At 67.1% G+C, this 55617-nt stretch carries 56 protein-coding genes and 1 pseudogene (2 of these 57 running past the window's edge); 33 read left to right on the forward strand and 24 right to left on the reverse strand.

Annotation, left to right across the window (positions count from 1 at the left end):
- Window positions 1-571 carry the final stretch of a hypothetical protein gene (locus tag RSD66_RS05400; protein WP_415289281.1) on the forward strand. The gene continues 863 nt to the left of window position 1, outside the view, so only the last 571 of its 1434 coding nucleotides appear in the window; its start codon lies beyond the left edge, outside the window; its stop codon occupies window positions 569-571.
- A 71-nt stretch (window positions 572-642) separates the two neighbouring features.
- Entirely contained in the window at window positions 643-1476 is an 834-nt protein-coding gene (locus tag RSD66_RS05405) for a universal stress protein (RefSeq protein ID WP_119412942.1), read from the forward strand.
- A 6-nt stretch (window positions 1477-1482) separates the two neighbouring features.
- On the opposite strand, the gene RSD66_RS05410 is transcribed toward RSD66_RS05405, so the two are convergent.
- Window positions 1483-2913, reverse strand: coding sequence for a helix-turn-helix domain-containing protein (locus tag RSD66_RS05410; RefSeq protein ID WP_415289282.1), 1431 nt, complete (start codon window positions 2911-2913; stop codon window positions 1483-1485).
- 155 nt (window positions 2914-3068) lie between these two features.
- On the opposite strand from RSD66_RS05410, the gene aceA reads away from it, so the two are divergent.
- Both aceA and RSD66_RS05420 read left to right on the forward strand, forming a co-directional pair.
- On the forward strand, window positions 3069-4346 hold the full coding sequence (aceA, locus tag RSD66_RS05415) for an isocitrate lyase (protein ID WP_415289283.1): 1278 nt from the start codon (window positions 3069-3071) through the stop codon (window positions 4344-4346).
- A gap of 29 nt (window positions 4347-4375) precedes the next feature.
- Entirely contained in the window at window positions 4376-4585 is a 210-nt protein-coding gene (locus tag RSD66_RS05420; RefSeq protein WP_024353321.1) for a hypothetical protein, read from the forward strand.
- Window positions 4586-4613: 28 nt separating this feature from the next.
- Here RSD66_RS05420 and RSD66_RS05425 read toward each other — a convergent pair whose 3' ends face one another.
- Window positions 4614-6956 (reverse strand): ATP-binding protein, encoded by a 2343-nt coding sequence (locus tag RSD66_RS05425; RefSeq protein ID WP_415289284.1) that lies wholly within the window; start codon window positions 6954-6956, stop codon window positions 4614-4616.
- A 232-nt stretch (window positions 6957-7188) separates the two neighbouring features.
- Between RSD66_RS05425 and RSD66_RS05430 the strand changes: the two genes are divergently transcribed.
- From RSD66_RS05430 to RSD66_RS05460, 7 genes are all read left to right on the forward strand, one after another.
- A complete protein-coding gene (locus tag RSD66_RS05430; RefSeq protein WP_029673205.1) occupies window positions 7189-8508 on the forward strand; it encodes a sensor histidine kinase in 1320 nt (439 codons plus the stop codon).
- A gap of 181 nt (window positions 8509-8689) precedes the next feature.
- On the forward strand, window positions 8690-10120 hold the full coding sequence (pstC, locus tag RSD66_RS05435) for a phosphate ABC transporter permease subunit PstC (protein ID WP_024353318.1): 1431 nt from the start codon (window positions 8690-8692) through the stop codon (window positions 10118-10120).
- Window positions 10113-11408 carry a phosphate ABC transporter permease PstA gene (gene pstA / locus RSD66_RS05440; protein ID WP_415289285.1) on the forward strand — a complete coding sequence of 432 codons (1296 nt, stop codon included), beginning with the start codon at window positions 10113-10115 and terminating at the stop codon, window positions 11406-11408. Before pstC ends, pstA begins: the two co-directional genes overlap by 8 nt.
- A gap of 5 nt (window positions 11409-11413) precedes the next feature.
- Window positions 11414-12283 (forward strand): phosphate ABC transporter ATP-binding protein PstB, encoded by an 870-nt coding sequence (gene pstB, locus RSD66_RS05445; protein WP_119412938.1) that lies wholly within the window; start codon window positions 11414-11416, stop codon window positions 12281-12283.
- Window positions 12284-12293: 10 nt separating this feature from the next.
- Complete coding sequence (gene phoU, locus RSD66_RS05450; RefSeq protein WP_024353315.1) at window positions 12294-13040, forward strand: phosphate signaling complex protein PhoU; 747 nt, start codon at window positions 12294-12296, stop codon at window positions 13038-13040.
- A gap of 44 nt (window positions 13041-13084) precedes the next feature.
- Complete coding sequence (gene phoB, locus RSD66_RS05455) at window positions 13085-13774, forward strand: phosphate regulon transcriptional regulator PhoB (RefSeq protein ID WP_119412937.1); 690 nt, start codon at window positions 13085-13087, stop codon at window positions 13772-13774.
- A 105-nt stretch (window positions 13775-13879) separates the two neighbouring features.
- A complete protein-coding gene (locus RSD66_RS05460; protein ID WP_024353313.1) occupies window positions 13880-14599 on the forward strand; it encodes a CPBP family intramembrane glutamic endopeptidase, BDIM_20840 family in 720 nt (239 codons plus the stop codon).
- A gap of 4 nt (window positions 14600-14603) precedes the next feature.
- On the opposite strand, the gene RSD66_RS05465 is transcribed toward RSD66_RS05460, so the two are convergent.
- Window positions 14604-15536 carry an Hsp33 family molecular chaperone gene (locus RSD66_RS05465; protein ID WP_415289286.1) on the reverse strand — a complete coding sequence of 311 codons (933 nt, stop codon included), beginning with the start codon at window positions 15534-15536 and terminating at the stop codon, window positions 14604-14606.
- Between the two features lie 190 nt (window positions 15537-15726).
- Here RSD66_RS05465 and RSD66_RS05470 point away from each other — a divergent pair, with 190 nt between their 5' ends.
- The 7 genes and pseudogenes from RSD66_RS05470 to RSD66_RS05500 all read left to right on the forward strand — a co-directional run bounded on the left by RSD66_RS05470 (window position 15727) and on the right by RSD66_RS05500 (window position 23481).
- Window positions 15727-16242 (forward strand): hypothetical protein, encoded by a 516-nt coding sequence (locus RSD66_RS05470; RefSeq protein WP_415289287.1) that lies wholly within the window; start codon window positions 15727-15729, stop codon window positions 16240-16242.
- 112 nt (window positions 16243-16354) lie between these two features.
- Window positions 16355-16879 (forward strand): annotated as a pseudogene (locus RSD66_RS05475) (HAD family hydrolase); the annotation flags it as partial.
- A 135-nt stretch (window positions 16880-17014) separates the two neighbouring features.
- Complete coding sequence (serA, locus tag RSD66_RS05480; RefSeq protein ID WP_415289565.1) at window positions 17015-18244, forward strand: phosphoglycerate dehydrogenase; 1230 nt, start codon at window positions 17015-17017, stop codon at window positions 18242-18244.
- Window positions 18245-18343: 99 nt separating this feature from the next.
- A complete protein-coding gene (locus RSD66_RS05485) occupies window positions 18344-20146 on the forward strand; it encodes an autotransporter domain-containing protein (RefSeq protein ID WP_415289288.1) in 1803 nt (600 codons plus the stop codon).
- Window positions 20147-20341: 195 nt separating this feature from the next.
- Window positions 20342-20968, forward strand: coding sequence for a M23 family metallopeptidase (locus RSD66_RS05490; protein ID WP_415289289.1), 627 nt, complete (start codon window positions 20342-20344; stop codon window positions 20966-20968).
- 108 nt (window positions 20969-21076) lie between these two features.
- Window positions 21077-22042 (forward strand): ABC transporter ATP-binding protein, encoded by a 966-nt coding sequence (locus tag RSD66_RS05495; protein ID WP_415289290.1) that lies wholly within the window; start codon window positions 21077-21079, stop codon window positions 22040-22042.
- Window positions 22039-23481 carry an ABC transporter permease gene (locus RSD66_RS05500; RefSeq protein WP_415289291.1) on the forward strand — a complete coding sequence of 481 codons (1443 nt, stop codon included), beginning with the start codon at window positions 22039-22041 and terminating at the stop codon, window positions 23479-23481. Before RSD66_RS05495 ends, RSD66_RS05500 begins: the two co-directional genes overlap by 4 nt.
- Before the next feature lie 19 nt (window positions 23482-23500).
- Here the strand turns inward: RSD66_RS05500 and RSD66_RS05505 are convergent, their stop codons facing one another.
- Together RSD66_RS05505 and rpsU are read right to left on the reverse strand one after the other, a co-directional pair.
- Complete coding sequence (locus RSD66_RS05505) at window positions 23501-23830, reverse strand: hypothetical protein (RefSeq protein WP_123154939.1); 330 nt, start codon at window positions 23828-23830, stop codon at window positions 23501-23503.
- A gap of 112 nt (window positions 23831-23942) precedes the next feature.
- Window positions 23943-24176 (reverse strand): 30S ribosomal protein S21, encoded by a 234-nt coding sequence (rpsU, locus tag RSD66_RS05510; RefSeq protein ID WP_087139870.1) that lies wholly within the window; start codon window positions 24174-24176, stop codon window positions 23943-23945.
- 190 nt (window positions 24177-24366) lie between these two features.
- Here rpsU and RSD66_RS05515 point away from each other — a divergent pair, with 190 nt between their 5' ends.
- Entirely contained in the window at window positions 24367-25032 is a 666-nt protein-coding gene (locus RSD66_RS05515) for a COQ9 family protein (RefSeq protein WP_415289292.1), read from the forward strand.
- A gap of 113 nt (window positions 25033-25145) precedes the next feature.
- A complete protein-coding gene (locus tag RSD66_RS05520; protein ID WP_415289293.1) occupies window positions 25146-25499 on the forward strand; it encodes an endonuclease domain-containing protein in 354 nt (117 codons plus the stop codon).
- A 78-nt stretch (window positions 25500-25577) separates the two neighbouring features.
- Here RSD66_RS05520 and RSD66_RS05525 read toward each other — a convergent pair whose 3' ends face one another.
- Complete coding sequence (locus tag RSD66_RS05525; protein ID WP_415289294.1) at window positions 25578-26663, reverse strand: 5-(carboxyamino)imidazole ribonucleotide synthase; 1086 nt, start codon at window positions 26661-26663, stop codon at window positions 25578-25580.
- Window positions 26663-27160, reverse strand: coding sequence for a 5-(carboxyamino)imidazole ribonucleotide mutase (gene purE, locus RSD66_RS05530; protein ID WP_024353302.1), 498 nt, complete (start codon window positions 27158-27160; stop codon window positions 26663-26665). The genes RSD66_RS05525 and purE overlap by 1 nt, the downstream gene beginning before the upstream one ends.
- Window positions 27161-27287: 127 nt before the next feature.
- Here purE and RSD66_RS05535 point away from each other — a divergent pair, with 127 nt between their 5' ends.
- Window positions 27288-27890: a GGDEF domain-containing protein gene (locus RSD66_RS05535; protein WP_415289295.1), complete on the forward strand. Its 603-nt coding sequence runs from the start codon at window positions 27288-27290 to the stop codon at window positions 27888-27890.
- Window positions 27891-27934: 44 nt separating this feature from the next.
- On the opposite strand, the gene RSD66_RS05540 is transcribed toward RSD66_RS05535, so the two are convergent.
- The gene (locus RSD66_RS05540; protein WP_024353300.1) at window positions 27935-29338 is read right to left on the reverse strand and encodes an amino acid permease; all 1404 of its coding nucleotides are present in this window, start codon (window positions 29336-29338) and stop codon (window positions 27935-27937) included.
- A gap of 422 nt (window positions 29339-29760) precedes the next feature.
- Between RSD66_RS05540 and RSD66_RS05545 the strand changes: the two genes are divergently transcribed.
- The 4 genes from RSD66_RS05545 to RSD66_RS05560 all read left to right on the forward strand — a co-directional run bounded on the left by RSD66_RS05545 (window position 29761) and on the right by RSD66_RS05560 (window position 36934).
- On the forward strand, window positions 29761-31404 hold the full coding sequence (locus RSD66_RS05545) for an amidohydrolase family protein (RefSeq protein WP_415289296.1): 1644 nt from the start codon (window positions 29761-29763) through the stop codon (window positions 31402-31404).
- 81 nt (window positions 31405-31485) lie between these two features.
- Window positions 31486-34437, forward strand: a complete 2952-nt coding sequence (locus RSD66_RS05550) for a TonB-dependent receptor domain-containing protein (RefSeq protein WP_346523790.1) — start codon at window positions 31486-31488, stop codon at window positions 34435-34437.
- 90 nt (window positions 34438-34527) lie between these two features.
- Window positions 34528-36318: a DUF885 domain-containing protein gene (locus RSD66_RS05555; RefSeq protein ID WP_415289297.1), complete on the forward strand. Its 1791-nt coding sequence runs from the start codon at window positions 34528-34530 to the stop codon at window positions 36316-36318.
- A 142-nt stretch (window positions 36319-36460) separates the two neighbouring features.
- The gene (locus tag RSD66_RS05560; protein WP_024353296.1) at window positions 36461-36934 is read left to right on the forward strand and encodes an Lrp/AsnC ligand binding domain-containing protein; all 474 of its coding nucleotides are present in this window, start codon (window positions 36461-36463) and stop codon (window positions 36932-36934) included.
- A 60-nt stretch (window positions 36935-36994) separates the two neighbouring features.
- On the opposite strand, the gene RSD66_RS05565 is transcribed toward RSD66_RS05560, so the two are convergent.
- The 3 genes from RSD66_RS05565 to RSD66_RS05575 are packed head-to-tail and all read right to left on the reverse strand — an operon-like array spanning window position 36995 to window position 38331.
- Window positions 36995-37219, reverse strand: a complete 225-nt coding sequence (locus tag RSD66_RS05565) for a YdcH family protein (protein ID WP_119412993.1) — start codon at window positions 37217-37219, stop codon at window positions 36995-36997.
- A 39-nt stretch (window positions 37220-37258) separates the two neighbouring features.
- Window positions 37259-37729, reverse strand: a complete 471-nt coding sequence (locus tag RSD66_RS05570; protein WP_415289298.1) for a TIGR02444 family protein — start codon at window positions 37727-37729, stop codon at window positions 37259-37261.
- Window positions 37726-38331, reverse strand: coding sequence for a UbiX family flavin prenyltransferase (locus tag RSD66_RS05575; protein WP_415289566.1), 606 nt, complete (start codon window positions 38329-38331; stop codon window positions 37726-37728). The genes RSD66_RS05570 and RSD66_RS05575 overlap by 4 nt, the downstream gene beginning before the upstream one ends.
- 126 nt (window positions 38332-38457) lie before the next feature.
- Between RSD66_RS05575 and RSD66_RS05580 the strand changes: the two genes are divergently transcribed.
- Entirely contained in the window at window positions 38458-38631 is a 174-nt protein-coding gene (locus tag RSD66_RS05580) for a YdcH family protein (protein WP_119412920.1), read from the forward strand.
- An 84-nt stretch (window positions 38632-38715) separates the two neighbouring features.
- Here RSD66_RS05580 and RSD66_RS05585 read toward each other — a convergent pair whose 3' ends face one another.
- Window positions 38716-39381, reverse strand: coding sequence for a DUF1013 domain-containing protein (locus RSD66_RS05585; protein ID WP_024353292.1), 666 nt, complete (start codon window positions 39379-39381; stop codon window positions 38716-38718).
- Window positions 39382-39597: 216 nt separating this feature from the next.
- On the opposite strand from RSD66_RS05585, the gene RSD66_RS05590 reads away from it, so the two are divergent.
- Window positions 39598-40227: a beta/gamma crystallin-related protein gene (locus RSD66_RS05590; protein WP_119412919.1), complete on the forward strand. Its 630-nt coding sequence runs from the start codon at window positions 39598-39600 to the stop codon at window positions 40225-40227.
- A 60-nt stretch (window positions 40228-40287) separates the two neighbouring features.
- On the opposite strand, the gene RSD66_RS05595 is transcribed toward RSD66_RS05590, so the two are convergent.
- Window positions 40288-41259, reverse strand: coding sequence for an NAD(P)H-quinone oxidoreductase (locus tag RSD66_RS05595; RefSeq protein WP_415289299.1), 972 nt, complete (start codon window positions 41257-41259; stop codon window positions 40288-40290).
- An 82-nt stretch (window positions 41260-41341) separates the two neighbouring features.
- Between RSD66_RS05595 and RSD66_RS05600 the strand changes: the two genes are divergently transcribed.
- Both RSD66_RS05600 and RSD66_RS05605 read left to right on the forward strand, forming a co-directional pair.
- Window positions 41342-41545, forward strand: coding sequence for a DUF1192 domain-containing protein (locus RSD66_RS05600; RefSeq protein WP_024353289.1), 204 nt, complete (start codon window positions 41342-41344; stop codon window positions 41543-41545).
- 105 nt (window positions 41546-41650) lie between these two features.
- Window positions 41651-42157 (forward strand): DUF1465 family protein, encoded by a 507-nt coding sequence (locus tag RSD66_RS05605; protein WP_253108479.1) that lies wholly within the window; start codon window positions 41651-41653, stop codon window positions 42155-42157.
- Window positions 42158-42169: 12 nt separating this feature from the next.
- Here the strand turns inward: RSD66_RS05605 and RSD66_RS05610 are convergent, their stop codons facing one another.
- Both RSD66_RS05610 and rpmE read right to left on the reverse strand, forming a co-directional pair.
- On the reverse strand, window positions 42170-43729 hold the full coding sequence (locus RSD66_RS05610) for a L,D-transpeptidase family protein (RefSeq protein WP_024353287.1): 1560 nt from the start codon (window positions 43727-43729) through the stop codon (window positions 42170-42172).
- Window positions 43730-43882: 153 nt separating this feature from the next.
- Complete coding sequence (rpmE, locus tag RSD66_RS05615) at window positions 43883-44107, reverse strand: 50S ribosomal protein L31 (protein WP_003168899.1); 225 nt, start codon at window positions 44105-44107, stop codon at window positions 43883-43885.
- Between the two features lie 132 nt (window positions 44108-44239).
- Here rpmE and RSD66_RS05620 point away from each other — a divergent pair, with 132 nt between their 5' ends.
- A complete protein-coding gene (locus RSD66_RS05620; RefSeq protein ID WP_415289300.1) occupies window positions 44240-46096 on the forward strand; it encodes an ABC transporter transmembrane domain-containing protein in 1857 nt (618 codons plus the stop codon).
- A gap of 212 nt (window positions 46097-46308) precedes the next feature.
- Here the strand turns inward: RSD66_RS05620 and RSD66_RS05625 are convergent, their stop codons facing one another.
- From RSD66_RS05625 to RSD66_RS05650, 6 genes are all read right to left on the reverse strand, one after another.
- Window positions 46309-47349, reverse strand: coding sequence for a glycerophosphodiester phosphodiesterase (locus RSD66_RS05625; RefSeq protein ID WP_415289301.1), 1041 nt, complete (start codon window positions 47347-47349; stop codon window positions 46309-46311).
- A gap of 121 nt (window positions 47350-47470) precedes the next feature.
- Window positions 47471-48277 (reverse strand): inositol monophosphatase family protein, encoded by an 807-nt coding sequence (locus tag RSD66_RS05630; protein ID WP_415289302.1) that lies wholly within the window; start codon window positions 48275-48277, stop codon window positions 47471-47473.
- Window positions 48278-48409: 132 nt separating this feature from the next.
- Window positions 48410-48976 carry an elongation factor P gene (gene efp, locus RSD66_RS05635; RefSeq protein WP_024353283.1) on the reverse strand — a complete coding sequence of 189 codons (567 nt, stop codon included), beginning with the start codon at window positions 48974-48976 and terminating at the stop codon, window positions 48410-48412.
- Window positions 48977-49104: 128 nt separating this feature from the next.
- Complete coding sequence (locus RSD66_RS05640) at window positions 49105-49641, reverse strand: TspO protein (protein ID WP_245559413.1); 537 nt, start codon at window positions 49639-49641, stop codon at window positions 49105-49107.
- Window positions 49642-49713: 72 nt separating this feature from the next.
- Complete coding sequence (gene bfr / locus RSD66_RS05645) at window positions 49714-50214, reverse strand: bacterioferritin (protein WP_119412912.1); 501 nt, start codon at window positions 50212-50214, stop codon at window positions 49714-49716.
- A 163-nt stretch (window positions 50215-50377) separates the two neighbouring features.
- On the reverse strand, window positions 50378-50563 hold the full coding sequence (locus tag RSD66_RS05650) for a bacterioferritin-associated ferredoxin (RefSeq protein WP_003168909.1): 186 nt from the start codon (window positions 50561-50563) through the stop codon (window positions 50378-50380).
- 118 nt (window positions 50564-50681) lie between these two features.
- Between RSD66_RS05650 and thiE the strand changes: the two genes are divergently transcribed.
- From thiE to RSD66_RS05665, 3 genes are all read left to right on the forward strand, one after another.
- The gene (gene thiE, locus RSD66_RS05655; RefSeq protein ID WP_415289303.1) at window positions 50682-51341 is read left to right on the forward strand and encodes a thiamine phosphate synthase; all 660 of its coding nucleotides are present in this window, start codon (window positions 50682-50684) and stop codon (window positions 51339-51341) included.
- 85 nt (window positions 51342-51426) lie between these two features.
- Window positions 51427-53103 carry an ATP-binding protein gene (locus RSD66_RS05660; protein WP_415289304.1) on the forward strand — a complete coding sequence of 559 codons (1677 nt, stop codon included), beginning with the start codon at window positions 51427-51429 and terminating at the stop codon, window positions 53101-53103.
- Between the two features lie 59 nt (window positions 53104-53162).
- Window positions 53163-54062: a hypothetical protein gene (locus RSD66_RS05665; RefSeq protein ID WP_415289305.1), complete on the forward strand. Its 900-nt coding sequence runs from the start codon at window positions 53163-53165 to the stop codon at window positions 54060-54062.
- Window position 54063: 1 nt separating this feature from the next.
- On the opposite strand, the gene RSD66_RS05670 is transcribed toward RSD66_RS05665, so the two are convergent.
- The 3 genes from RSD66_RS05670 to RSD66_RS05680 all read right to left on the reverse strand — a co-directional run.
- Entirely contained in the window at window positions 54064-54399 is a 336-nt protein-coding gene (locus RSD66_RS05670; protein WP_024353277.1) for a VOC family protein, read from the reverse strand.
- 247 nt (window positions 54400-54646) lie between these two features.
- Window positions 54647-55159 carry a serine protease inhibitor ecotin gene (gene eco / locus RSD66_RS05675; protein ID WP_415289306.1) on the reverse strand — a complete coding sequence of 171 codons (513 nt, stop codon included), beginning with the start codon at window positions 55157-55159 and terminating at the stop codon, window positions 54647-54649.
- A 46-nt stretch (window positions 55160-55205) separates the two neighbouring features.
- A protein-coding gene (locus tag RSD66_RS05680) for a thiolase family protein (RefSeq protein ID WP_415289307.1) crosses the window boundary here: on the reverse strand, window positions 55206-55617 show its final stretch. The gene runs 779 nt beyond the window's last position; the window shows 412 of its 1191 coding nt (coding positions 780-1191); its start codon lies beyond the right edge, outside the window — the gene reads right to left on this strand; it ends in the stop codon at window positions 55206-55208.

Here is a 55617-nt window from a genome sequence, read left to right on the forward strand (position 1 = left end):
CCGCCCCACGGCCGAGATGGAGACGGTGTCCCGCTGGTTCATCGCCCATGAGAGCGCCCACTTCTGGCTGGGCCAGACGGTGCGGTACGAGTTCGCGCGCGACGCCTGGATCACCGAGGGCGGCGCCGACCTGATGGCGGTGCGGGCGCTGAAGGCGCTGGATCCGGCCTACGACGACCGCAAGGCCCTGCAGGAAGAGGTCGACGACTGCGTGACCCTGAGCCAGGGGCGCGGCGTGGCCGGAGCGGCGGAGCGGGGCGAGCACCGCGCCTATTACGCCTGCGGCGCCGTCTTCGCCATGACGGCCGAGGGGGCGCAAAAGCGGCGCGACGGGGGCGACTGGTTCGGCTTCCTGCGCCCCTTGCTGGACGCCAACCGCAGGGATGGAGTGCTGTCCCGCGACGAATGGCTGAACGCTCTGACGCGCATGTCGGGCGATCCGACGCTGGCGGCCGACATCGGGCGGATGCTGGATCAGGGGGCAGCCGATCCGGCGGCCGAGATCGCCAGCCTGTTCCGCCGCGCGGGCGTGCCGCATCGGGCCGAAGGCGCGCGCATCCTCCTGACGTGAATTGATCCTGCTCAAGGCGCGGAACGGCGTTTGGTGCGTTGATAGGGCGTGTCCTGAAACAGGAGGCCGCCATGCCCTGGACCAGTCTGATCGTTTACGTCGATGACGAAGCCGACAACCCCGCCCGCCTGATCGAGGCCTGTACCTTGGCCCGCGCTTATGGAGCGCGGCTGATCGGGGTTTCGGGCTGCGCGCCCGAGACGCCTGTGGCCGACGCCTATGGCGCGGGCATACTGCTGGGCGAGGTGATGGCGGCCCAGCAGGCGCGTAACGAGACCACGCTGAAATCCGCCGAGCAGAGGTTCCGCACCGCCGTCGAGGCGGCGGGGGTCGAGGGCGAATGGCGGGGCGATGTGGGCGATCCCACGGCTCTGACCCTGCGCCATCTGCGGGCGGCGGATGCGGCCCTGGTCGGGCGCGACGCGGGCGGGCTCAGCGCTTGGCGCGCGCCGCATCCGGCTGATCTGGCCATGCGTGCGGGGCGGCCGGTCGTGGTCCTGCCGCCTAACCCGATCCGGTCGATGGTGGATGCGGCGGCGCTGCTGGCCTGGACCGACACGCGTGAGAGCCGACTAGCGGCGCAGGCGGCCCTGCCGCTGCTGAAGCGCGCCGACAGCGTGCGGGTCGTCGAACTGTGCGACCCCGAAGATATCGACGGGGCGCGGATCAGGACGCAGGACGTCGTCCGGTGGCTGGCCGGGCATGGTGTCGCCGCCGAGCCCGACGCCCGCGCACACGACGACCGCTCAGGCGGGCGACGCCTGATCGACTGCGCCGAGGAAATGGGAGCCGGGCTGATCGTCGCCGGGGCCTGGGGCCATGCGCGGATGCGGCAATGGATCTTCGGCGGGGTGACGCAGACCCTGCTGACCGAAGCGCCTGTGGCCTTGATGCTGGCGCACTGAAACGCGTCAGGCAAACGGATAGGGGCTGACGGATTTGGACCAGTCATCGACCGTCAGCGCTCGTCCGACCGGCGGGGCGGCGCGTTCGGCGCAGGGGTGGCGCTCGCACAGGCGGCAGGCGGGGCCGATGGGCGTGACCTCCGGCTTCTGAAGGTCCAGACCGCGCGCATAGACGAGGCGGTGGGCGTGTTTCAGTTCGCAGCCCAGGCCGATGGCCAGGTCATGCCCCTCGGTGAAGGCGTCCTGACCCTGACGATCCACTGTGCGGGCCAGGGTGAACCAGCGACCGCCATCGGGAGTCTCGATGATCTGGGTGACGATGCGGCCCGGCGTGCGGAAGGCCGAGTGCAGGCGCCAGCGCGGGCAGGCGCCGCCGAAGCGCGAGAAGGGGAAGGCGCCCGACGCGTAACGCTTGGACACATTGCCTGCCTGATCCACCCGCATCAGGAAGAAGGGCACGCCCCGCGCCGTCGGCCGCGATAGGGTGGTCAGCCGGTGCGCCGCCTGCTCGAAGCCGACGCCGAATCGGGCCTGTAGCCGGGCCAGATCATAGCCGGTTTCCTCGGCCGCGCGCTGGAAGGCGGCGTAGGGCATCAGCACGGCGGCAGCCAGGGTGTTGGTCAGCGAGGTCTTCAGCAGATTTCGGGTCGGCAGGTCGGGCGCGTTCGCCGCCTCGGTTAGGGTCTGAAGTTCGGCGCCATGCTCCATCAGGACCAGTTGGTTGGCGACGGCGAAAGCGCGCGACGACGGCCCCAGCGCATCGGACAGCAGCAGCCGTCCCCGATGCGGGTCGAAGCGGCGGGTCCACTCGACCATGACCTCGGCGGGCAGGGTGCGGACCGTCAGGCCGTGGCGGGCGAACAGGCGCGCGCGGGCCAGGGCCTCAAAGCCTTCGTCGGGGCCGGGGGCTTCGGCGCGCAGGGCGTCGTGCAGGGCCTCTCCCAGCGCGTCGAGGTCCGGGAAGTGGTTGTGGCGGGACTGGACATATTCACGCACCCATTCAGACGGGCTGTCGGTCGGGGCGGCGCCGCCGCCCGCCTCGACCTCGGCCCGGTCGCGCACGCGCCGGTCGGTGAAGGCGCGATAGAGGCGCAGCACAGCGTCGGCGGCGGCGGGCTGATCCTCGGCCAGCTGCATAATCTCGTGGCGCGGCACGGCCAGACCCTGAAACAGGGGATCGGCGAAGACTTCGGACAGTTCCGCCTCGGACGCCGGGCCGCCGGAGTGGCCCAGATTGCGCAGATCGACGTCATAGGTCTCGGCCAGACGCAGCAGCAGCTGCGCCGAGACGGGGCGTTGGTTGCGCTCGATATGGTTCAGATAGGAGGGCGAGACGCCCAGGTCCGCCGCCATCGCCGTCTGCGACAGGTCAAGCTCGCGCCGCAGCCGCTTGAGGCGGCCGCCGAGAAAGAGCTTGCGATCAGCGGCGGCGTTCATGGCGCGATCATGTCACATCATGACTTCTTGGCAAGTGTCATGATGTGACTCTTTGACTTGAATGATATGCCTATAACTGTGTCAATCGTGACGATGGCGTGTTCAGGTCTTCGGGACGGCGGCTGCGGCCGCGCCTTATCGAGACCGAGACGAACATGACGACCTTCGCCGATCTGGTTCCTTCGCCCGCCGGCCGTTTCGCCGGCATTGAGCGTCCCTATTCGCCGGAAGACGTCCTGCGTCTGCGCGGCTCGGTGCCGGTCACCCATACGCTGGCCGAGCGCGGCGCCAACCGCCTGTGGGAGCTGCTGCACTCCGAGCCCTACATCAACGCCCTGGGCGCCGTGACCGGCAATCAGGCGATGCAGATGGTCCGCGCGGGTCTGAAGGCCATCTATCTGTCGGGCTGGCAGGTCGCGGCCGACGCCAACACGGCCAGCGCCATGTATCCGGACCAGTCGCTGTATCCGGCCAACGCCGCGCCGGAACTGTGCCGTCGCATCAACCGCACCCTGCAGCGCGCCGACCAGATCGAGCACGCCGAAGGCGGCGCCAAGCGCGACTGGTTCGCCCCCATCGTCGCCGACGCCGAGGCTGGTTTCGGCGGGCCGCTGAACAGCTTCGAGATCATGAAGGCCTTCATCGAGGCGGGCGCCGCAGGCGTCCACTTCGAGGACCAACTGGCCAGCGAGAAGAAGTGCGGTCACCTGGGCGGCAAGGTGCTGATCCCGACTCAGGCGCATGAGCGCAACCTGATCGCGGCGCGTCTGGCGGCCGACGTCTGCGGCACGCCTACCCTGACGGTGGCGCGCACGGATGCGGAGTCGGCCCAGCTGATCACCTCGGACATCGACGAGCGGGACCACCCCTTCATCGACCGCGAGAACCGCACGCCGGAGGGCTTCTATCGCCTCAAGCCGGGCACGGGTCTGGACCACTGCATCGCGCGCGGCCTGTCCTACGCCAAATACGCTGACCTGCTGTGGTGGGAGACCTCGCACCCCGATCTGGACGACGCCAAGAAGTTCGCCGAGGCCGTTCAGAAAGAGCATCCGGGCAAGCTGATGGCCTACAACTGCTCGCCCTCATTCAACTGGGAAGCCAAGCTGGACAAGGACACCATCGCCAAGTTTCAGCGGGAACTGGGGGCGATGGGCTACAAGTTCCAGTTCGTGACGCTGGCGGGCTTCCACAGCCTGAACAACGGGATGTTCGAGCTGGCCAGCGGCTATCGGGATCGCGGCATGGCGGCCTATTCGGAGCTGCAACAGCGCGAGTTCGCCAATGAGGCGACCGGCTACACCGCCACCCGCCACCAGCGCGAAGTCGGCACCGGCTATTTCGACGACGTCGCCACGGTCATCTCTTCGGGCCAGTCCTCGACGACGGCCCTGAAGGACTCCACCGAAACCGCCCAGTTCCACGCCGCCTGAGTTCCAGACTTCACAGGAAAGGAAACCCTATGGAACCGCTGAGCAGACCACAGGCCATCATCGACTTCTGTCTGGCGCCGCTGGGGCTCGACGGATCAGGAGAGGGCGAGCGAGAGGCGCGCCGCCGCCTGGAGCACGTCATCAGGACGTTCCAGTCCAAGGCCGCCCGGCCGCTGAGCGTGGACTTCTCATCCATGCCCAGCCAGGTCATCAACGAAGCGGCGCACGGCTACGAATAGGCTCTGCCGCGGTTGAATGAAGGCGATCTCAGGCCGCGGCTTCGGCGGCCTGAGGCGTTTGTGCGGTCAGTTCATCGACAGCGGCCAGCAGGGCCTCGACGCTGAACGGCTTGGCCATATGGCGGTCGGCCCCGGCGACCAGAGCCTGTTGCAGATGTTCGGGCAGGGCGTTAGCGGTCAGCATGACGATGGGCGTAGGCGCAAGGCCAATGACCGCCTCATGCAGCCGGATTTCACGCACGGCGGTCACGCCGTCCATGACGGGCATCTGCATGTCCATCAGCACCAGATCGAAAGCCTGGGCGCGATAGGTCTCGACCGCTTCGGCGCCGTTCTCGACCGAGACCAGGTCGAACAGGGACGGGTCGAGGATCAGTTCGACCACCCTGCGGTTCGTGGGGTGATCGTCGGCGGCGAGGATGCGCAGGCGGCGTGGGGCCGGGTCGCAAGCCTGCGGCTCGCAGGCCTGCGTCGGGGAGGCGGGCGCAGCGGTATCGGGCGCGGCGACCTCACGCCACGGCAGGGTCAGGATGAAGGCGGCGCCCGCGCCCGGTTCGCTCTCGCAGTCCAGGTCGCCGCCCATCATGGCCGCCAGATCGCGCGAGATCGCCAGACCCAGGCCGGACCCGCCGTAGTGGCGGGTGATGTCGCCGTCGGCCTGTTCGAACCGCGTGAACAGGCGGTCGCGAGTGGGGGCGTCGAAGCCGATGCCGGTGTCCTGCACGACGAAGCGAAGGGTCTCGGGACTCTGCGCCGGGGCGGCGTCGACGGTCAGGCTGACGAAGCCGGAGGACGTGAACTTGACCGCGTTGGAGACCAGATTGGTCAGCACCTGTTTCAGGCGAACTGCATCGCCGTTGACCCAGGCGCGGGCTTCGGGCGCTACCTCGACGATGAACTGCAGGCCCTTGTCGCGCGCGGCGGCGGCGTAGAGCAGGGCGGCTTCTTCGACGACGCGGGCCAGATCGAAGGCCTCATCCTTCAGGTCCAGCCGTCCGGACTCGATCCGGGCTAGGTCCAGAATGTCGCTGAGCAGGGTCTGCAGGGTGCGGCTGGACGACTGGATCAGGTCCAGCATCTCATGCTGGCTGGGGTTGAGCTCGGTTCGCGCCAGCGCCTGGGCGACGCCGATGACGCCGTTCAGGGGCGTGCGGATCTCGTGGCTCATATTCGCCAGGAAGCGGCTCTTGGCGCGGTTGGCGGTTTCGGCGGCGTCGCGAGCCTCGGCCAGGGCTTCGGCGCTGCGGATCATGTCGGTGATGTCCGAACAGACGGTGACCAGACCGCCGCCGGTGGTGCGACGGTCCTGGACGCGCAGCCATCGATCGCCGACCTGAAGCTCGCGCGGGCCATGGGGATGGCGGCGTTGGGCCAGTCGTTCGGCGGCCCAGTCGCGTTCGCGGCCGACGGCTTCGGGGTAGACGCCCGTCTTCAGGCCGATGTCGAGAAGTTCTTCAAACGAGACGCCGACTTTCAGGGCGCTGGCCAGGTGCGGGCTGATATCCAGGTACCGCTCGTTCCAGATTTGCAGCTGGTCGTCGGCGTCATAGACTCCCAGACCGTCAGGCATGGCGTGGATCGCCTCCAACACCTGCCCCAGGACGCTGCGTCGCGACCACCAGATCATCCCGGTCAGGAAGGCGGCGATCAAGACGGTCAGGCCGACCCCGATCATCGTCCACAGGCCGATGAGCCGGGCCGAGGCGGCGGCTTCCGGCAGCAGTACGCCGGGCGCCGGGATGACGGAGGCGGCGCTCATGCCGACGAAATGCAGCCAGCAGACGCCCAACGCCGCAATGACGGTTCCGCCTGCCAGCGCCCGCCAGTCGCGCCATGAGGGAAGGAAGGCGATGGAGGCGAAAATGGCGACGCCGCCGGCGACGGCCGCCATCGCTAGAGGCAGGTTCCAGACAATGACGGCGCCGGACAGGCGTACGGCGTCCATGCCCACGAAATGCATGGCTGTGACGCCGAAACCTGCGGTCACCGCAGGAAGGAGGCCGCCCGGCGCTCTGCGCCCCAGAGTGACGATTGAACGGTGGCGCGGACCAAGGGCTGCGAAACCCAGGCTGATGCTGGCGCCCAGAGCCAGAATGATGATGGCCAGCGACAACAGGGTTTCGGCCGGATCGTAGCGCACCGGCACGCCTGCGTCATAGGCCTGCATGGCGATGAAATGGGTGCTCCACACTCCCAGCCCGCCTACCAGCGGCGCCGCCGCCATATAGGGCAGGCGCGACCGCCGCGCCACGCGCCGCGCCCGGTCGGTCAGTACGAAGGCGGTGGCCAGACTGAACAGGCAGACCAGTATGGCGACCGGGAGCAGGCGCCAGTCGTGATCATTGACGAGGCAACTGATGACGGTCCTCATGGCCTGTGTTCCGCTTGCTCCGAAAACTGTTGAAAAATCCGCCGTAAATCCGTGAAGAAACGCCCTTAGTGTCGTTCGACGTCGTGCGACTCGGCGCCCCCAAGTCCAGCAGCCTAACGCCGGTCTGCTGAAGAATGAGATAACGTCGATCACCATGCCTTATGAGCATCCGCCATCACCCGTAGCCCCTACGGCGACCTCCCGGCTCTGGACCGCGGGCGCCAGCGGCGGCGTGGCGGTCCTGGTGATGGCGGTGCTGGCGGTGATGAAGCCGGAACTGGCCGGGTGGCTGGCGGCTGGCGCGGCCGCGGTGATCCTGGCGACCTGGCTGGTCAACCGCACGCCCCCGGCGCCGGTGGATATTTCCGATTTGGACGGCGGCGCCGTGGACCTGGGCCCGGATGCGGCCCTGCTGGGCGATGTGTTCGAAGCGCTGGACGACCCGCTGTTCATCATCAGCGGCGGCGAGGCGGACGATATCGCCGGGCGCCGCATCGCCCTGGCCAATGCCTCGGCGCGCGAACTGTTTCGGCTGGGCGGGACCGGCGCGGGGCTGCTGGTCTCGGTGATCCGCGAGCCGCGCGTGCTTGAGGCCGTGGATGAGGCCCTGTTCGAGGGATTGGCGGGGGCGGTGGAATATGTCGGCGGCGGCGCGCAGGAACGCCACTGGCGCGCCTTGATCCGCCCGCTTCCCGCGCGCGAGGCGAACGACTGGGGCGGCGGCGCCCTGGCCCTGCTGGCGTTGCGCGACGAGACGGACGTGCGGCGCATGGAGAAGATGCGCGTCGACTTCCTGGCCAACGCCAGCCATGAACTGCGCACGCCGCTGGCCTCGCTGTCCGGCTTCATCGAGACGCTGAAGGGCCACGCCAGGGACGACCCCAAGGCGCGCGACAAATTCCTCGACATCATGGCGGTGCAGGCCGACCGGATGCGGCGTCTGGTGGCTGACCTGCTGTCTCTGAGCCGGATCGAACTGAACGAACACATCGCGCCGCTGGGCCGGGTTAATCTGGCGCGGGCGACGGCCGACGTGGTCGATGCGGTCAGCGTCATCTCGCGCGAGCGTCAGGTGACGATCAAGGCGGAACTGCCGCACGGCGGGTCCGCCGTGACCGGCGACCGGGACGAGATCGCCCAGGTGGTGCAGAACCTGATCGACAATGCGCTGAAATACTCCAGCGCGGGCGGTACCATTGAGGTCGGCATCGAGATCGACCGCACGCTGGACGAGGCCATGTCGAGCCGGATGGCCGAGGGCAACCGCCTGTCGCTGGCCACGCCGGACCGCGAGGCGGGGCAGCGCTACGCCGTGGTCACCGTACGTGATCACGGGCCGGGGATGGCGCGCGAGCATCTGCCGCGCCTGACCGAGCGCTTCTATCGTGTCGAGGGACAGAAGAGCGGCGATCGTCAGGGCACGGGTCTGGGCCTGGCCATTGTTCGGCACATCATCATCCGCCACCGAGGCGGCCTGTCTGTGGACAGCGCGCCGGGGCAGGGGGCTATCTTTGCGGCCTGTTTCCCGCTGGCTCCGACCTCTGAAAGCTGACGGAAGCGAAGGAAATCCGGGCGTTTGCGGATTCACCGTCACAGGACTGCGACATGACGGACCTACGCCGTAACATAACTGTCATCCAGCCGTCTTAATCCGCTGACGTATCGCAGGCAGTTTCCCGGCCGAAACGCACCGCACCCGGCGCGTTCATCGATTCCTGCGCTGATCGGACCGGATGATCTGGATTTTCCTGCTGCTGCTGATCGCCTTCGTCGTCATGGCCTATGTGGCCGGGCGGACGCTGGCCGTGCGTCGGAGCCGAGGCGCGAAGTCGCATTCGCGACCCGGCCAACATGGCCTCTACGCCCTGATCTGGGTTGGAGCGCCGGCGCTGGCCATGCTGATCGCCGCCTCGGTCTTCTCGACCTCGATCGAACAGCAGATGATGCGGGCGGGCGCGCCGGACAGCGTCGCCGCGCTTGAGCCCTTCCGCCGCGAGGCCTTCTTCGCCGACGCCCGTCTGGTCGGCGCCGGGCAGGAGGCGCGCCAGATCTGGCCCGCCCCCTACGCCGAGGAACTGCCCGCCGAGGGCCGCCGCGCCCACCGCATCGCCTCGACCCTGAACTGGGGCGGGGGCGTCGCCGCCCTGATCGCCGCCGTGCTGGGCGGCCTGTTCGTCTTCACTCGCATCCGCCCGGACCTGCGTGCGCGCAACAAGGTCGAGGGCTGGATCACGGGCCTCCTGTTCGCCTGTTCGGCGGTGGCGGTGCTGACGACGCTGGGCATCATCTTCTCGCTGGTGATCGATTCGCTGCGCTTCTTCAGCATGGTGCCGATCACCGAGTTCCTGTTCGGGACCAAGTGGAGCCCGCAGATCGCCATTCGTGCCGATCAGGTGGGCTCGTCGGGCGCCTTCGGGGCTGTGCCCCTGTTCGCAGGCACCTTCCTGATCATGTTGATCGCGATGGCGGTGGCGGCGCCGATCGGCCTGTTCTCGGCCGTCTATCTGTCGGAATATTCGGGCCGCAAGACCCGCGCCCTGGTCAAGCCTGCGCTTGAGGTTCTCGCGGGCGTGCCGACCGTGGTCTACGGCTTCTTCGCCGCCCTGACCGTGGGACCGGCTCTGCGCGTCTTCTTCAACAGCATCGGCGACATGCTGATCGGCGGGCCGCTGAACGATCTGGGGCTATACCTGTCTCTGGTGCAGAACCAGATGGCTCTGGTGGCGGGAGCGGTCATGGGGATCATGCTGATCCCCTTCGTCAGCTCCCTGTCGGACGATATCCTGAACGCTGTGCCGCAGTCCCTGCGCGACGGCTCTTATGCGATGGGCGCGACCAAGTCCGAGACGGTCAAGAAGGTGCTTCTGCCCGCCGCCCTGCCGGGCATCGCCGGAGCCCTGCTGCTGGCCGTGTCGCGCGCCATCGGCGAGACCATGATCGTGACGATGGCGGCGGGTCTTGCCGCCAAGCTGACCCTGAACCCGCTGGAGACGGTCACGACCGTCACCGTCCAGATCGTCACCCTGCTGACCGGCGATCAGGAGTTCAACAGTCCCAAGACCCTGGCCGCCTTCGGTCTGGGCCTGACGCTGTTCGTCGTCACCCTGCTGCTGAACATCGTCGCCATGCGTATCGTGCAAGCCTATCGGGAACAGTATGACTGACGCGGCTTCTTCCCCGACCGGCGTCAGCCCGCGCACCCAGCGCCTGAAGGCCCGCCTGCGCGCCCGCTATGCGCGCGAGACCCGCTTCCGCTGGTACGGCCGCGCGGCCATCGGCGTGGCGCTGGCCTTCCTGGTGATCCTGCTCGGCAGCATCATCACCCAGGGCTACACCGCCTTCTACGCCCACACCGTGACCCTGCCGGTCTATATGGATCCGGCGCGGATCGACCGCTCCTATCCGCAGGGCGCCAACTTCGAGCAGATCGTCGCCGAGCAGCAGGTCCGCCGCCTGGGCGTGCCGGACGACGAGCAGGGGACCAAGGCCTCGGCCATGAAGGCCCTGCTGTCCTCGGAACTGAAGTTCCAGGCCGCCAAGATGGTCGCGCGCCAGCCCAGCCTGCTGGGTCAGACCGTGCCGATCGCCGCGCCCCTGTCCGACGACGCCGAAATGTATCTGAAGGGCAAGATCACCCGCGATCAGCCCGAGGACCAGCGCCGGGTCTCCAATGCGCAGATGGACTGGCTGGACCGGATGAAGGCCTCGGGCGCCATCCGCGCCCACTTCAACGCGGCGCTGTTCACCAAGGGCGACTCGACCCAGCCGGAGCTGGCGGGCCTGCTGGGCGCGGTCGTCGGTTCGGCCCTGATGCTGATGGTGACGGCTCTGATCGCCATTCCGGTCGGCGTCGGCGCCGCCGTCTGGCTGGAGGAATACTCCCCGCGCAACCGCATCACGGCGATCATCGAGGTCAACATCAACAACCTGGCCGCCGTGCCGTCCATCGTTTACGGCCTGCTGGGTCTGGCCCTGTTCATCAACTTCCTGCACCTGCCGCGCGCTAGTCCGCTGGTCGGGGGTCTGGTGCTGGCGCTGATGGCCCTGCCGACCATCATCATCGCCACCCGCTCATCGCTGAAGGCGGTGCCGCCGTCGATCCGCGAGGCGGCCCTGGCCATGGGCGCCAGCCGCACCCAGACGGTGTTCGGCCATGTCCTGCCGCTCGCTATGCCCGGCGTGATGACCGGCGCCATCATCTCCATGGCCCACGCGCTCGGCGAGACGGCGCCCCTGCTGCTGATCGGCATGATCAGCTTCGTGCCGGGCGTGCCGCACGCCATCGACGAACCTGTCGGCGCCCTGCCGTCGCTGATCTACATCTGGGAGAACGCGTCCGAGCGCGCCTTCCACGAACGGACGGCGGCCGCCATTCTTGTCCTTCTCGCCTTCATGATCGTCATGAACGCCGCCGCAGTCCTGCTGCGCCGTCGCTTCGAACGCCGGTGGTAAATCCTATGAAGTCCCGCATCCTCCGCGCTCCTGAAGGTACGTCGAACGGCGGCGCCTCCGAGGCCGCTACGCTGACGACAGCTCCGACGGTCGGCGCCCACGCCTCTGCGCCGCTGGGCCCGATCAAGATCGCTGCGCGCGACGTCAGTGTCTTCTACGGCGACAAACAGGCTCTGTTCGACGTGTCGCTGGACATCCCGGACAAGACGGTGACGGCGCTGATCGGCCCGTCGGGTTGCGGCAAATCCACCTTCCTGCGGACGATGAACCGCATGAACGACACCATCCCCGGCACCCGCGTGACCGGCCGGATCGAGATGGACGGAGGCGACATCAACGACCGCAAGATCGACCCGGTGCTGCTGCGCGCCCAGGTCGGCATGGTGTTCCAGAAGCCGAACCCCTTCCCGAAGTCGATCTATGAGAACGTGGCCTATGGCCCGAAAATCCACGGTCTGGCCTCCAGCAAGGGCGAGATGGACGAGATCGTCCAGAAGTCGCTGAAGCGCGCCGGCCTGTGGGACGAGGTCGCCGACCGCCTGCATTCGCCGGGCACCGGCCTGTCGGGCGGCCAGCAACAGCGTCTGGTCATCGCCCGCGCCATTGCGGTCGAGCCCGAAGTCATTCTGATGGACGAGCCCTGCTCGGCGCTGGACCCGATCGCCACGGCCAAGATCGAGGAACTGATCGACGAACTGCGCGAGCGCTACTGCATCGTCATCGTCACCCACTCGATGGCGCAGGCGGCCCGTGTGTCGCAGCGCACGGCCTTCTTCCACATGGGCAAGCTGGTCGAGACGGGCGACACCGAAGAGATCTTCACCAATCCGCGCGAGCGGCGCACGCTCGACTACATCACCGGCCGCTTCGGCTGAGGACGCGACGATGAACCAGCATACGGTCAAGGCTTACGGCGACGAGCTGAACCAGTTGACGGCGGAGGTCGTGCGCATGGGCGGTCTGGCCGAGGCCCAGGTGGCGGACGCCATCGAATCCGTCGCCCGCCGCGACGTAGCGCTGGCCAGGGCGGTGGTCGAGCGCGACAACCGCCTCGACGCCCTGCACCGCGACATCGAGAAGAAGGCGATCCGCCTGATCGCCCTGCGCCAGCCGGTCGCCAGCGACCTGCGCCGGACGCTGGGAGCGATGAAGCTGGCCTCGGACCTCGAGCGGACCGGCGATCTGGCCAAGAACATCGCCAAGCGGGCGCTGATCCTGGCCGAGGCCGAGCCGATGCAGCCGCTGACGCGCTCGATCGAGCGTATGGGGCGGCTGGTGTCGAACCGCCTGCGCGACGTGCTGGACGCCTATACGGCGTCAGAGATCGAGCGCGCCCTGTCGGTCTGGCAGACCGACGACGAGGTGGACGAGCACTACAACGCCCTGTTCCGCGAACTGCTCACCTATATGATGGGCGACCCGCGTACGATCACGGCCTGCACCCACCTGCTGTTCATGGCCAAGAACCTGGAGCGGATCGGCGACCACGCGACCAATATCGCCGAGACGGTCCACTATGAGATCACGGGCGAGGAAATGCTGGGCGAGCGGCCGAAGGCCGTGCCCGGTCCCGGCGAAGAGCCGACGCCGACCCCGCATCTGTCTGCGTCTCCCGACGCAGCGGACGACTGACACCCCTACATCGCTGACGACTTCGACGAACCGGAGAGGCTGACGTGCAACCCTATATCCTGGTGATGGAAGACGAGGACGCCCTGGCCACCCTGCTTCAGTATAATCTGGAGAAGGAAGGCTATGACGTGGCCGTCGCCGCCGACGGCGAGGAGGGGATGCTGCAGGTCGAGGAGCGCACCCCCGACCTGATCCTGCTGGACTGGATGCTGCCCAAGCTGTCGGGCATCGAGGTCTGCCGCCGCATCCGCGGCCGGGCCGAGACGCGCAACCTGCCGATCATCATGCTGACCGCGCGCGGCGAAGAGACGGACCGCGTGCGCGGCCTGGACACCGGCGCCGACGACTATATGACCAAGCCCTTCTCGATGACGGAACTGACCGCGCGCATTCGCGCCGTGCTGCGCCGCATCCGCCCGGGTCTGGCCGACGACCGGGTCAACCACGCCGACATCATCATGGACCGCGTCGCCCACCGCGTCAGCCGCGCGGGCAAGGAGGTCCACCTGGGTCCCACCGAGTTCCGCCTGCTGGACCACTTCCTGAAGCATCCGGGCCGGGTGTTCAGCCGTGAGCAGCTGCTGGATGCGGTCTGGGGCTCGGACGTCTATGTCGAGGCCCGCACCGTGGACGTCCACGTCGGCCGCCTGCGCAAGGCGCTGAACGTCGAAGGCACCGTCAACCCGATCCGCACGGTGCGTTCTGCGGGTTATTCGCTGGACCTGAATAATTAGACCCTTCTCCCCTCGGGGAGAAGGAAGCTTAAGTTTTCTTCATTTGCATCCGCAGGCCCGTCCGGCCACCTCTGAACGCCGACATTGCATCGGGGGAGGCAGGTCATGCCGGACGCAGTCATCGCCATGCTGGGCTGGGTGGGAGCCGTCGCGCTGGCGGGCCTGGCGGCTGCAATGCTGTCGCGCGGCAGAGTGCGCTGGGGCTGGCTGGTCGCAGCCCTGTTGCTGATGGCCGTCTATGACGCTGTGCTGACACGCGGCTATGGGCATATCCCGCTGGATTTCGGACCTTCGCGCTGGAACTGGGAGGGCAAGACGCTGGCCGTCATGCTGTCCCTTGCCGTCGCCAGCCTGCCCATTGTTGGGTGGAGGCGCAGCGGCCTGACCCTGCATCAGGACCGGCAAGGGCTGAAGGGGGCGCTGATCCTGTCCGGCCTGCTGGTCCTGCTGTTCCTCGGTCTGGCGATCTGGGCGCCGGGCGAGGGGTTCGACGCCGACAGCCTGGCCTTCCAACTGACCATGCCGGGACTGGACGAGGAAATCTTCTATCGCGGCGTGCTGCTGCTGATGTTGAACGAGGCGTTCGGGCGGCCGGTCCGCGTGCTGGGCGCGCAGATGGGCTGGGGCGCGATGCTGACCGCGCTGGCGTTCGGCCTGACTCACGCCCTGGGCTATCGGGACGGCGCCTTCACCTTCGACTGGGCGCCGATGGCGACGACGGGACTGGCGGGCCTGTTGCTGGTCTGGCTGCGCGAAAAGACCGGCAGCGTGCTGCTGCCGGTCCTGCTGCATAACTACGGCAACGCCGTCTTCATGCTGGTCTGAAGGATCAGGCCTCAGCCGTCTCCAACTCGGCCGGGTCGATCTCATAGGCGGTCGAGCAGTATTCGCATGTCACGCGGATCTTGCCGTCGTCTTCGACCATCTCGGCGCGTTCTTCCGTCGGGAAGGATTGCAGCACGGTGGCGATGCGCTCCTTCGAGCAGCGGCAGACGGCGGCCAGCGACTTCGCGCCTTCCAGCCGCACGCCGTCCTCGTGGAACAGGCGATACAGCAGGGTCTCGGCGCTGATGGTCGGGTCGATCAGTTCGTCGTCGCCCAGAGTGTTGAACAGGGCGCGGGTGCGCTCCCACACCTCCTCGGTCGAGCCGCGCGATTCGTCGCCGGCGATGACCTGGATCATCGCCCCGCCCGCGCGCCAGGTACGGCCCGTTTCGGTTTCGACCTCGCCGACGGCCAGGCGCACCTTGGTCGGCACCTGTTCGGACTGGGTGAAATAGTGTTCGGCGCACAGCGACAGGCTTTCGCCTTCGATCGGCGTCACGCCCTGGGTGCGTTCGAAGTCGGCGCCGCGATCCACCGTCATGATGAAGACGCCGCCGCCCAACAAGGTCTTGGCGCCGGGACGGGCGAAGCCTTCCGACGCCTTGGCCACTTCTTCAGGATCGAAGCGGCAAAAGCCGCGCAGATGCCCGTCGGTGCCGTAATCGGCGACGACATAGCGCACCGGGCCGTCGCCCTGGGCCTGAACGATCAGGCGGCCGTCGAACTTCAGGGCCGAGCCGACGATGGCGGCCAGAACGCAGGCTTCGCCCAGCAGGGCGGCGACCGGCTCGGGATAGGCGTGGGCCGACAGCACCTTGTCGATCGCCTCGCCGAGACGGACCAGGCGGCCGCGCACCGGCCAGCCTTCGATCTGGAAGGCGGCGGCGAAGTCGTCCGTCGGGGCGGCGATGGGAGCGGCGGGCGCGTGATCGGTCACGGCGTGAAATCCTGAAAACTGTCGGAAGCGGCGCAACATAGGGAGCCGACGGCCGCTTGGTAAGGGCAGGGCGTGTCGCCTGCGCCACGACCACGCTCTGTTCGACAAGCTTGACCGCAACCGGGGAACTCTTTGTGCTGAAGCTCGCTCCCTTAGCTGAAAACCCGTTTTCTAATGCAAGAGGTCAGACATGATGGATCATGAGTTCAACGTCGTGGACGAGGTCCGCAAGCATCCCGGCATCGTGGCGGGCGTCGTCGCCGTGCTGGCGGGCGTCGGGCTGGCGACCATTCTGCTGAACCAGCGTACGGGCCCGACCCGCTATGAGCGGATCAAGACGCGCATGGATCCGCGCGGCTGGTTCGACGCCGAGGCCCTGCGCCACCGCTTTGACGACATCGCGCGCGGCGTCCGTGACAGCGCTGATGACCTGGGCCAGCGCGCCGCCGATTTCGGCGACCATGCGGGCGAACGCGTCGGCCGCTTCAGCGAGGACGCTCGTGATCGCGCCGACGCCTGGTATCGCCGCGCCAAGAAGAAATCGCGTCGCCCGATGCGCCGCTACACCAAGCAGGCGCGTCGCTACGCCGAGGACGCCGGCGACTTCGCCCGCGATCACGCCAAGGAGGGCGGCGCCCTTCTGGCCGTGGCGACCATCGCCGCTCTGATCGGCGCGGCGGCGCTGGAAAGCCGTCGACGGGGTTAAAACGGCGGTCGCCGAGCGGGTTTTCATCCTCGGATGGAAAAATCATGCGGAAAGGGGCGTTTCGACGCCCCTTTTTATTGCTGCGTGTGCGAAGAGGGGCTAGAGCCCGCGCATGATCTCGCCTGTCTTCATCTTCGACTTCGATTCCACCCTGGTTCGCATCGAGACGCTGGAGGCTCTGGCCGACCTCGCGCTCAAGGACGCCCCGGACGCCGCCGAGCGCAAGGCCCGGATCGCGGCCCTGACCGACGACGCCATGAACGGCCGCATCGGCTTCGGGGAGGCGCTGAAACAGCGGCTGGAACTGCTGGCCCTGCGTCGTGAACACGTCGAGGCCCTGACCGACCGGATTCTGGACGAGGCGACCGTCTCCATCCGCCGCAACGTCGATTTCTTCCAGCGCCACGCCGAGCGCATCTACATCCTGTCCGGCGGTTTTCGCGAGGTGATCGCGCCTCTGGCCGAGCGGTTGGGTCTGGCGGCCGACCATGTGCTGGCCAACGACCTGATCTATGATGACGAAGGCCGCGTCACGGGCGTGGACACGGCCAACCCCCTGTCGCGCGAGAACGGCAAGCCCGAGGTCATCCGCGCTCTGAACCTTGAAGGCCCCGTGGTCATGGTCGGCGACGGCTGGACCGACGCCGAGGTCAAGCTGAACGGCGCGGCCGACCGCTTTTACGCCTTCACCGAGATCGTCCGCCGCGACAAGGTGGTCGAGGCCGCCGACGCCGTCGCCGCCTCGCTGGACGAGGTGCTCTACGCCGAGGGCGTGGCCGGGCGCTGGTCCTATCCGCGCAACCGCATCCGCATGCTGCTGCTGGAGAACGTCCACCCCGCCGCCGTCGAGCGGCTGGAGGAGGCGGGCTATACCGTCGAGACGATGAAGGGCGCGCTGGACGAGGACGACCTGATCGAGGCGATCAAGGGCGTGCACGTGCTGGGCATCCGCTCCAAGACCAACGTCAGCCGCAGGGTGCTGGACGCAGCCGACCGGCTGATGGCCGTGGCGGCCTTCTGCATCGGCACCAATCAGGTCGATCTGGACGCGGCGGCGGACAAGGGCGTGGCGGTCTTCAACGCCCCCTATTCCAACACCCGCTCGGTGGTCGAACTGGCCATCGGCATGATGATCGTCCTGATGCGCGACGTGGCGGACAAGTCGCGCGAGATGCACAAGGGCAAGTGGAACAAGTCGGCGACCGGGTCGCGCGAAGTGCGCGGCAAGACGCTGGGCATCGTCGGCTACGGCGCCATCGGCAGCCAGCTTTCGGTGCTGGCCGAGAACCTGGGCATGAGGGTGCTGTTTTACGACCTGTCCGAGCGGCTGGCGCTGGGCAACGCCCGGCGGATGCGCTCGCTGGACGCCCTGCTGGCCGAGGCGGATGTGGTGACGATGCACGTCGACGGCCGCAAGGACAACACCGCCATCATCGGCGCCGACCAATTCGCCAGGATGAAGCCGGGCGCCCTGTTCCTGAACCTGTCGCGCGGCCATGTGGTCGATGTGGACGCGATGGCGGCGGTGCTGAAGTCCGGCCGTCTGGGCGGAGCGGCGGTCGACGTCTTCCCCGAGGAGCCGCGCACCAACGCCGACCCGTTCGACAGCCCGCTGGTCGGTCTGGACAAGACCATCCTGACGCCGCACATCGGCGGCTCGACCGAGGAGGCGCAGGAAGCCATCGCCGAGTTCGCGGCCGAGCGTCTGCTGGGCTATCTGAACCGGGGCGACACCACCTTCTGCGTCAACCTGCCGAACGTGCAGCTGGCTGAGGTGACGCGCGCGCACCGCCTGCTGCACATCCACCGCAACCAGCCGGGCGTGCTCGCCGAACTGAACCGCGCCCTGTCCGATGCGGGGCTCAACATTCTGGGTCAGCACCTGAAGACGGACGAGCGCACCGGCTATGTCATCACCGACGTGGACCGCGACTATGACCGCGAGGCGCTGACGGCGCTGAAGCAGCTTCCGGGCACGATCCGCTTCCGGCGCCTGCACTGATCGCCGATTACCTTCCCCAGGGGCATCTTGCGTCCTGTGAAAAGCGGCGCAGAGTGCCGTTTAACGACCGCATACTGACGGTCGATCGGAGGGAATAGGATGTCTCGTCTTCTTCGCGGAGCGGCGCTGGCCGCCCTGAGCCTGGCCGCCGTGTCTGTCGCCGGGGCCGCCTCGGCCCAGAGCTACAACCGTCTGGTGGTGTTCGGCGACAGCCTGTCGGACAATGGCAACCTGTATCTGGCGACGGGCGGATCGACCCCGGCCTCGCCTCCCTATGGCGCCGGGCGATTCTCCAACGGGCCGGTGTTTACCGAGCGGCTGGGCTTCAACGCCGCCAACTTCATGGGGCCGGTGACGGGCAGCATCAACTACGCCTTCGGCGGGGCGCGCACCGACGCCGAGGCCATGCCGCTGGGGATGCGTGTGCAACTGGCCCAGTATCAGCAGCGCGGCGGAACCTTCGGCGCGAACGATCTGGTCAGCGTCCTGGGCGGGGCGAACAACATTTTCCAGGGTCTGCCCGCAGCCGGGGCCTCGACCAATCCGACCGGCGCCATCACGCTCGTAGCCTTGAGCGCGGCGGCGGACATCAACTTCATCGTCAACGGGATAGCCCAGGCCGGAGCGGGGACGGTGCTGGTCACCAACCTGCCCAAACTGAGCATTACGCCGCAGTTTCGCGGCACCCCCGCCGCGCCGCTGGCCGACTTCGCCGTCACCACCTTCAACGGCGCCCTGCTGACCGGGCTGAACGCGACGGCGGCGGCGCGGCCGGGGACCAACATCATCCTGATGGACCTGTTCAAGGTCGGCGACGTGGTGGCCGCCAACCCCAGCGCTTTCGGCGTGTCGAACGTGACCCAGGCCTGCTTCAACGGCGTGACCCTGTGCTCCAACCCGGACGACTACTTCTATTTCGACGGGGTGCACCCGACGGCCAAGGGGCATGAGGTGATCGCTCGTCTGAGCAACGACTACCTGTACTACGGCGACCTGGGCAGCCAGACGGCCGTGCTGGGCGAGACGGCGTGGCGGCATCGCGAGGACGCGCTGGACGGATCGACCGCGGCCCTGTCGGGGCGTGAGGCGTGGGAGAGCGGGACCTCCATCTCGGTCGGCGCGCTGGCTGACAAGACTGAGACAGACGCGCGCGGCGCCATCGGCAAGGCGACCTCCGACGGTTATGGCGTGCGCATCGCCCTGGAGTCCGGTACCGAGACCCTGCGTTTCGGCCTGTCCGGCTCCTATCGCAACGCAGATGTGGACGCAGGCGCCCTGCGCGCCGACATCGACAGCTTCGGGCTGGACGTCTACGGCGGCTGGCGCTCGGGCGACGTCTTCGTCAATGCGGCGGCGGGCGTGGCTCAGGACGACTTCAACGACATCAACCGCCTGACCAGCCTGGCGCCGATCGTTCACAGCGGCTCGACGCGGGGCGTCTCAACCGGGGCGCGGCTGCAGGGCGGGATGTGGTTCGACATGGGCGGCTTCGCCCTGTCGCCGCGCGCGGCTGTGGCCTGGATCAAGGCCGACGTGGACGGCTTCAGCGAGCAGGGGCCGGCGGCGCAATACGCCTATGCCGACCGTTCGGTGCAGGCGACGACGGCCGAGATCGCCCTGCGCGCCGAGGGCGGCACCGAGCGCGTCCGCTTCTACGCCGAGGGCGGCTATCGCGACAGCCTAAGCGACGACAGCGACGCGGTGCGCACCGGCATCCTCGGCAATCCGGCCAAGGTTCTGGCCCGCGACGTGGATCTGCCGTTCGGCGGGCAGGTGCTGGCCGCCGCCGGGATCGAAGGCACCATCATGGAGCGGCTGAAGGTGTCGATCGGCTACAAGGGTCGCTTCGGCGACCATGCCGACAGCCATATGGCGGCGGTGAAGCTCAGCCTGCCGCTGTAGAGCTGGAAAACGCAGGTTCCCGAGGTGCGACGCCGTGTCGCCCTCGGGGCGCCCCATTCATGTCCCGGTGAAATTGCAAAAGACAGTCAAGTCCAGCCGTCGGCGAGTGTCCATCTCGCTGCCTGCGTGCGTGTTTCGCGCGCCCTTCTGACGGCTCCCCGCGCTGACGAAGCGCTCAGAATGAGTCGTTAGAGTATGCGTTTAGTTCCCACGGCCGTGCGGCCGCATGTGATCCGTTTCGGCCAGACCGGGGCCATGGTCGGCCTGGCGGTTCTGGCTATGGCGGCGGCGCCCGTCGGCATGATCTCCGGCGCGCCGGAAAAGGTCATTGAAGTGTCCGTCCCCACTGCGCCGCCGGTCAAGGCCGTGGCCGAACCCGCCGGTCCCGTCACCCGCAAGATCGTTTTCGAGGCGCCGTTGAAGGGCTATCGCATCAACTCGCCCTTCGGCCTGCGCAAGCTGGCGATCGAGGCCAAGGCGCGGGCGCACAAGGGCGTGGACATCGCCGCGCCGACCGGCACCAGCGTCTTCGCCACGACCGAGGGCAAGGTTCTGCGCGCCGGCTACGATGCGGGGGGCTACGGCAACTTTATCGAGGTGCAGCATCCCAACGGCATGACCAGCTTGTACGGACACCTCAGCCGCATCGACGTCCACTCGGGCAAGGCGGTGGCGGCGGGCGAGCGCATCGGCCTGGTCGGCTCGACCGGCTATTCGACCGGCCCGCACCTGCATTTCGAGGTGCGCCGCAACGGCGGCCAGGTCGACCCGGCCAAGATCGTCGGCCAGAGCTTCGACATTCGGGTGAAGGCGCCGGCCTGACCGCATCAGGCGGCGCGGCATCATGACCAAACCGTAATGTAAAAGTTGCTTTACTCGGGGCAGCTCGCGCCCTTACCTTCGATCCTCGAATTATCGCAGGGGAACCGAATGGTCGCGGCGCTGACGCTGGACGGAATCAGCAAGAGATACGGAAGCTTCCAGGCGGTTTCCGACCTGAGCTTCCAGGTCGAGAAAGGTTCGATCTGCGGCTTTCTGGGGCCGAACGGGGCAGGCAAGACCTCGACCCTGCGTATGATCCTGGGCCTGCAACCGGCGACCAGCGGGCGCATCGACATCCTGGGCGCCGACGACGGGCGCAAGGTGCGCGACCGGATCGGCTTCCTGCCCGAAGAGCGTGGCCTCTATAAGAAGATGACGCCGGTGGACGCCATCGCCTTCTTCGGCGCCCTGAAGGGCCTGCCCCTGCCCGAGGGGCGTCGTCGCGGCCGCGAGATGCTGGAGCAGATGGGCCTGGGCGAGGCCAGCAAAAAGAAGATGAAGGAGCTGTCCAAGGGGATGGCCCAGAAGGTCCAACTGATCGCCTCGGTGGTGCATCAGCCGGAGTTCGTCATTCTGGACGAGCCGTTCTCGGGGCTGGATCCGATGAACCAGCAGGGTCTGGAGGCCATGATCCGCGCCCTGGCCGCCGATGGGGCGACGGTGCTGTTCTCGACGCACGTCATGCAGCACGCAGAGCGTCTGTGCGACAAGGTCGTGCTGCTGGCCCGGGGACGCAAGGCGTTCGAAGGCACGGTGGACGAGGCGCGCGCCACCTCGCCGCGCTTTCTGGAGCTGGAAGGGACGCTGGACCGGAACGCGGTCGCCGCCCTGCCGGGCGTCAGCGGTATCGAGACCCTGGCTGAAGACGGCGCCGTCAGCACCCTGCGCGTCGGCTTGACGCCGGGGGCGGAGGCGCAATCCGCCCTGCGCGCCGCCTTCCTGGGCGGACTGGACGTGCGGCGTTTCCAGATGAAGGAGCCGACCCTGCACGACGCCTTCATCGCCCTGACCGGCGACCACCCGGACGAAGATCAGTCCGTCGCCAAGACTGACAAGATGGAGGCCGCGCGATGAGCCGCATTCTTCTGATCGCGCGCCGCGAGTTCCTGGCCTACGCCAAGACGGTCGGCTTCTGGTTGTCCCTGCTGGCCTTTCCGCTGTTCGCCGTTCTGGGCGGCGCCGTTCCGATGCTGATGAAGCACGCCGAACCGGTGCGCGAAGCCGTCATCGTCGACGAGACCCCGGCCGGGTCCGGCCTGGCCGCCGCCGTGCGTCAGGCGCTGGAGACGGAACGGGGCCGCGCCGACATCGCCGCCCTGCGTATGGCCGCCGTGCCCGAGTCGGGGACGGCTGGGGGCGACCGGGTGCGCGAGGCCGCCGAGAAGGGCGGTTTTGACGCCGGGCTTGAGGCGCTGAAGAAGGAGGCGCCGCGCGCCGCCGCGGGCTTCAAGACGCCCAAGCGCTCCTTTGAGCTGGTCGAGGCGCCTGCTGAACTGATGGCTGCCGCGCCGGGCGAGGCGCGCGACGCCCTGGCCCGTCGCTATGTCGACAAGGATGCGCCTGAGGGCGAGCGTCTGAACGCCGTGGTCTTCCTGACCGACAAGGACGGCCAGCCCGGCGCACGCGTCTGGACCGGCCGCGCCACCGACGATGTCGTGGAAGACGCCGTGCGCGACGCCCTGAAGTCCGCCAACCGCAGCCGCGTCTTCGTGTCCAGCGGCATCGATCCCTCGGTGGTGGCGCAGACCGAGCGCTTCCGGCCCGAGGTCTCGGTCTTCTCGCCGCGCGCGGCGTCGGGTGGCGAGGTGTCGTTCCGTGACAAGCTGCCGGTCATCGTCGGCATGGCGGTGGGCTTTATCCTGTGGTCGCTGATCATCACCGGCGCCTCCATCCTGCTGAACAGCGTGATGGAGGAGAAGTCGAACAAAATCCTCGAGGTGCTGCTGTCCTCGGCCTCGGCGACTGAGATCCTGACCGGCAAGGTGCTGGGCGTGGCCCTGCTGACCCTGGCCGTGTTGGGCGCCTGGGGCGGGATCGGCGCCATCGGCCTGATGGCGAGCGTGCCGGACGTGGCGCGCGACATCGGTTCGGTGCTGCTGACCGACGGCCTGTTCGTCTGGTTCCTGCTGTTCCTGGTCGGCGGCTATCTGATGTATGCGGTGCTGTTCGCCGCCATCGGCGCCTTCTGCGACACGCCGCGCGACGCCCAGACCCTGATGGGGCCGATCATGATGGTGCTGGTCGTGCCGATCCTGGTCATGCAGATGGCCATCCGCACCCCGGACGCGATGGTGGTGAAGGTGATCAGCCTGATCCCGCCCTTCACCCCCTTCGTCATGGCCGCCCGCGCGCCCAGCGGACCGCCGTTGATCGAACTGATCGGCGGCCTGCTCGGCATGTTCCTGTTTGCCGCCCTGATGGTCTGGGCGGCGGGCCGCGCCTTCCGCGCCGGCGCCCTGTCGGATGTGAAGCTGAGTTGGAAGAGCTTCATGGGCGCCGTGACGGGGCGGTGATCTTCTTTAACAGCGCGCCCTAACTGTCCGCTCGCAAGGACTGATAGGCGTCCAGAGCGTCCGCATCGATTTCGGTGCGGACGCTTCTTTCTTTGGGATGGTTGTTCGAGCCGCGTTTCTTGACGCCTGAGACCCAATATTCCTCGCGGGTCTCTGCATCCATGAAGTTACCGCTTATGCCGGAGCCGCCAATGCTGGCGAGTTCGAGGCCGCGATAATAGACGGTCTTGCCGGTCTTGGAGAACGACACCCAGCCGATGCGGGCCGGGGAGCCGTCGATCAGGCCGCCGTTGCGATTCTCCACATACATGAGGCGTTGCGGCAGGCCGCGAGTGCGCTGATCGGTCATAGCCGTTCACTCCTCTATGAGGCAGGCTACGCAACGTGACTGTCGAAAGGCAAAGAAAAAGGCCGCCCCGGCGATCCGGGGCGGCCTTTGATCTTTCAGGCGTCAGCAGGTCTTAGCGACCGCGACCCTTCGGAGCCGGCAGCAGGCCTTCGCGCTGGGCGCGCTTGCGGGCCAGCTTGCGGGCGCGACGGACGGCTTCAGCCTTCTGGCGAGCGCGCTTTTCCGACGGCTTTTCAAAGTGCACGTGACGCTTCATTTCGCGGAAGCTGCCTTCGCGCTGCATCTTTTTCTTCAGGGCTTTCAGCGCCTGATCGACATTGTTGTCGCGGACAAAAATCTGAACCAGGGGTCTCTCTCCTTTGGCCGCCCGCCGCGTCCTTTCCAAGGGAGACGGGCAGACAAAACAAAACCACGCTCGAGAGGAAGGCCTCTCAAGTGAAGGCGCGCTGATACATGATCGGGGGGGGCGTGTCCAGATCGTCGCGCCTAATCGTGATGGGTCGAAACGCCCGCCGTATGGGCGTATCGTGCCGTCCATGACCGAGACAGCCGAGACCGCTCCGAAAGGCGATTGGGCCGACCGCACAGAACAGGCCGTTCTGGACGCGGCCATAGAACGCGCGCCCGCGCTGGGCTGGAACACGCGCATGACGCGCGCCGCGTGCGAGGCGTGCGGCCTGTCACTGGGCGATCAGGAGTTGCTGCTGCCGAACGGTCCGCGCGACCTAGCGGTCCTGCTGTCGCGCCGCCATGACGCGCGGGCTCTGAAAGCTCTGGAGGCCACGCCTGCGGCCACGATGAAGATTCGCGAACGAATCGCCGCCGCCGTCTCGGCGCGGATGGAGGCGGGGGCGCAGGACCTCGAGGCGGCCAAACTCTGCGCGGGTTTCCTCAGCCTGCCGACCAATGTCGACCTGGGCTTCAAGCTGGCGTGGGAGACGGCGGATCATCTCTGGCGCTGGGCCGGGGATACGGCGACGGACCAGAATCACTACTCCAAGCGGGCGATTCTGGGCGGCATCCTGATTCCGGCCCTGACGATGCGCTGGTTCGACGGACGCGAGGCGGCGGAAGCTTTTGTCGCTCGCCGCATCGAAAACGTCATGGCCTTCGAGAAGTGGAAGGCGGGCAAGGATTTCGACGCGCCAGTCCGCACGATCACCGAGGCGCTGGGGCGGTTGAGATACGGTCAGAAGGCCTGACCCTCTCCCGATGGGAGAGGGCTTGAGCGCGCGGCGGCGCAGCCGTCGCACTTGCGCGAAAGGGTGAGGGTTCCCGGCTTGCCGTCATCGCTCGCGGTCCGCACAGTCTTCTCATGACGAACTCGCGAACCGACCGTGCGCGGGCGTTGCGCCAGTCTTCCGGGCGTGCGGAGGAGCGTGTCTGGGCGGCTCTACGCGGAGGCAGGATCGACGGCCACAAGTTCCGGCGTCAGCATCCTGTCGGGCCGTACTTTGCGGACTTCGCCTGTGATCGGTTGCGCCTGATCATTGAGATCGATGGCGGGGTGCATCGGCTGGACGAAGTGGCCGCGCGTGATCTTGGGCGGCAGCGGGTGCTTGAGGCGCTGGGCTGGACGGTAATTCGCGTGACGAACGATCAGGCCTATGAGGAACCGGAGAGGCTGATCGAAGCGGTGAGGGGGCACGCGGGGCGTCTGAACGGGTGACCGCCGACCCTCACCCTTTCGCCTTAGCCAATCGCTATGCTCTTGGAGGCTCAAGCCCTCTCCCATCGGGAGAGGGTTTCAGAGGATGCGGTTGACGTGCGCCATCTTCCGCCCCGGCCGGGCGTCGTGCTTGCCGTAGAGGTGCAGGCGGGCATGGGGCTCGGCGGCCAGGGCGCGCCACTGCTCGACCTCGTCGCCCAGCAGATTGGTCATCTCGACGCGGGCGTGGGCCTGCGTCGGACCCAGCGGCCAGCCGACGACGGCGCGGACGTGCTGCTCGAACTGATCGCAGACACAGCCGTCCTGGGTCCAGTGGCCGGTGTTGTGGACGCGCGGGGCGACCTCGTTCACCAGCAGCTCTCCGCTGCCCATGTCGAACAGTTCGATGCCCATGACGCCGATGTAGTCCAGGCCGTCCAGAACGGCGGCGGCGATCTGTTCGGCGCGTCCTTGTGTGGCCGGATCGACGGCGGCGGGGGCGATGGTGGTCTTCAGCACCCCGTTCTGGTGGACGTTCTCGCCCAGGGGATAGACGGCGACGGCGCCGTCGCGGCCGCGCGCGGCGATGACCGACAGTTCGCGCTGGAACACCGCGGCGGCCTCCAGCACGGCGGGGCGGCGACCAATGGCGTCGAAGGCGGCCTCGGCGTCGGCGGCGTCGCGGATCCAGACCTGACCCTTGCCGTCATAGCCTTCGCGGCGAGTCTTCAGCAGGGCAGGCAGACCAAGCGCGCCGATGGCGGCGGTCAGGTCGTCCAGCGTGGTCACGGCGGCGAAGGCCACAGTCGGGGCGCCCACGGCGTTCAGATAGGTCTTCTCGTCCACCCGGTCCTGAGCCACGGCCAGCGCCGTCGGCCCCGGTGCGACAAGGGCGCCCGCTTCGGCCAGCGTCTCGACCGAGGCGGCGGGGACGTTTTCGAACTCAAAGGTGACGACGTCGCACAGGCGGCCCAGCGCCTGAAGCGCGTCAGGATCGTCATAAGGGGCGGTGATCTGGGCGCGCGAGACGCGGGCGGCCGGGCAATCCGGCTGGGGATCGAGGATCACCACGTCGAAGCCAAGGCGCGAGGCGGCCTGGCTCAGCATCCGGCCCAACTGGCCCCCGCCGAGAATGCCGAGGGTCGAATCGGGGGCCAAAGGCAGTTTCTCGGGCAACGGGCGCATCAGTCCTCGACGCTTTCGGCGACGGATTCGGTCTGGGCGGCGCGGAAGGCGGACAGGCGCTCGGCGATCGCGGGATCGGACAGGGCCAGAATCTGCGCCGCCAGAATCCCGGCGTTGGCGGCGCCCGCTTCGCCGATGGCCAGGGTGGCGACCGGCACGCCGCCGGGCATCTGGACGATTGACAGCAGGCTATCGAGGCCCTTCAGCGCCTTGGACTGGACCGGCACGCCCAGCACAGGCAGGTCGGTCATGGAGGCGGCCATGCCGGGCAGGTGAGCCGCCCCGCCGGCGCCGGCGATGATGACCTTGAAGCCCTTGTCCTTGGCCGTGGTGGCGAAGTCATAGAGGCGCTGGGGCGTACGGTGGGCGCTGACGACCTTGGCCTCCCAGGCGACGCCCAGTTGGTCCAGGCGGTCGGCGGCCAGCTTCATCGTGGGCCAGTCCGAGCGGCTGCCCATGATGATGGCGACGGAAACGGGCGGCGTGGAGGCGGTCATGCGCAAAGGCTCCCCATGCGGAAAGCGGCCCGTTACAGCACCCGCGTTGCGCCCGCAACCGAGGACGCTAGACTCATCACCGTCGCTGGGCCCTGAGTCGGCCGGAAATGCGACGCCGGAGCCCGCCTTGAACCACCTGGCCGAACAGACGACCGCTGCGGGCGCCGATGCCGATTTGCAGGCCGAGATCGCCCGCCTGCGCGCCGAGGTGGCGGCGCTGACCGAGCGGGCCGAGCGGGCCGAGGCTCTGGCTGATCATGACGTGCTGACGCCTGCGCTGAACCGGCGCGGCTTCATGACGGTGCTGGCGCGCAACCTGGCCTATTGCCGTCGCCACGGGGTCGAGGCGGCGCTGCTGTATCTCGATCTGGACGGGTTCAAGGGCGTCAACGACGGTCTGGGCCATGCGGCGGGCGACGCGGCTCTGATCGCCGTGGCGGAGTTGTTGCTGGCGAACGTGCGCGAATCTGACGCCGTGGGTCGTATGGGCGGCGATGAGTTCACCGTGGTGCTGATGAATGCGGGCGCTGAGGAAGGTCGCGAGAAGGCGCGGCGGCTGAGCGAGGCGCTGAACCGTGACGGTTTTGTCTGGGAGGGCGAGCGCCTGCCTCTGGGCGGCTCGTTCGGCGTGCGCGCCTTCGCCGGACAGGCGGATGCCGAGGTCTGGCTGGCCGAGGCGGACGCGGCCATGTGGCTGCGGAAAAAGGCGCGGCCCGAAGCGAGCCGCTGATGAATTGAAAAGGGCGCCGAGGTCAGCCTCGGCGCCCATGTTTCTTAGCCGTTCAGCAGGCTGTTGCGCCGGCTGTAGAGCAGGTAGACCGCCACCCCGATCACATTCCAGATGACGAAGTTGATCTGGGTCGAGGCGGGCAGGCTGAAGAACAGATAGACGCAGCCCGCGATGGCGATCGGTCCCACCAGCCACCAGACCGGAGCGCGGAACACGCGCGGGCGGCTCGGCTCGCGGCGTCGCAGTACGATCAGGCACAGGCCGACCGAGGCGAAGGCCGCTAGCGTCCCGGCGTTGGCCAGGGCGGCCAGGTCGCCCAGAGGGATGAAGCCGGCGATGATCGCCATCAGGACGGCCGTTCCCGCCGTGACACGAACCGGGCCGCCCGACCGCTTCGACACATGGGCCAGGCTGCGCGGCAGCAGGCCGTCGCGCGCCATGACGAAGAAGATGCGGCTCTGGCCGAACATGAAGGCCAGGATGACGGTCGGCAGGGCGACGACCGCCGCGCCCGCTATCAGGGTGGCCCACAGGTCCGAACCGACGGTGCGGATGATGTGCGACAGCGGCTCGGGCGACTTCATGAACTCGGTGAAGGGCATGGCGCCCAGCGCGGCGATGGCGACGGCCATATAGATGGCGACGCAGGCCACCATCGAACCGATGATGCCGATGGTCAGGTCGCGGGCGGGGTTGCGGGTCTCTTCCGCCGCCGTCGCTACCGCGTCGAAGCCGTAGAAGGCGAAGAAGATGATGGCCGCCGCCGCCATCACGCCGGTCTGAGCCCCGACCCCGTGCGAGAAGCCGTAGGGCATGAAGGGCTTGAGGTTCTCCGGATTGAAGTGGGGCAGGGCGATGGCCACGAAGGCGATCAGGGCGACGATCTTGACCACCACCAGGGCCGCGTTGATCGAGGCGCTTTCCTTGGTGCCGGCAACCAGCAGTCCCGCCACGGCGGCGACGATGACGACGGCGGGCAGGTTGACGATGCCGCCCTGGGACGGCGCCGAGGTCAGTACGGCGGGCAAGCCCATGCCGATGCCTTCCATCATGCCCGAAAAATATCCTGCCCAGCCGACGGCCACGGCAGAGCAGACGACGGTGTATTCCAGGATCAGGCTCCACCCGACCATCCAGGCCGCGCCCTCGCCCAGCGTGGTGTAGGAGTAGGTGTAGGCGGACCCCGACTCTGGAATCATGGTCGCCAGTTCGGCATAGGCCAGGGCGGCGCATACGCAGACGATGCCCGCGATGACGAAGGCCAGCATGACCGCCGGGCCCGCCCGCTCGGCGCCCACGCCGATCAGGGTGTAGATGCCGGTTCCCACGATGGCGCCGACGCCCAACGCCACGAGGTGAGGCCACGACAGGGTGGGCTTCAGTCCATGAGCCCTGGGCGCTGCGCCTCCCAGCGCAGGCAAGGCCTTGCGGCGTGTCAAGAAACTCATGCGTCTCCCCCGGACATTGGATAATGCCATTTTATGAAATGAGAATATTCGGATTAGCGGCGATATGGCGCAGCATTCTTAGATCGCCCTTGAGGTGCGTGCAGGGCATTGCCGAAAAAAAACGACCCCAAGACACCGTTTTTAATCGCTATCCTTAGATCATAAAATCAGAATTGCCGCATAAACAACGCTTCTTTCGCTCACCCGGCACAAAAACTCATATTTCGAAGAACGCATACGGTTATGGGGTTTTTCGGGAATTTTATTTCGGAAGGCGGAAAATATCCGAAACTCTTGCCCGCCGCGGGGTGCTAGCGAATTGGAGGTCTGGCTGAGGGGCCCGGCATGCGCTGGCAGGGGTCTGAAAGACCCTCGATCTTGGGAGGGATTGCAGCTTGCGGACTCGTTTAGAGAAAAAGTCCATGTTCAGGAGCGCCGGCGCGGCGTGTGCGGCCGCGCTTATGTTGGCCACGGCGCCGAGCGCAGTTTCAGCTCAAACTCAGGCTCAGGCTCAGGCGGCGCCGACGCGCGCCAGCCTGAATCCGGCGCCGGCGCGTCGGGCGGGCGAGGGATACGGGCCTTATCCCCTGATGGTGGTGCGCGGCGCCATGCTGATCGACGGCACGGGCGCGCCGCCGATGGGGCCGGTCGACATCGTCATCGAGAATGACAAGATCACGGACATCATTCAGGCCGGCTGGCCGGGCCTGCCGGAGCGCGAAGGCCGCCCGCCGCTGAATGCAGCGCACGAGATCGACGCGCGCGGGATGTACGTCATGCCGGGCTTCGTCGACGCCCACGCCCACGGCGGCAGCCCGCAGAAGGCGCCGGACCTTGAGTATGTCTACAAGCTGTGGCTCGCCCACGGGGTGACGACGGTGCGCGGCGTCAGCCTGGCGCCGCACGACATCGCCGTGTCGGAAAAGGCCCGCTCGGCCCGGGGCGAGATCGTCGCCCCGCGCATCTACAACTATCAGACCATCGGTTCAGGCTGGTCGCGGGGCCGCATCCGCAGCCCTGAGATGGCGCGCGAATGGGTGCGCTGGGGCGCGGCCAACGGCGTGGACGGCATCAAGTTCTTCCTGCGCGGCGACGAGACGCCCGAAGTGGTCCTGGCCGCCATCGACGAAGCCAAGAAAAACCACATGGGAACGGTCGCCCATATCGCCCAGCCCGGCGTGGCCCAGTTGAACGCCGAACAGCTGGCGGCGGCGGGCCTGGGCACCATCACCCATTTCTACGGCCATTTCGAATCTCTGCTGGGCGGGCGGACGATCCAGAACTATCCGACCGACTACAACTTCTACGACGAGCAGAAGCGGTTCGGCGAAGCGGCGGAGATCTGGGACGAAGTCGAGCCCGGCTCGCCGCAATGGTACGCCTATCTTGAGGCTCAAAAGGAGACGGGCGTCGTCTTTGACCCGACGATGACCATCTATGCCGCCTCGCGCGACCTGATGCGGGCGCGTAATGCGCCCTGGCACCAGATCTATACCCTCCCGACGCTGGCGGACTATTTCCAGTCCACGCGCGACAACCACGGCAGCTACTTCTTCGACTGGACGACGTCGAACGAGGTGGCGTGGCGCCGCTTCTATGAGCGGTTCATGCTGTTGCTGAACGACTACAAGAAGGTCGGCGGCCGGGTCACGGTCGGGTCGGACTCGGGCTTCATCTGGAAGCTGTACGGCTTCGGCTACGTCGAAGAGCTGGAACTGCTGCAGGAAGCCGGTTTCCATCCGTTGGAGATCGTTCGCGCCGCCACGATGGACGGGGCCATGACCCTGGCCGAGCCGACTGGCAAGGCGCCGACCTTCGGCATCGTGCGGCCGGGCATGAGTGCGGATCTGGTCATCACGACCGAGAACCCGCTGGCCAACTTCAAGACGCTTTACGGCACAGGGCATGAACGCTTGAGCCCTGAAAACCGCATCGAGACGGTGGGTGGGGTGCGTTGGACGGTGGCGCGCGGCGTCGCCTACGACGCGCCGGCCCTGCTGGCCGACGTGCGGGCCATGGTCGATCGGCAAAAAGCCGAACGAGGAGAGGCGCAAGGAGGGCGCTGATCCAACAACGGACGAGCCGGGCGCCGCCTAATGGGGAGGGCGCGCCCGTGCTTCACATCAAAAAAAACGAGGGGTGATTCAATGAGACTGTCTGCGTATCTGAAGACCGGCACCATGATCGCCGGTCTGGCCGTCACGGCCGCCGCCGCCCAGCCCGCCTGGGCGCAATCCGAAAGCTCGGGGACCGACCCGGAGGCCAGCGCCGTCGCCGACATCGTAGTGACCGGCTCGCGTATCCGCCGCCCGAACGTCGAAGCCTCGACCCCGGTCAACGTCGTCGACGCTCAGGAAATCGAGAACATCGGCGTCACCAACCTGATCGACGCCATGGCCCGACAACCGCAGGTCGGCCTGGGCGCATCGGCGTCCAGCACCACCAATACGGTGGCAGGCCAAGGACTGGCGACGCTGAATCTGCGCAACCTGGGAGCCAGCCGCACCCTGGTGCTGGTCAACGGTCGCCGCCATGTAGCGGGGTCGAGCGGCACCAGCGCCGTGGACGTCAACACCATCTCCAAGACCACCATCGCTCGCGTCGATACGGTGACCGGCGGCTCTTCGGCGGTCTACGGGGCTGACGCCGTCGCCGGCGTGGTGAACTTCATCACCAAGCAGGACTTCGAGGGCGTCGCCGCCCAGACCCAGTACGGCTCAGCCGACGGCCCGAACACCTACTATGGTTCTGTGGCGATCGGCCGGAACTTCAACGACGGCCGCACCAACGTCATGGCGGCCGCCACCTATGACAAGACCGAGGGCCTGTACCGGCACGAGCGCGACTACGCGATGAGCGGCTTGGCCTACATCCCGAACCCGAACAAGAAGAGCCCGGATGACGGCCTGCCGTCCTTCATTATGGCCCGGGACGTCTATACCAACATCACCAACGACAGCTTCACTCCGGTGATCGTCACCCCGATCGGCGGCAATGCGGCCTACAGCCTGACCTTCACGCCGGACGGCAAGCTTGTTCCTTTCGACCGCGGACAGGTTGTGGTGGACGGCAACGGTCGCCCGCAGAAGGTTTCCATCGGCGGCGACGGCTTCAAGTTCAGCGAAGACGCCCTGCGCACCCCGGTCGAGCGGTATGGGGGCGAACTGCAGATGCGTCACCAGTTCCAGCCGTCCGGAGACTTCATCACCGAACTGAACCTGTTCGCCGAGGGCAAGTATTTCCACACCGAGGCGACCAGCCAGCGCGAAAACGGCACCTTCGCCGGCGATGTGGAGGGCACGGCGACCGGAAACGCCTATCGCATTCAGGCCGACAACCCCTTCCTGCCCAGTGACCTGCGGGCCATGCTGACCGCAGCCGGTGTGACCAAGTTCGACATCACCCGTAACGACCGCGATTTCGGCATCCGTACCTATGAGAGCGTGTACGACACCACCCGCTTCGTCGCCGGCGTGGACGGCGCTTTCAGCAACGGCTGGCGCTTCGAAGCCTACGCCAACTACGGCCAGACCAAATCGGAGTTCACCAATTTCGATCGTCTGCAGAAGGAGTTCTATCAGTCGATCGACGCCTACCTGGATCCAGTGAGCAACACCATCGTCTGTCGGGACGACGCTGCCCGCGCCGCGGGATGCAAGCCGCTGAACCTGTTTGGCGCGGGCGTCGCTTCGCAGGAGGCGATCGATTACTCCTACATCCACACGGTGCGGAACGACATCACGCGCCAGTGGAACGCCGTGGCCAGCGTCAACGGCGAGTTGTTCTCCTATCCGTCCCTCTTCAGCGGGACCAGCCTGCCGGTCGCCTTCGCGGCGGGCGTGGAGTGGCGCAAGGAATATGCGCGTTCCGTACCAGACAAGCGCTCACAAGATGCGTTGATCTTCCAGAACGCCCAGCAGATCACCGACGGCCGATATGAGTCCAAGGAGATCTTCGGTGAGATCAACCTGCCGCTGCTGGCGGACGTTCCGTTCGTTCAGTACCTGGATCTGACGGCGGCCTATCGCTACCAGGACTACACCACCACGGGCGGCGACAGCAGCTATGGCGTCGGCCTGGAATGGACGGTCGACCGCAACATCCGCTTCCGCGGCAACTACGCCAAGGCCGTACGTTCGCCGAACATCAACGAGTTGTTCGGCGGCGGCAGCGAGGGCTACAGCCAGATCGAGGATCCCTGCGACGCCACGCGCCTGAACCTCGGCAACGCAGCCTCGAACCGCAAGGCGAACTGCGCGGCCCTGGGCCTGTCGCCGGACTTCGTCCAGTCGACCGCCACGCGCCCGGTGGTCAGCCAGGGCAACCCTGACCTGAACCCGGAAGAGGGCGAGACCCTGACCTTGGGCGTGGTTCTGACGCCGTCCTTCCTGCCGGGTCTGGCGGTCACGATCGACCACTACGATATCAAGATGAGCGACGTGATCGCCTCGCTGGGCTGGCGCAACATCATCAACAACTGCGTAGACAGCCCGAATCTGAGCAACCCGTTCTGCACCAGCGTGTCGCGCGGGGCCGACGGCAACATCACCAAGGTGCTGAACCAGGTTCTGAACGTGGCCGAGTACACCAACTCGGGCTGGGACGTCACCGCGTCGTATCGCACCGATCTAGCCAAGCTGGGGCTGCCGGACTACGGCTCGCTGTCGTTCAATGCGGCGGCGGGTTTCCTGGAAGACCTGACCTATGATCCGGTGCCGGGCGACGCCAGCGTGCGGGATGAACAGGCGGGCGAACTGCCCAATCCCAAGCGCCGGATGAACTTCCGCGTCACCTGGGATTATGACCGCGTCTCGCTGTCCTACGCCAACCAGTATCTGAGCAGCATGGTGCGCAGCAATCAGGATCCGGCAGGGGCCTATGAGCCTTACAAGGCGCCGTCCTGGCTGACCCATGACATCCGGGCGGAGTATCGGTTCGACAAGTTCTCGGTCTTCGCCGGGGTGAACAACTTCACCAATGAGGAGCCGCCGCAGACGCCGTTCACCTGGACCGGCACGTCGCTGAACACCGGGTTCAACGCCAGCGTCTACAACAACCTGGGCCGCTACGCCTACATCGGCGTGAACGCGCGCTTCTGATCCGCAAACAGGGAAAGCCGCCCGGCGACGGGCGGCTTTTCACACGGGGCGGCCTAAGCGGGCGTCCGCATGACTATGGGGGAGAAACTGATGAAGACCCTGACCGCATACAGCGCCATCGCCGCCGCCGTCGGCGTGCTGGCTTTCGCCGCCCTGCCGACGGCTGCGTCGGCCTCGGCGCCTGCCACGGCCACGGCGACGACGGCCAGCGCCCTTGACGCCCAGTTCCGCGCTATCGCCGACGAAGAATACGCCTGGCGCCGAAACGAGATTCCTTCGCGAGCGTCCAAGCCGACCCATCTGCCGGACGTCAGCGCCGCCACCCAGCAGCGCCGCCTGGCCTATTGGACCGAGATCCAGCGCCGCCTGAACGCCATTTCGCCGGACCAGCTGTCGCCGTCCGAGCGCACCAACTACGCCGTCTACAAGCACCAGATCGACAATTTCGTCGATGACGGCCGTCATCGCCTCTACGAAATGCCCTTCAACTCGGACAGCTCGTTCTGGTCGTCGATTTCGGGCATGGCGAATCAGACCTTCACCTCGGTGGAGGACTATGACCGCTACCTGTCCCAACTGCGCGATACGCCGCGCTATTTCGACCAGCAGATCGCCAATATGCGCGCTGGACTGGCGCGCGGCTTCACCCAGCCCAAGGCTTCTCTGGTCGGACGAGACGTCTCCATCCTGGCGGTGACCGAGCCGACGGATCCGCAGGCCAACCCGATCTACAAGCCCTTCATCGACATGCCGTCGACGATTCCGGAGGCAGACAAACAGCGCCTGCGCGCCGAGGCTGTTCAGGTAATCCAACAGCAGGTCGTGCCTGCGCATCGCACCCTGCTCAGCTTCATCCGCGATGAGTATGTGCCAGGCGCGCGCGACACCCTGGGCGCCAACCGCCTGCCGGACGGCGACGACTTCTATCAGACGCAGATCCGTCAATACACGAGCGTCAACCTGACGCCGGATCAAATTCACCAGATCGGCCGCGCCGAGGTGGCCCGCGTCCGCGCCGAAATGGAAGCGGTCATGCGCAGCACCGGATGGACGGGCAGCTTCGCCGACTTCCTCACCTTCCTGAAGACCGATCGCCAGTTCCAGTACGACAAGCCCGAGCATCTGCTCTGGCACGGCGCCTGGGTGATCAAGAAGGTCGACGGCAAGATGGGGCAGTATTTCAACCTGAAGCCGCGCGACACCTTCAGCCTGATTCCGGTGCCGCCGGCCATCGCGCCCTTCTATACGGCGGGACGCGGCGGCAACGGGGCGTGCTTGTTGAACACCTATGACCTGCCGTCGCGTCCGCGATACAACATCCCTGCGCTGACGGTGCATGAGTGCAACCCCGGTCACGCCTGGCACGGCGTGCTGCGTCGCGAGCACGCCGCCCTGCCGGAATGGCGTTCGCAGGCGGGGATCTCCGCCTTCGGGGAGGGCTGGGCGCTCTACACGGAAAAACTGGCCGTCGAGATGGGCATTTATGAAGACGCGTATGAGGATTTCGGGCGTCTGAACTATGAGATGTGGCGCGCGGCGCGTCTGGTGATCGACACGGGCCTGCACTCCAAGGGCTGGACCCGCGATCAGGCGGTCGCCTTTCTGAGCGAAAATACGGCCCTGTCGGATCATGAGGTCGGCACCGAGATCGATCGCTACATCACCTGGCCCGGGCAGGCCCTGGCCTACAAGCTGGGCGAGATTGAAATCGTCCGCCTGCGGCGCAAGGCCGAGGCCGAACTGGGAGCCGACTTCGATATCAGGGCTTTCCACGACCATCTGCTGGCTCTGGGCGTCGCCACCATTCCGGCCATGACCGCCGAAATGGAGGCCTTCATCGCCCAGAGCAAACAGGCGGCCGGGACGCGGCGCGCCGAGTAAGCGGCCGTTTTTCTGACAGGCGATCTTTCTGGCCGACGATTTTCTCCCAGGTCGTTGGTCTCCACCGCCTGCTGATCCATTGCGGATCAGCAGGCGGTTTGACAAAGTTGGAGTAGGGTAGATGCGTAAGGGGGAGCCGCGCATGAACACAGCGGATTACAAGTTGGATGACGCGGATCGCCGAATCCTGAGGGTGTTGCAGCAGGATGGGCGCATCACCAATCAGGACCTGGCGTCTGCCTGCAACATGTCGGCGTCATCGTGCTTTGAACGGGTGCGCCGCCTGCGGGAGCGGGGCGTGATCGTCGGCTATACGGCGCTGATTGATCCGAAGTTCGCCGAGCGGGAACTGCTGATCTTCATCGAGGTGCTGCTGGATCGCACGACCTCGGACATTTTCGACCAGTTTGCAGACCGCATCCGGCGCTCGCCGGAGGTGCTGGAGTGCCACATGGTCGCCGGCGGCTTTGACTATCTGGTCAAGGTGCGGATGAAAGACATGGCCGCCTATCGCGTCTTCCTGGCCGACACCCTGATCACCATGCCGGGCGTACGCGAAACACGTACCTATGCGGTGATGGAAGAGGTCAAGGACACCTCGGTCCTGCCGCTGTAGCGCGTGCGTTCCTGCTTCCCTCTCTCGCCGGGAGAGGGAAGCTGTCAGGCCCGGAAATTATCAGGCGATGATGTCAGGCAGGATGCGGTCTTGCAGCTTCACGATGTCATCGCGCAGAGCCAGCTTCTTGCGCTTGAGCCGGGCGATCATCAGCTGATCGGGCGCAGGCATATGGCCCAACGCCTCGATCGAGGCGTCCAGGTCGGCGTGCTCCTGCAGCAGGCAGGTCAGCTCGGCGCGCAGCGCCTCGTCTTCTTCGGACAGGTAAGGTTCGTCGTCGTTCATCATCAGGCCCCGGACCGGGCGATTATAGCTGAGCCAGGGTCAGGTCGGAAGCAGGTCGGCCAGGGTTCTAAGCCCCGGCCGCGGCACGACCCTGTCCCATAGCCGCGCGGCCTCGGCCATCGCGTCGACCGCCGGGCGCGGGGCGGCTGAGGCGGCGGGAGACAGGGCCTGAAGCCCTTCCAACAGATGCCGCTCGGCGGCCAGTTCGGCGGCCTTCACCTGCTCGCGCACCGCCAGACGGGCTTCGGTTTCGAGGTCCGGAATAGGTGTCTTGAGCGTGCGCCGCACCGCGCGCAGCGGCGCGATGGTCGTCGTCTGCCAGGCGCGCGCCGTGTCGCAGGCGGCCTCGATCGTCTCTTCGTCGGGGCGGCGGCCGGTGGCTGCGGTCCAGGCCGCCCACAACAGCAGGGGCACATTCTGTTCGTGATAGTCCTGCAGCGCCAGGCAGGCCTCGCTCACGCCCGGCGCGGCATAGGCGGCGCAGGCCCAGCTCCACAGGTCGTCGCTCATGCCTCGACCCCGCCCTTCAGCCCTTCCCAGCGGCGCACCGGCGCCCAATCCAGACCAAAGACGTCCAGCGCCCGGCCGACCGACTGATCGATCATCTGCTCCAGACTTTCCGGTCGGGCGTAGAAGGCGGGCAGGGGCGGGGCGATGACGGCGCCCATCTCGGCAAGGGCCGTCATGGTGCGCAGGTGACCCAGATGCAGCGGCGTCTCGCGCACCATCAGCACCAGCGCACGGCGCTCCTTCAATGTCACATCGGCGGCGCGGGTCAGCAGGGTCGAGGTGACGCCAGTGGCGATCTCGCTCATCGTCCGCACAGAACAGGGCGCGACGATCATGCCCAGGGTGCGGAAGGAACCGGATGAGATGGTCGCTCCCACGTCGTTCAGCCGATGAACCACATCGGCCTTGGCCGTCAGTTCGTCGGGGGTGAGATCCGTCTCCTGCGACAATGTGAGCAGGGCGGCGCGGGTGACGACCAGATGGCTCTCGACGCCCAGTTCGCGCAGGGCGTCCAGCACGCGCGCGCCATAGATGACGCCGGAAGCGCCAGAGATTCCAACGACTAGCCGAGAGGGCGCCGGCGCCCGAACGGTCGAGTTCACAACATCGGCCAAATTCGCCTCCAACCTGTCCGTGTCCGGAGCGGCGAGGGTCACTGCAATGTGATTCCACACCCCGTCGAACCGGGCGCTCAGTGTAGTGGTCCCTTACACATGGAGGCGCAAGCCATGACCATCGAGGCTCGTATTCGCGAACTGGGTAATCGGCATCGGTCGCTGGATGAGACCATCCAGCAGGAGATGCGCCGCCCCTCCGCGGACCCGATACACCTCAGGGAGATGAAGCAGCGAAAGCTGCGACTTAAGGAAGAGATCAACAGCCTGGAAGCCCGCGCTCACTGACGCCGCTTTCCATCTGAAAATGACGACGGCCCCGGAAGATCGCTCTTCCGGGGCCGTTTTGTATCGTTCGGCGGATCGAAGGGATCAGTCGCGCGGGCCGAACACCGATTCGGCAGTGGGCTCGGCGCCCATGCCATATTCTTCTTCGGCGTCTTCGACGGCGGCTTCCGGTTCGGGTTCGGCCTCGATGGGTTGCAGGACGCCGTTCTTGGCGTCGTCCTTGGCCTTCTTGTCAGCAGCCTTGCGGACCACTTCGTCCAGTTGCAGCTGACCGGTCAGGCCCAGCGTCACAGGGTCGACCGGCTTGATATTGGCCGAGTTCCAGTGGGTGCGGTTGCGTACGCTCTCGATCGTGGCCTTGGTCGTGCCAAGCAGCTTGGCGATCTGGGCGTCGGTCACTTCGGGGTGGTTGCGGACGAACCACATGATGGCGTCCGGACGGTCCTGACGGCGCGACACAGGCGTGTACTTCGGACCTGACTTGGCGGGCTTCAGCAGTTCGGCGTGGCGGCTGACCACGGCCTTCATGCGGTAGTTTTCATCGTTCTGGGCCTTGTCCAGCTCTTCGCGGGTCAGTTGGCCGTTGACGATGGGGTCGGCGCCGCGAATGTCGCGCGCCACGTCGCCATCGGCGATGCCGCGCACCTCCAGCGGGTGCAGGCCGCAGAAGTCGGCGATCTGCTCGAACGAGAGCGAGGTGTTGTCCACTAGCCAGACCGCGGTGGCCTTGGGCATCAGGATGTCGGTCATGGGCATGGATCCCGGCGGTTGCGGCCCGAAAAACGGGCGTTTGAATCGACGGCGCCCGACCTTTTCGGCCGGGCGCGATAGCCCACATATAGGGGATTTCGCGGCAAATGAAAACGTCGTCTGTCGTCGCCATACAGCAAAGGTTCATCTGTGATGATGAACATTCAGGGCTAGGGCGCGTTGTGCGCCGGAAGAGACCTCTAAGGAGACCGTGTCATGAAGAAGTTCGTGGTTGCAGCGGCAGGTTTGGTCATGGCGGCGGGCGGCTTCTCCGTCGTCAATGTCGGGACGGCTGAAGCGCAGGTTCAGGCCCGTGGCGCGCCGCGCGGTTCCTATGCGCAGAGCTGCACCGGCTCCTATGTGAACCAGGGCCGTCTCTATGCTGATTGTCGCGACATGCGCGGAAATGTCCGCGAGACCTCCATCGAGCTGGCGCGCTGCTCCAGCGACGAGATCGTGAACCGTGACGGCCGGCTGGCCTGTGGACGCGTGATGGGAGATTTCGAAAACAGCGGTCGGCCGAACCGTCCCGGCGGCGGCTGGGACAACAATCGCCCCGGTCAGGGCGGCGGCTGGAACCAGTCCTCGATCACCGTCTATCGCGACGCCAATTATCGCGGCCAGTCGATGAGCTTCCGTGACGAGGTTCCGAACCTGCGCAACCTGGGCATGAACGACGCGATCAGCTCGATCCGCCTGTCGCGTGGAAGCTGGGAAGTCTGCGAAGACGCCAATTATCGCGGGCGCTGCGAGGTCGTGCGCGGCGATATCCGCGACCTGCGCAATACGGGCCTGAATGACAAGATTTCGTCCCTGCGTCCGGCCCGCAGCGGCGGTCGCTGGTAAGCTGTAGCGACGGTTTGACGGATAGGGCGGGAAGCTTCGACTTCCCGCCCTTTTTCTTGATCAGGGCAGCAGCACGACCTTGCCGACGTGGGCGCCCGTTTCCAGGTGGGCGTGGGCGGCGGCGGCCTCGGCCAGGGGGAAGGTCGCCTCGACCTGCGCCTTGACGGCGCCGGATGCGACCCACGGCCAGACGGTCGCCTCGACGGCGGCGGCCAGCCGGGCCTTTTCATCGGCGGGGCGGCTGCGCAGGGTCGAGCCGGTCAGCACGATCCGCTTCAGCATGATCCGCATCAGATCGACCTCGGCCTTGGCGCCGGTGAGGGTGGCGATCACCACCCAGCGCCCGCCGGGCTTCAGGGCGTTGAGGTTTAGTTCGGCATAGGCGGCCCCGACCATGTCCAGGACCACGTCTGCGCCGCCCGCCTCCTGAATGGCGACCGCCAGGTCCTGCGCCGTCGCGTCCAGACTGACGTCGGCGCCCAGGGCGCGGGCGGCCTTGGCCTTGGCGGCTCCGCGCGAGGTGGCGATGACGCGGGCGCCCGCCGCCTTGGCCATCTGAATGGCCATGACGCCGATGCCGCTGGTCGCGCCGTGGAGCAGCAGGGTCTCGCCTGCCTTCAGCCCGCCGCCTTCGAACACGTTGGCGAAGACGGTGAAGGCGGTTTCAGGCAGGGCGGCGGCCTGCACGAAGTCGAGGCCGTCGGGGATCGGCAGGGCGTGGCGGGCGTCGACCACGGCGTATTCGGCATATGCGCCGCCGCCCAGCAGGGCGCAGACCCGGTCGCCGATCGCCCAGCGGGTCACGCCCTCGCCGACGGCCTCGACCTCGCCCGCAACCTCCAGCCCCAGAATGTCCGAAGCGCCCGGCGGAGGCGGATAGCGGCCCTCGCGCTGGACGATGTCCGGGCGGTTGACCCCGGCCGCACGCACACGGATGCGGATCTCGCCGGGCGCCGGGTCGGGCAGGGGGCGCGTCGTCAGGCGCAGGGCGTCGGCGGGGCCGCGTCCGTTTTCGATCTCAATGGCCTGCATGGTGAAGCCTCCCTTGCTTGCATTCCTGTTCAATGCGGCGTTCACATAGGCGTTCGTGTCTGCGATGGCCAAGGAGGCGAGGATGAGTTTTGAAGATCTGGAGCCCCGGCCGCAGCGCGGCGAGGCCCTCAGCGCCCTCGGCCGCGAAGACCTCGACCTCTATGCGGTGGACGAACTTCAGGAGCGGATCGCCGCCCTTGAAGCCGAGATCGCGCGTTCCAGGGCCGCCATCGACGGCAAGTCGTCGCAGCGCAGCGCTGCCGATGCGCTGTTCAACTTCCGCTGAGCGACGGCGGTTGGGGATGGTTTCGACGGCGCTCTGCCACAGAGGCGACTTCCGTGGCATGACGATTGCAGCCAGCGGATACATGAAATTCTTGGATGGACGCCTGTGACCGCCATTGAAGCCAATCTGAGCCGGGCAGGCCTGTCAGGCGCCGAGGTGCTGGATTTCGCGCGCTCTGAGTTGTTTGAGCGCACCTTCCGCGAAGGCATGGAGCTGGTCGAGGAGACCGCCGCCTATCTGGACGGGGACGGGCGCCAGGATTCACGCCTGCTGTCGCGGGCGGCGGCCCTGTCCTATGCGGGCGAGAGCATGAAGCTGACCACGCGGCTGATGCAGATCGCCTCGTGGCTTTTGGTCCAGCGCGCCGTGCGTGAGCAAGACATGAGCGCCGAGGCGGCGGGCGATCCCCGCTATCGCCTGGCTGACCGCCGCATGGAGACGGAACCGCGTCGCGGCGACCTGCCCATCGCCCTGATCGAATACGCCGTGCGGGCCGAAAAGCTGTACGACCGCGTGCTGCACCTGGATCGCCAGATGTATGTCGAGCCGGCGACGGCGCCGGCCAATCCAGTGCAAAGCCAGATGGACATGCTGCGCGCCGCCTTCGGATAAGGTAGCGGCGCCTTAAGGCGTCACTTCGTCCGGGTCGATCGGGGCGTCGGCCACCACCTGCGGCAGGTTGACGGCGATGCCCAGGGCATCAGCCAGCTTGGCGTCGCGCTTATAGACGTCCTCGCGGAAGGCGACGCGGCCCTGGCCATCGACGAAGGCGGTCCAGTACAGCAGGCGCACGCCGATGTTGCGGCCGGTGGTCACCCGCTTGGTTTCGCCGCTGGCCTGCGCCTCGTCGAAGGTGGCCAGACGCGCCGGGTCGGGCGACAGCAGCAGGCGGGCGAAGCCGATGGCGTCCTGCACCCGCACGCAGCCGTGACTGCGCTGGCGCACCGACAGGTTGAAGGCCCCGCGCGCGGGCGTGTCGTGCAGGAAGATGGCGTAGCTGTCCTGCAGCTCGAACTTCACATTGCCCAGCGACGACTTCGGCCCGGCGCGCTGCACTACCCAGCCGTCGGCGTTGACGTACATGTCGTTGGCGGCGAGGTAGGCGGGGCCCTTCGGCAGGATTTCGCGACGCGCGATGCCCATCGGCACCGTCCACGGCGGATTGGCCACGACCGAGGCGAAGGGCTTTTCCAGGCTGGGGGTCTGGTTGGCGACGGTGCCGACGACGACGCGGTTGGAGTGAACCGGCTTGCCGTCCTTCCAGTAGACCATGATGGCGGCGGCGGTGTTGACCTCGATCCGCTCGGGATTCAGGTCGCGCTTCAGCCAGCGGCGGCGCTCCAGGTTCAGGGCGATCTGGCGGGCGCGATCCTCGGCCGTCGCGGTCAGCGAGCGCTGGGTGGCGCCGCCGATGCGGCCGTCGGCGCCCAGACCGTGGCGGGTCTGGAAACTGCGCACCGCCTGCTGCAACTCAGGGCCGTAAGCCAGATTGCCCTTCAGGCGCTCGGCGTTGGCGGCGCTCAGGTCGCCCTCAGCCGCCAGACGGGCGATCAGGGCGGGGATGCGCGGGTCGCTGGTTCCCGGCTCGATCGTGCCGCTGTTCAGGCGAAAAGCCGGCCAGCCGCCCTGACGGGCGATCCGGCGATAGCGGGCGTAACCGGCCGACAGATTGGTGTAGCCCAGATCCGTCGGGGGCAGGGCGTCGAACCACTGGCTCAGTTTGTTGGCGGCGACGGCGTCGACGAGGCCGCGCGGCAGGTCGACGCTGTTCTTCTGCATCTCCCACAGCTCTTCGACCGTCTCGGGCCGGACGCGGCCCTCGGCCAGAACCTTCGCATAGGCCAGGGCGGCGGCGGTGGTGCGGATTTCGGCCGTTTCGCGGTCGGCGGCCAGGCCGACGAAGTCGAAGAAGTCTCCGGCGGGCAGGCCGTGACGCTCGGCCCCGGCGGCGACTTCCTGAAGCACGCGCAGGCGGTCGGCGGTCCAGATGGGCTTGCCCTGGGTCAGCTGATAGACGGCGCGGACGTCGGCCTGCTGGGCGGCGGGCAGGCGCCCGGCCTGAGCGTCAAAGCCGGCGATGAAAATCTGCGGGTCGGTCGTGCGGGTCTGCGCAAGCGCTCCGCTTGCGGCCGCCAGCGTCAGGCTCGTCGTGGCGACGCCAAGGCCCAGTTCCCGTCGATTCATCGTCTGCAACTCTTGTGGTCCGATATCGGCCCGGACCCAACGTCCACGCCCCGGAGGATCGAACGCACCCATGTTAACGGCGTTCCAGGCAACAAAAAAGCGCCGGCCCGGGGACCGACGCTTTTGTGGCGAACATGTCGCAGCAAGCGTGGCTTACTTCTTGATGAAGCCGCCGAACTTGTTGTTGAAGCGCGACACGCGGCCGCCGCGGTCCATCAGGTGCTGGTTGCCGCCGGTCCAGGCCGGGTGAGACGTCGGGTCGATGTCCAGGTTCAGCGTGGCGCCTTCCTTCCCGTAGGTCGAACGGGTCTGGTAGGTGGTGCCGTCGGTCATCACAACAGTGATGAAGTGGTAGTCGGGGTGCGTGTCCGCTTTCATCGATCTTGTCCGTCTCTGCGCGACGACGATGCCGACCGTCACTGCGCGTAATTAGAGAATCCCGCCACGGAGCGCGACGGGAGCGAGGGGCGGCGTTTACACCGGGGGGCGATCCGGGGCAAGAGCGCTGCCATGACCCACGCCGAACCGCAACGTCACGCCCAACCGACAGGACAGCCCGAGGGCCGCCCCGGCGCCGGGGCCGTCCTGGCCGAACAGATGGATGAGGCGGGCGGCAAGCGCGCCAAGAGCCGCAACATCCGTCCGCTGGGCCGGTTGCTGCCCTTCCTGGCCCGGCACAGGCTGGACGCGGGCATTTCGGCGATCTGGCTGATCGGTTCGACCGTCGCCTCGCTGGCCCTGACGGCGACGGCGCGCGGCGCCATCGACCAGGGCTTCGAGAACGGCGGCGCCAATATCGACAAATGGTTCCTGATCCTGGGCCTCAACGCCATGATCCTGGGGCTGGCGACGGCGCTGCGCTATTTCTACGTGACCAAGACCGGCGAGCGAGTCATCGCCGACCTGCGCAAGGCTTTGTTCCAGCGCATCCTGACGCTGGACCCGGTCTTCTTCGCCCATATGCGGACGGGCGAGGTGCTGTCGCGTCTGACCACGGACATTCAGCTGGTCGACACCCTGCTGACCACCTCGATCAGCTATGCGCTGCGCAACTTCCTGACCCTGATCGGCGGGGTTATCCTGCTGTTTTTCGTCAGCCCGAAGCTGACCGGTTTCGTCCTGTTGATCGTGCCGGTGCTGATCGCGCCCCTGTTCATCTTCGGTCGGATCGTGCGCAAGCTGACGGTGAAGTCGCAGGACACCTTTGCCGGGGCCGTGGGCTTCGCCGGGGAAAGCGTCGACGCCATCGAGACGGTTCAGGCCTTCGGCCGCGAAAAGAGCGCCATCGGCCGCTTCGGCGCGGCGGTGGAGGAGGCGTTCGGCGTCTCCCTGAAGCGGATGCGGGCGCGGGCGGTGATGACGGCCATGATCATCGTCGTCATGTTCGGCGGCGTGACCCTGGTGCTGTGGCTGGGCGCGCAGGACGTGATCGCCGGGACCATGACGCCGGGCGCTCTGCTGCAGTTCGTGCTGCTGTCGGTGTTCGCGGCGGGGGCCGTGGGCGCGCTGGGCGAAAGCTGGGGCGACGTGCAGAAGGCGGCGGGCGCCATGGAGCGGATCGACGAGCTGATGCGGGCGACGCCTGCCATCGCGCCGCCCGCCAGTCCGGTCGCCCTGCCTCAGCCGCCGCGCGGCGAAGTGTCGATGTCGGCGGTGGACTTCGCCTATCCGGGCCGCCCCGACCTGCCTGCGCTGAAGGGCTTCAGCCTGACCGTGCGGCCGGGCGAGACGGTGGCTCTGGTCGGGCCGTCGGGGGCGGGCAAGTCGACGGTCTTCCGCCTGCTGCTGCGTTTCTATGATCCGCAGTCGGGCCTGGTGTCGGTCGACGGCGTGGACGTGCGCGCGGCCGATCCGGTCGCGGTGCGCAATCGCTTCGCCTGGGTGTCGCAGGAGGCGCTGCTGTTCTCGGGCTCGGCGCTGGAGAACATCCGCTTCGGCCGCGAGGCCGCCACGCTGGAAGAGGCCCGCGCCGTCGCCGCCGAGGCGCAGGCCCTGGGCTTCATCGACGCCTTGCCGGAGGGCTTCGACACGCCGCTGGGCGAGCGCGGCAAGAGCTTGTCGGGCGGCCAGCGCCAGCGCCTGGCCATCGCGCGGGCCCTGGTGCGCGAGGCGCCGATCCTGCTGCTGGACGAGGCGACCAGCGCCCTCGACGCCGAGAACGAACGTCTGGTCCAGGCGGCGCTGGATCAGGCCATGTCCGAACGCACCACCCTGGTCATCGCCCACCGTCTGGCGACGGTGCTGCGGGCTGACCGCATCGTGGTGATGGACGGCGGCCAGGTGGTCGAAGAAGGCACGCACGCCGAGCTGTCAGCCAAGGGCGGGCTGTATGCGCGCCTGGCCAAGCTGCAGTTTCAGGGGACGTAAAAGCTACCCTCTCCCGGCGGGAGAGGGCTTGAGCGCACGAGAGCGCAGCGATCGTTCTGGCGCGAAAGGGTGAGGGGCTTGTCCTATCAGTCGGCGTAAGCCGCCGCACAACGGCCTTCGGCCGACTTTGATCGCGAACCCTCACCCTTTTGCCTTACCCAATCGCCTCCGGCTCTTGGAGGCTCAAGCCCTCTCCCATCGGGAGAGGGAAACTAACGAGCCTCGACAGCGGCCGCGGGAAAGTCGCTGAACACAGCGTCGACACCTAGCGCGTAGATCGCTTTCAGCCAGCCCGTCAGGTCGCCGTGGTCAGCAGGCGCGTCGCCGATGCGATACTGCGCAGGCAGGAACACGTTCTCCGCTCTCAAGGTCCAGACTGCGACCTTCAGACCCGCCGCATGGGCGTCGGCCGTCAGCGGCGACGCCTCCAGCGCGCGACCCGCGTCATCGCGCGGCACCACCATCAGGTCCTGCACTCCAACCGCGTCAGCATAGCGGGCGATCTCGGCCAGCCCCTGCGGCGTCGCCATTTCGGCATAGGTCGCGCCGGGCCGGTCGGCGGGGCCGCCGTCCGCCTGCATCAGTTGCAGCAGCGGCGCGTCGATGCGCGCCTTCAACCGCTCCAGCGTCCCGACCTCGAAGCACTGGATCAGGATGGGAGCCTCGGCGCCGGTCAGACCGTGGCGCTCCAGCGCTGCGACGAAGGCCTCCTCCATCGGCTGGCCCAGAGCGGCGAAATGGCTGGGGTGCTTCAGTTCGGGCGCGACGCCGATGACGCGTCCGGTGCGGGCGCTGGCGTCGCGGGCGATGGTTACCACATCGTCGAAGGTCAGGATCGGCTCCTGCCCGTCGAAGGCGGCCGAGGCGGGGCGCAGGGCGGGCAGCCGCTCGCGGGCGCGCAGGGTCTTCATCTCCGCCAGGGTGAAATCTTCGGTGAACCAACCGGTGATTGGAACGCCGTCCACGTCGCGGGTGGTGCGGCGCGCAGCGAAATCGGGATGGTCGGCGACATCGGTGGTCTCGCCGATTTCGTTCTCGTGGCGGACGACCAGATGGCCGTCGCGCGTCATGACCAGGTCCGGCTCGATGAAGTCCGCGCCTTGGTCGATCGCCAGCTCATAGGCCGCGCGGGTGTGCTCAGGCCGCTCGCCTGAGGCGCCCCGGTGGGCGATGACGATGGGGCTGGGAGACGGCGTGGACATGGCCGGTTGGCTCGACGACAGAAGGACGGCGGTCAGCATGGCGGCGATCATGCACGAAGGGTAGGGACCGGACGTGACAGGCGCGTGATTACGACAGAGGCGGCGCCTCTTGCGAAGCGCCGCCCCGGCTGGCCCAGCCGACCTCCCCATGAAGGGGAGGCAGAATGCTGTCTTACGCCTCGCGCAGGATCTTGCGCAGCTTGGCCTGGATTTCGGGATTGCCCGCCACGATCTGCTTGCCGCTCATGGGATCGCCGTCCTGGTCGATGGTGGTGACGACGCCGCCGGCTTCTGTGACCAGCAGTATGCCCGCCGCCACGTCCCACGGTTGCAGGTTGCGCTCGAAATAGGCGTCGTAGCGGCCCGCGGCGACCCAGGCGAAGTCCAGCGAGGCGGCGCCCAGGCGACGGATGCCCGCCACGCGCTGGCCCACGGCGTGGATGTCCTTGATGGCCTGGCCGTGGCCCGTCTTGCCGATGAAGGGCAGGCCCGTGGCGATCAGGCACTCGGCCATGTCGGCGCGTCCGGCGATGCGGATGCGCGTGTCGTTCAGGTAGCAGCCCTTGCCCTTTTCGGCCCAGAACATCTCGTTCAGGACCGGGTTGTAGGTGACGCAGGCCACGATTTCGGCCATGCCGTCGGGATGCTTGCGCTCCAGGCCCACAGTGATGGCGAAGTGGGGCATGGCGTGCATGAAGTTTGTGGTGCCGTCGATCGGGTCGACGATCCAGGTGTGGGTCTTGTCGGTGCCTTCGATCATGCCGCGCTCTTCGCCCAGGAAGCCGTAGCCGGGGCGGGCCTTCAGCAGCAGTTCGAACAGGGTCTGTTCAGCCTTGACGTCGGCTGCGGTGACGAAGTCGCCGGGGCCCTTGCGGGACACCTGGAGCTGGGACACCTCGCCGAAATCCCGGAGCATCGGGCGGGCGGTCTTGCGGACGGCGTCCATCATGACCTGGAGCAGGGCGGAAGCGAGGGCCATAGGCGGTTCTCCTGATCCGTCGATCCTTGAAAGGCCTGCGGCCCGGATGGACGGAGAAGCAAAAGGGGCGCGGACCATCCGCGCCCCTGTAGTCATAACTTGCCCGGCCTTGGCCGGGAAACGAGACTTTTATTAGTCCGCGCGGCGGACGTATTCGCCGGTCGAGGTGTCGACGACGATCTTCTCACCCGTCGACATGAAGGGCGGGATCATGACGCGGATGCCGTTCGAGGCCTTGGCGGGCTTGTAGGACGACGAGGCGGTCTGGCCCTTCACGGTCGGCTCGGTCTCGACGACTTCCAGAACGACCTGTTCCGGCAGTTCCAGGCCGATCGGGCGCTCCTCGTGCGACTCGATGATGACCTTCATGCCTTCCTGAAGGTAGGGAATGCGGTCTTCGCCGACCCATCCCTTTTGCAGTTCGATCTGCTCATAGGACTCGTCGTCCATGAAGACGAGGGTTTCGCCGTTGTCGAACAGATAGGAGTAGTCGCGTTGTTCCAGCGTGACGCGCTCGACCTTGTCTTCCGAGCGGAAGCGTTCGTTCAGCTTGTTGCCGGTCTCGAGGTTCTTGGCCTCGACGTTGGCGAAGGCGCCGCCCTTGCCGGGCTTGACGTGGCTGGCCTTGGTGACGACCCACAGGCCGCCGTTGTGTTGCAGGACCATGCCGGGCTTGATGGTGTTGGCGTTGATTTTCATGAGAACCGTAGGGCTCGTTGCTGGGGGGCGGCAGGCGCCGACCGCCAGAGCGTGGCGCGCCAAATCGCCGCGAGCCCTAGAGGATAAGGCGAAAAAGGGCAATGGCGACGGCGTCGCTGCGTGTTGTTTCAGGCTGGGCTGTCCAGACCGCGTTCAGCCTGATTGGCCAGGCGCACGCCAATGCCGGTCGGAGCCGCCAGCTTGGCTGCGCCGGGGTCGAGCTTGCGCGCTTCATGGGCGAAGGCGGCCGCCAGCCCGGCGGAGGACATGGCGGCCAGAATCTGGGTCCAGCGCCCAGTCGGGCGGGCGGCCAGCCAGACCGCGTTGACTGTCTGGGCGACGGCCCAAAGGCCCATGGCGGCGTTGCGGCCGGGCCGGGCCGGAGCGTTCCATACGCGCAGAGCCGACAGGGTGGTGGCCGAAAAGACTGCGGGCAGGATCAGGCTGAACGGTCCGCGCGGCCGCTCGGTGATCGGGCCTTCGCGCTTGCGGGCCCCTGTCAGGCTGCGGGTCTGGGGGGGAACGGCGCGCGTGGCCACTACGGTGGCCGCCAGGGCGAAGCCGACGGTCAGCGCGGCGCCCAGGGCGACGTGGCGCCAGTCGCGGCCTTCGGCGTTGAGGAAGTCCGCCGCGTGGTCGCGGGCGGCGTCTAGGGCGTCGTCCATGCTGCTCATGCAGCCAGAACAACCGGGCGCGGCGGACGTTCCCGCCCTCTGGGGCCGCGCCCGGCCTTTGGATCAGTTGCCCGTGGCGGCGCCGTCGGTGACGATTTCCTTCATGGCCGACTGCAGATAATTCTGTGCGCCCATCAGCTGGATCAAGCTGTGCTGGTTCTCGAGGAAGTCCACATGCTCCTCGGTGTCGGCCAGGATCTTCATCAGCAGGTCGCGGCTGACATAGTCGCGGGCTTGCTCGCACTGGGTGACGGCGTCCCGCGTCGTGGCGCGGCTGTCGATCTCGAGCTGCAGGTCAGCGCCCAGGCACTCGATCGGGTCTTCGCCGACCTTCAGCTTGTGCAGGTCCTGCAGGTTGGGCAGGCCGTCCAGGAAGAGGATGCGTTTGATCAGCATGTCGGCGTGCTTCATCTCGCCGATCGATTCTTCGTAGATGACCTGACCCAGGTGAGCCAGGCCCCAGCTTTCGAACATTCGGGCGTGCAGGAAGTACTGGTTCACCGCCGTCAGTTCGTTGGTCAGCACCGCATTGAGGGTGCGGATGATCGCGGGATCGCCCTTCATGGTCGTCGTCCTTTAAAAGCAGCGGCGGAGTCGGCCTTGACGCAAGACCGAGCCTCGGAACCGCCCGTGACGACCTTCATACCACGGCTTTGCCGTCGCAGTTTATTTGCGAGTTTTTATCACTGCATTGATAATGCGAGTGAAATCCGCTTTCAAAACGGGCCTATTCCGCTGCGATGGCGAAGGCGGTCTGCTGTTCCTGGATCATCTGGCGCATCTCGCACACGCATTTGGCGCATTGCGGCGCGCACTGATGGCTGGCGAAGATGTCCTTGGGACGGTTCGCGCCCGCCTCGATGGCTAGGGCGACGTCACGCTGGCGAAGGCCGTTACAGTTGCAGACGTACAAGGCGAGGCACCCGGAACACTGAGAATGGCTCGCTATAGCATCTATTAAGGCGGGTGCAAATCATTCGCATGCGCTCTGCAACATTGACGGGGTGGGCGCCGAAGGGCAGGGCGGTGTCATGGCTCGTCAACCGCAAATTCCCGCCCGTCCGCCCTGCCGTCTGTATCTGATCACGCCCTCGGTCCTGCCGGATCTCGAGGCCTTCGCCGTCCAGTTGGAGGCCGCGCTGGCCGCCGGCGACTGCGCCGCCTTGCAGATCCGGCTGAAGGAGGCCTCGGACGACGCCATTCGCGCGGCCGCCACGCGGCTGAAGCCTGTCTGTCAGGCGCACGGCGTCGCCCTGATCATGAATGACCGGCCCGATCTGGCTCGCGCCACCGGCTGCGACGGCGTGCATGTGGGTCAGGAGGACGCCTCCCTGGCCGATGCGCGTCGCATGATGGGCGAGGACGCCATGATCGGCGTCACCTGCCACGACAGCCGCCACCTGGCGATGGAGGCGGCTGAGGGCGGCGCCGATTATGTGGCCTTCGGCGCCTTCTTCCCGACGTCGACCAAGGAGGTGGTCCATCACGCCGAACCGGACATTCTGACGATCTGGCAGGAAACGATGGAGACGCCCTGTGTCGCCATCGGCGGGGTGACGGTCGAGAACGCAGGCGGCCTGGCGGCGGCGGGCGCCGACTTCGTCGCGGTCAGCGCAGGGGTCTGGCTCTATCCGGATGGTCCTGCAGCGGCCGTGCGCGCCTTCAATGAGGTGCTGGGCGCCGCATCCTGAAGTCCAGCATCGATTTCAGAGGATGTTTAGGAACATGGATCAAGATCAGGCCCTGAGACTCTAGTTCTGGGCCGGATTGATGAGCATGAGCCGCGCGCTCCACAGGGGTGAGGTCGCACTGGAAGCGACAGCGAAGGGAGCGATCGGGGTTGAAACCCAGGTCCCGCCCAACGCCGATTTCTTCCGTCAGCCGCTGGCGCCGATACTGACGGCTCTGGGCGTCGCGATCCTGGTGGTGCTGGCGATCAGCTTCGCCCGCGCCAACGGACTGATCGCCGCCTTGTGGGGGGCAGGCGGGCTGGCGATGGCCGCCTGGCTGCGCAGCGGTCGCGGCCTGCAGTATGATCTGGGCTTCGGCGTCCTGGTCGCTGCGGGGGTTTTCGCCGGCGAGATCCTGGCCGGAAACAAGCTCTGGCTGTCCGCTCTGTTCACGCTGAGCAATGTGCTGGAGATCGTGTTGGCCGTCGTGCTGACGCGTCGGCTGGTGACGGGCCTGCATGTCGACAGCGTTCAGGGATTGACGCGGTTTCTGACCATCTGCGCCATCGCTCCCTTGCCGTCTGCGCTGCTGGCTTGTGCGGCGGTGGCGAACCTGGCCGAACAGGACTTCCTCGACGCCTTCCGCATTTGGTGGAGCGGCCACGCCCTGGGCTTCGCCGTGATCGGCGTTGTCGGGCTGAGCCTGCGCAAGGCGCACCTGCAACTGTTGAAACAACCGGCGCGGCTGGCCGAAGGTCTCGGCCTGGGCCTTCTGCTCGGCAGCGCATGTTATGCGATTTTTTCCCATCTCAGCTTGCCGTTCGGCTTCCTGCTTTTGCCCTTGATCCTGATTGCGGCGGTGCGGTTCCGCGTGATCGGGGCCGCCTGGGCTCTATTGGTGGTGTCGGTGGTCGCGATCGGCGGCACGATGGCCGGACACGGTCCCTATCACCAGTTCGGAGCCGAGGATCGCGCCTTGCTGGCGCAACTTCTGGTGCTGCTGGGCTATATGCCGATCCTCGTCGTCGCGGCCTTGCTGGAAGAGCGCGACCAACTGATGCAGCGCGCCAAGGAAGGCCGGTTACGCGCCGAACGGGCCTCGGCCGCCAAGTCTCGGCTGCTGGCCAATGTGGCTCATGAGATCAAGAGCCCCATCGGCGGCGTCATCGGCATCGGCGAACTGTGGGCGGGCGGCCATGTGGGCCAGGTGACGGACAGCCAGGTCGAGATGGCGCAGATGCTGGTCAAGACGGCGCGTCAGATCGAGGCGCTGACGCATGATCTGCTGGACGTGGCGCGCGCCGAAGCCGGGGCGGTCAAGGTCGACCTGCGTCCGACGGAGGTCAGCGGCGTGCTGGAGGATGTGCGCCGGTCCATGGCGCTGCTGCCCGAAGCGGAAGGTCTGCGGATCGAGGTGGCGGCGGACGGCGACGCCCTGGTGGCGATGGCTGATTCTCAGCGACTGACGCAGGTGGTCGGCAACCTGGCCAGTAACGCTATGAAATACGGCGCGTCGGGTGGAGTGGTCATCCTGCGCGCGGCATGGAGCGGCGACCGCATCCGCATCGAGGTGATCGACCGGGGGCCGGGGCTGTCGGAAGACAAACAGGCTCAGCTTTTCGAACCTTTCAACCGCCTGGGCCTGGACCGTTCCAGCATCGAGGGGCACGGCGTCGGCCTGACGCTGGCCAAGCGGTTGGTCGAACTGCAGGGCGGTGATATCGGCGTGCATTCCGTGGTTGGGGAAGGCGCTACCTTCTGGGTGGAGATGCCCGGCGTCTGAGACAGGTCCGCTGATATGGCCGCTTGACCCGGCGCGGCCCGCGCCGCCAATGTCGGGTCATGAAAGCTGCTATCGTCGCCCTGTCGCTTATCGCCCCGCTGGCGGTCGTTGCGACCCCCGCCGCCGCCCAGCAGGACCCGGACGAGCGTGCTCGCATCGAAGAACTGACCCGCCGCCTGAACGGCGCCCCGCCGGCGTCCCAGCCGCAATCGTCGCAGTCGGCGGCGCCATCCCGGCCCTCAGCAGCGCCGGTCGCTCAGACGACGCCTCCGCCCGCCGCGCGTCAGGATCCGGCTGAACGCGCGCGCATCGAGGAACTGACCCGCCGCCTGAACGGAGCGCCTTCGGCTCCGGCTTCAGCGCCTGCTGCCGCGCCACGGCCGACCACGGCTCCGAATCCGGCTCCGACACAGACGCCTGCGGCTCAGCCCCAGTCCGCTCAGGAAGCCCGATCTCGACCCGCGCCGACGCCGACTCAACCGCAGCCTCGGCCTGTCCAGGAGGCGCCGGTTCGCCGTCCGGCGACGGATCAAAGCGCGCCCGCTCCCGCTGCAGGCCCGTCTGTGTCGGCTCAGTCCGCGCCTGCGTCCGGCCCGCAAGGCCTGAGCGCGGCCGAGAGGGCTGCGTTGCCGTTCCGCATCGACCTGCCGCCGGGCTTCCATCTGGTCGAAGGCCGTTCGGGCCCCGGCGCTCACGTCTATTCGGCGCGCAAGGCGGGCAAGACCTATCTGATGATCTACGCCGGGCCTTCGTCCCAGTTTCCGATCTATGACGGGGAGCAGGTGACGGTCGGCGGTCGCATCTCCGTGGTGACGACCGAGGGGCTGCGGCGCATCGCTATGGAGCACCTGTTCCAGCGCTCGGGCGAACCCGCCGAAATCCACGTCTGGCTGATGGCCCAGGACGGCGCCGACCGGGACGAGGCCGAGCGCATCGCCCAGACCGTGGACCCGAGGTAGGCTAGTTCTCGGACCAGACGGCCAGTTCGTTACCGGACGGGTCGCGGAAGTGGAAACGACGTCCGCCGGGGAAGGCGAAGATGGCGTGGGTGACGGCGCCGCCCGCCGCCTCGACCCTGGCCTGCATGGCTTCCAGATCATGGGCGTACAGGATGGGCAGCGGCTTGGGCGTCATGGCGTCGGGCGTGAAGCCGCCGTCCAAGCCTTCGCTGAACGCCGCATAGGCGGGTCCGTAGTCTTGGAAGCTCCACCCGAACGCCTGGGCGTAGAAGGCCTTGTGCGCCGCCAGGTCCGTGGCGGGCAGTTCGAGATAATCCAGCTTGCCGTCTTCGCGCATGGCGAGTCTCCGAGAGAAGTAGAGAAGGACGCTTGCACGACGGCCGACTCTGCGCAAACCTGCAAATGGTTCGCAAATGCAGGAGTCGGCCCATGATTGTCCTGAGCGCCGGATGCGCTTCTCTGGCTTCGCTGATGCAGCGGGACGCTGATGGAAGGCGCGGGGATGGAGGGCGCGGCCCGGAATCGAAACGGGCGCCGATCGAATCCGACCGACGCCCGCGTCTGATCTCAATGAACGGCCCGGATCAGCGCGTCGTCTGGGTCTCGCCCGCACGCCACACGCGATAGCGCAGCTCGACATCTGACGGCGTGTAGACCACGACCGGCAGACGCGAGTTATAGCGGATCAGCGGCTGTTCCTGCGTCGTCACGAAAGCCTGACGTTCCGAGCCGGGAGGGCACCCCATCAGGGTGCTGGCCGCGTTCCCCAGAGCAGGCAGGACATAGTAGTCATATCCCCAGCCCTCGGCGGTGCGGGTTTCAAGGCGGCCGCCGAAGAACTGGCGGTTGCAGTCGACCGTCTGAGTCTTGCCCAGGATCAGTTCGACCTTCAACACGTCCTCGTCCGACTGGGCCGGCAGGTTGATGACGTGGCGCGTCTGGCCCGACGTCGCGGCCGGGAAGGCCTTGAGGTCAGCGGAACCGGCCTGGCCGGCGACAGTGTTGTCCTGGGGCATCACGCCTTCTGCCTGTGCGGTAGCGCAGGCGGAGAGGCTGAGGGCGGCTACGCCGGCGGCGAGCAGGGCAGGGAGTTTCAAGGGGGAGGTCTCCACAGTTAGCTTGACCGCCGACAACGTCGCAGGATCAGGCGAGTTCCACAGCCATGGCCACGGCCTCGCCGCCGCCGATGCACAGGGAGGCCACCCCCTTCTTGCCGCCGCGCGCCTGAAGCGCCGCCAGCAGGGTGGACAGGATGCGCGCGCCCGATGCGCCGATGGGGTGGCCCAGAGCCGTGGCGCCGCCGTTGACGTTCAGCTTGGCGCGGTCGATGCCCAGCTCCTGTTGGGCGATCATGGCGACGACGGCGAAGGCCTCGTTGACCTCCCACAGGTCCACGTCCTCGACCGACCAGCCAGCCTTCTTCAGCGCCTTCCGCATGGCCGGAACCGGGGCGGTGGTGAACAGGCCCGGCTCGTGGGCGTGGGCGGCGTGGCTGACCACGCGGGCGACGATGGGCAAGCCCAGAGCCTTGGCCGTGCTTTCGCGCGTCATGACC

It is taken from the genome of Brevundimonas sp. S1H14 (assembly GCF_047716865.1).
GTDB lineage: Bacteria > Pseudomonadota > Alphaproteobacteria > Caulobacterales > Caulobacteraceae > Brevundimonas > Brevundimonas naejangsanensis.

Bases quoted from the DNA above. Each gene is read 5' to 3' on its own strand.
- aceA (WP_415289283.1), top strand. From the start codon at position 3,069: ATGACGACCTTCGCCGATCTGGTTCCTTCGCCCGCCGGCCGTTTCGCC.
- RSD66_RS05500 (WP_415289291.1), top strand. From the start codon at position 22,039: ATGAGCCGCATTCTTCTGATCGCGCGCCGCGAGTTCCTGGCCTACGCC.
- RSD66_RS05525 (WP_415289294.1), bottom strand. From the start codon at position 26,663: ATGCGCCCGTTGCCCGAGAAACTGCCTTTGGCCCCCGATTCGACCCTC.
- RSD66_RS05600 (WP_024353289.1), top strand. From the start codon at position 41,342: ATGAGTTTTGAAGATCTGGAGCCCCGGCCGCAGCGCGGCGAGGCCCTC.
- RSD66_RS05495 (WP_415289290.1), top strand. From the start codon at position 21,077: ATGGTCGCGGCGCTGACGCTGGACGGAATCAGCAAGAGATACGGAAGC.
- RSD66_RS05580 (WP_119412920.1), top strand. From the start codon at position 38,458: ATGACCATCGAGGCTCGTATTCGCGAACTGGGTAATCGGCATCGGTCG.
- RSD66_RS05520 (WP_415289293.1), top strand. From the start codon at position 25,146: ATGACGAACTCGCGAACCGACCGTGCGCGGGCGTTGCGCCAGTCTTCC.
- RSD66_RS05550 (WP_346523790.1), top strand. From the start codon at position 31,486: ATGAGACTGTCTGCGTATCTGAAGACCGGCACCATGATCGCCGGTCTG.
- RSD66_RS05670 (WP_024353277.1), bottom strand. From the start codon at position 54,399: ATGCGCGAAGACGGCAAGCTGGATTATCTCGAACTGCCCGCCACGGAC.
- pstC (WP_024353318.1), top strand. From the start codon at position 8,690: ATGATCTGGATTTTCCTGCTGCTGCTGATCGCCTTCGTCGTCATGGCC.
- RSD66_RS05585 (WP_024353292.1), bottom strand. From the start codon at position 39,381: ATGACCGACATCCTGATGCCCAAGGCCACCGCGGTCTGGCTAGTGGAC.
- RSD66_RS05490 (WP_415289289.1), top strand. From the start codon at position 20,342: ATGCGTTTAGTTCCCACGGCCGTGCGGCCGCATGTGATCCGTTTCGGC.
- bfr (WP_119412912.1), bottom strand. From the start codon at position 50,214: ATGAAGGGCGATCCCGCGATCATCCGCACCCTCAATGCGGTGCTGACC.
- RSD66_RS05660 (WP_415289304.1), top strand. From the start codon at position 51,427: ATGAGCCGCGCGCTCCACAGGGGTGAGGTCGCACTGGAAGCGACAGCG.
- RSD66_RS05405 (WP_119412942.1), top strand. From the start codon at position 643: ATGCCCTGGACCAGTCTGATCGTTTACGTCGATGACGAAGCCGACAAC.
- RSD66_RS05610 (WP_024353287.1), bottom strand. From the start codon at position 43,729: ATGAATCGACGGGAACTGGGCCTTGGCGTCGCCACGACGAGCCTGACG.
- RSD66_RS05665 (WP_415289305.1), top strand. From the start codon at position 53,163: ATGAAAGCTGCTATCGTCGCCCTGTCGCTTATCGCCCCGCTGGCGGTC.
- pstA (WP_415289285.1), top strand. From the start codon at position 10,113: ATGACTGACGCGGCTTCTTCCCCGACCGGCGTCAGCCCGCGCACCCAG.
- purE (WP_024353302.1), bottom strand. From the start codon at position 27,160: ATGACCGCCTCCACGCCGCCCGTTTCCGTCGCCATCATCATGGGCAGC.
- efp (WP_024353283.1), bottom strand. From the start codon at position 48,976: ATGAAAATCAACGCCAACACCATCAAGCCCGGCATGGTCCTGCAACAC.
- RSD66_RS05640 (WP_245559413.1), bottom strand. From the start codon at position 49,641: ATGGACGACGCCCTAGACGCCGCCCGCGACCACGCGGCGGACTTCCTC.
- rpmE (WP_003168899.1), bottom strand. From the start codon at position 44,107: ATGAAAGCGGACACGCACCCCGACTACCACTTCATCACTGTTGTGATG.
- RSD66_RS05625 (WP_415289301.1), bottom strand. From the start codon at position 47,349: ATGATCGCCGCCATGCTGACCGCCGTCCTTCTGTCGTCGAGCCAACCG.
- RSD66_RS05565 (WP_119412993.1), bottom strand. From the start codon at position 37,219: ATGAACGACGACGAACCTTACCTGTCCGAAGAAGACGAGGCGCTGCGC.
- RSD66_RS05570 (WP_415289298.1), bottom strand. From the start codon at position 37,729: ATGAGCGACGACCTGTGGAGCTGGGCCTGCGCCGCCTATGCCGCGCCG.
- RSD66_RS05470 (WP_415289287.1), top strand. From the start codon at position 15,727: ATGATGGATCATGAGTTCAACGTCGTGGACGAGGTCCGCAAGCATCCC.
- thiE (WP_415289303.1), top strand. From the start codon at position 50,682: ATGGCTCGTCAACCGCAAATTCCCGCCCGTCCGCCCTGCCGTCTGTAT.
- RSD66_RS05540 (WP_024353300.1), bottom strand. From the start codon at position 29,338: ATGAGTTTCTTGACACGCCGCAAGGCCTTGCCTGCGCTGGGAGGCGCA.
- RSD66_RS05555 (WP_415289297.1), top strand. From the start codon at position 34,528: ATGAAGACCCTGACCGCATACAGCGCCATCGCCGCCGCCGTCGGCGTG.
- RSD66_RS05560 (WP_024353296.1), top strand. From the start codon at position 36,461: ATGAACACAGCGGATTACAAGTTGGATGACGCGGATCGCCGAATCCTG.
- RSD66_RS05595 (WP_415289299.1), bottom strand. From the start codon at position 41,259: ATGCAGGCCATTGAGATCGAAAACGGACGCGGCCCCGCCGACGCCCTG.
- RSD66_RS05425 (WP_415289284.1), bottom strand. From the start codon at position 6,956: ATGAGGACCGTCATCAGTTGCCTCGTCAATGATCACGACTGGCGCCTG.
- RSD66_RS05620 (WP_415289300.1), top strand. From the start codon at position 44,240: ATGACCCACGCCGAACCGCAACGTCACGCCCAACCGACAGGACAGCCC.
- RSD66_RS05460 (WP_024353313.1), top strand. From the start codon at position 13,880: ATGCCGGACGCAGTCATCGCCATGCTGGGCTGGGTGGGAGCCGTCGCG.
- pstB (WP_119412938.1), top strand. From the start codon at position 11,414: ATGAAGTCCCGCATCCTCCGCGCTCCTGAAGGTACGTCGAACGGCGGC.
- RSD66_RS05505 (WP_123154939.1), bottom strand. From the start codon at position 23,830: ATGACCGATCAGCGCACTCGCGGCCTGCCGCAACGCCTCATGTATGTG.
- RSD66_RS05420 (WP_024353321.1), top strand. From the start codon at position 4,376: ATGGAACCGCTGAGCAGACCACAGGCCATCATCGACTTCTGTCTGGCG.
- RSD66_RS05410 (WP_415289282.1), bottom strand. From the start codon at position 2,913: ATGAACGCCGCCGCTGATCGCAAGCTCTTTCTCGGCGGCCGCCTCAAG.
- RSD66_RS05590 (WP_119412919.1), top strand. From the start codon at position 39,598: ATGAAGAAGTTCGTGGTTGCAGCGGCAGGTTTGGTCATGGCGGCGGGC.
- RSD66_RS05630 (WP_415289302.1), bottom strand. From the start codon at position 48,277: ATGGCCCTCGCTTCCGCCCTGCTCCAGGTCATGATGGACGCCGTCCGC.
- RSD66_RS05485 (WP_415289288.1), top strand. From the start codon at position 18,344: ATGTCTCGTCTTCTTCGCGGAGCGGCGCTGGCCGCCCTGAGCCTGGCC.
- RSD66_RS05545 (WP_415289296.1), top strand. From the start codon at position 29,761: ATGTTCAGGAGCGCCGGCGCGGCGTGTGCGGCCGCGCTTATGTTGGCC.
- RSD66_RS05515 (WP_415289292.1), top strand. From the start codon at position 24,367: ATGACCGAGACAGCCGAGACCGCTCCGAAAGGCGATTGGGCCGACCGC.
- phoU (WP_024353315.1), top strand. From the start codon at position 12,294: ATGAACCAGCATACGGTCAAGGCTTACGGCGACGAGCTGAACCAGTTG.